This is a genomic window from Comamonas sp. HJ-2 (assembly GCF_053615495.1).
In genome coordinates this window covers 224074-278394 of the sequence record NZ_JBSIFD010000003.1, presented here as the reverse complement: position 1 = coordinate 278394, position 54321 = coordinate 224074, and the positions used below count along the sequence as shown (strand labels likewise).

General features: G+C 62.1%; 45 protein-coding genes (1 of these 45 only partly in view). 23 read left to right on the top strand and 22 right to left on the bottom strand.

The features are described 5' to 3' along the window. The 4 genes from istA to dnaA form a co-directional block, all read right to left on the bottom strand. A partial coding sequence (gene istA, locus ACWGXF_RS04705) for an IS21 family transposase (protein ID WP_452101709.1) occupies positions 1-695 on the bottom strand: 695 nt, incomplete at its 3' end. 575 nt (positions 696-1270) lie between these two features. Continuing rightward, positions 1271-3838 carry a DNA topoisomerase (ATP-hydrolyzing) subunit B gene (gene gyrB / locus ACWGXF_RS04700; protein ID WP_054073439.1) on the bottom strand — a complete coding sequence of 856 codons (2568 nt, stop codon included), beginning with the start codon at positions 3836-3838 and terminating at the stop codon, positions 1271-1273. Between the two features lie 148 nt (positions 3839-3986). Further along, on the bottom strand, positions 3987-5108 hold the full coding sequence (gene dnaN, locus ACWGXF_RS04695) for a DNA polymerase III subunit beta (protein WP_039049313.1): 1122 nt from the start codon (positions 5106-5108) through the stop codon (positions 3987-3989). A gap of 182 nt (positions 5109-5290) precedes the next feature. Further along, positions 5291-6697, bottom strand: a complete 1407-nt coding sequence (gene dnaA / locus ACWGXF_RS04690; protein WP_003064795.1) for a chromosomal replication initiator protein DnaA — start codon at positions 6695-6697, stop codon at positions 5291-5293. A 494-nt stretch (positions 6698-7191) separates the two neighbouring features. Between dnaA and rpmH the strand changes: the two genes are divergently transcribed. The 4 genes from rpmH (at position 7192) to yidC (ending at position 9953) form a co-directional block, all read left to right on the top strand. After that, entirely contained in the window at positions 7192-7326 is a 135-nt protein-coding gene (gene rpmH, locus ACWGXF_RS04685; RefSeq protein ID WP_003060014.1) for a 50S ribosomal protein L34, read from the top strand. A gap of 64 nt (positions 7327-7390) precedes the next feature. Continuing rightward, positions 7391-7948: a ribonuclease P protein component gene (locus ACWGXF_RS04680; protein ID WP_012840383.1), complete on the top strand. Its 558-nt coding sequence runs from the start codon at positions 7391-7393 to the stop codon at positions 7946-7948. After that, positions 7945-8244 carry a membrane protein insertion efficiency factor YidD gene (gene yidD / locus ACWGXF_RS04675; RefSeq protein WP_003064792.1) on the top strand — a complete coding sequence of 100 codons (300 nt, stop codon included), beginning with the start codon at positions 7945-7947 and terminating at the stop codon, positions 8242-8244. The genes ACWGXF_RS04680 and yidD overlap by 4 nt, the downstream gene beginning before the upstream one ends. Then, positions 8241-9953: a membrane protein insertase YidC gene (yidC, locus tag ACWGXF_RS04670; RefSeq protein WP_012840382.1), complete on the top strand. Its 1713-nt coding sequence runs from the start codon at positions 8241-8243 to the stop codon at positions 9951-9953. Before yidD ends, yidC begins: the two co-directional genes overlap by 4 nt. 116 nt (positions 9954-10069) lie before the next feature. Here the strand turns inward: yidC and ACWGXF_RS04665 are convergent, their stop codons facing one another. Together ACWGXF_RS04665 and mnmE are read right to left on the bottom strand one after the other, a co-directional pair. Further along, complete coding sequence (locus ACWGXF_RS04665; protein WP_034351101.1) at positions 10070-11062, bottom strand: restriction endonuclease; 993 nt, start codon at positions 11060-11062, stop codon at positions 10070-10072. A gap of 56 nt (positions 11063-11118) precedes the next feature. Next, positions 11119-12546 (bottom strand): tRNA uridine-5-carboxymethylaminomethyl(34) synthesis GTPase MnmE, encoded by a 1428-nt coding sequence (gene mnmE / locus ACWGXF_RS04660; RefSeq protein WP_256629323.1) that lies wholly within the window; start codon positions 12544-12546, stop codon positions 11119-11121. 141 nt (positions 12547-12687) lie between these two features. Between mnmE and ACWGXF_RS04655 the strand changes: the two genes are divergently transcribed. Together ACWGXF_RS04655 and ACWGXF_RS04650 are read left to right on the top strand one after the other, a co-directional pair. Beyond that, a complete protein-coding gene (locus ACWGXF_RS04655) occupies positions 12688-14202 on the top strand; it encodes a sulfatase-like hydrolase/transferase (RefSeq protein WP_237734806.1) in 1515 nt (504 codons plus the stop codon). A 240-nt stretch (positions 14203-14442) separates the two neighbouring features. Then, complete coding sequence (locus ACWGXF_RS04650; RefSeq protein WP_012840379.1) at positions 14443-16752, top strand: NADP-dependent malic enzyme; 2310 nt, start codon at positions 14443-14445, stop codon at positions 16750-16752. Between the two features lie 68 nt (positions 16753-16820). Here the strand turns inward: ACWGXF_RS04650 and ACWGXF_RS04645 are convergent, their stop codons facing one another. From ACWGXF_RS04645 to ACWGXF_RS04625, 5 genes are all read right to left on the bottom strand, one after another. Beyond that, a complete protein-coding gene (locus tag ACWGXF_RS04645; protein ID WP_256629317.1) occupies positions 16821-16970 on the bottom strand; it encodes a hypothetical protein in 150 nt (49 codons plus the stop codon). A 137-nt stretch (positions 16971-17107) separates the two neighbouring features. Next, positions 17108-17875 (bottom strand): tyrosine-protein phosphatase, encoded by a 768-nt coding sequence (locus ACWGXF_RS04640; RefSeq protein ID WP_034351093.1) that lies wholly within the window; start codon positions 17873-17875, stop codon positions 17108-17110. Between the two features lie 106 nt (positions 17876-17981). Beyond that, the gene (locus tag ACWGXF_RS04635) at positions 17982-19523 is read right to left on the bottom strand and encodes a class I adenylate-forming enzyme family protein (protein WP_256629314.1); all 1542 of its coding nucleotides are present in this window, start codon (positions 19521-19523) and stop codon (positions 17982-17984) included. Between the two features lie 14 nt (positions 19524-19537). Then, complete coding sequence (locus ACWGXF_RS04630) at positions 19538-21187, bottom strand: acyl-CoA dehydrogenase family protein (RefSeq protein WP_452101708.1); 1650 nt, start codon at positions 21185-21187, stop codon at positions 19538-19540. A gap of 103 nt (positions 21188-21290) precedes the next feature. Beyond that, a complete protein-coding gene (locus ACWGXF_RS04625; protein ID WP_452101707.1) occupies positions 21291-22535 on the bottom strand; it encodes a branched-chain amino acid ABC transporter substrate-binding protein in 1245 nt (414 codons plus the stop codon). A 168-nt stretch (positions 22536-22703) separates the two neighbouring features. Here ACWGXF_RS04625 and ACWGXF_RS04620 point away from each other — a divergent pair, with 168 nt between their 5' ends. Continuing rightward, positions 22704-23297, top strand: a complete 594-nt coding sequence (locus ACWGXF_RS04620; protein ID WP_012840373.1) for a TetR/AcrR family transcriptional regulator — start codon at positions 22704-22706, stop codon at positions 23295-23297. Positions 23298-23362: 65 nt separating this feature from the next. Here ACWGXF_RS04620 and ACWGXF_RS04615 read toward each other — a convergent pair whose 3' ends face one another. Continuing rightward, on the bottom strand, positions 23363-26287 hold the full coding sequence (locus ACWGXF_RS04615; RefSeq protein WP_012840372.1) for a DNA topoisomerase III: 2925 nt from the start codon (positions 26285-26287) through the stop codon (positions 23363-23365). 117 nt (positions 26288-26404) lie between these two features. On the opposite strand from ACWGXF_RS04615, the gene ACWGXF_RS04610 reads away from it, so the two are divergent. The 3 genes from ACWGXF_RS04610 (at position 26405) to ACWGXF_RS04600 (ending at position 28836) form a co-directional block, all read left to right on the top strand. Next, positions 26405-26911 carry an SET domain-containing protein gene (locus tag ACWGXF_RS04610; RefSeq protein ID WP_003064766.1) on the top strand — a complete coding sequence of 169 codons (507 nt, stop codon included), beginning with the start codon at positions 26405-26407 and terminating at the stop codon, positions 26909-26911. Between the two features lie 134 nt (positions 26912-27045). Continuing rightward, positions 27046-27876 carry a biotin--[acetyl-CoA-carboxylase] ligase gene (locus ACWGXF_RS04605; protein ID WP_003064764.1) on the top strand — a complete coding sequence of 277 codons (831 nt, stop codon included), beginning with the start codon at positions 27046-27048 and terminating at the stop codon, positions 27874-27876. 156 nt (positions 27877-28032) lie between these two features. Beyond that, positions 28033-28836 (top strand): hypothetical protein, encoded by an 804-nt coding sequence (locus ACWGXF_RS04600; RefSeq protein WP_012840371.1) that lies wholly within the window; start codon positions 28033-28035, stop codon positions 28834-28836. Positions 28837-28926: 90 nt separating this feature from the next. Here the strand turns inward: ACWGXF_RS04600 and ACWGXF_RS04595 are convergent, their stop codons facing one another. The 4 genes from ACWGXF_RS04595 to ACWGXF_RS04580 all read right to left on the bottom strand — a co-directional run bounded on the left by ACWGXF_RS04595 (position 28927) and on the right by ACWGXF_RS04580 (position 32957). Further along, positions 28927-29904 carry a Bug family tripartite tricarboxylate transporter substrate binding protein gene (locus ACWGXF_RS04595; protein WP_003064761.1) on the bottom strand — a complete coding sequence of 326 codons (978 nt, stop codon included), beginning with the start codon at positions 29902-29904 and terminating at the stop codon, positions 28927-28929. Between the two features lie 220 nt (positions 29905-30124). Beyond that, positions 30125-31567: a sensor histidine kinase gene (locus tag ACWGXF_RS04590; RefSeq protein WP_039050368.1), complete on the bottom strand. Its 1443-nt coding sequence runs from the start codon at positions 31565-31567 to the stop codon at positions 30125-30127. A 111-nt stretch (positions 31568-31678) separates the two neighbouring features. Then, entirely contained in the window at positions 31679-32356 is a 678-nt protein-coding gene (locus tag ACWGXF_RS04585; protein ID WP_003064757.1) for a response regulator, read from the bottom strand. Positions 32357-32465: 109 nt separating this feature from the next. Beyond that, positions 32466-32957, bottom strand: a complete 492-nt coding sequence (locus tag ACWGXF_RS04580) for a MarR family winged helix-turn-helix transcriptional regulator (protein ID WP_012840368.1) — start codon at positions 32955-32957, stop codon at positions 32466-32468. Between the two features lie 138 nt (positions 32958-33095). Here ACWGXF_RS04580 and recA point away from each other — a divergent pair, with 138 nt between their 5' ends. The 3 genes from recA (at position 33096) to ACWGXF_RS04565 (ending at position 35655) form a co-directional block, all read left to right on the top strand. Next, positions 33096-34205, top strand: coding sequence for a recombinase RecA (gene recA / locus ACWGXF_RS04575; protein ID WP_003072158.1), 1110 nt, complete (start codon positions 33096-33098; stop codon positions 34203-34205). A 185-nt stretch (positions 34206-34390) separates the two neighbouring features. Beyond that, positions 34391-34861, top strand: coding sequence for a recombination regulator RecX (gene recX / locus ACWGXF_RS04570; RefSeq protein WP_256629303.1), 471 nt, complete (start codon positions 34391-34393; stop codon positions 34859-34861). 59 nt (positions 34862-34920) lie between these two features. Next, a complete protein-coding gene (locus tag ACWGXF_RS04565; protein WP_256629301.1) occupies positions 34921-35655 on the top strand; it encodes a hypothetical protein in 735 nt (244 codons plus the stop codon). Positions 35656-35679: 24 nt separating this feature from the next. On the opposite strand, the gene yddG is transcribed toward ACWGXF_RS04565, so the two are convergent. From yddG to argC, 3 genes are all read right to left on the bottom strand, one after another. Continuing rightward, positions 35680-36594, bottom strand: coding sequence for an aromatic amino acid DMT transporter YddG (yddG, locus tag ACWGXF_RS04560; protein ID WP_256629299.1), 915 nt, complete (start codon positions 36592-36594; stop codon positions 35680-35682). Between the two features lie 280 nt (positions 36595-36874). Beyond that, a complete protein-coding gene (locus tag ACWGXF_RS04555) occupies positions 36875-38218 on the bottom strand; it encodes an MFS transporter (RefSeq protein WP_256629297.1) in 1344 nt (447 codons plus the stop codon). Positions 38219-38560: 342 nt separating this feature from the next. After that, positions 38561-39493, bottom strand: coding sequence for an N-acetyl-gamma-glutamyl-phosphate reductase (gene argC, locus ACWGXF_RS04550; protein ID WP_034351070.1), 933 nt, complete (start codon positions 39491-39493; stop codon positions 38561-38563). A 472-nt stretch (positions 39494-39965) separates the two neighbouring features. Between argC and sucC the strand changes: the two genes are divergently transcribed. The 6 genes from sucC (at position 39966) to ACWGXF_RS04520 (ending at position 44580) form a co-directional block, all read left to right on the top strand. After that, the gene (sucC, locus tag ACWGXF_RS04545) at positions 39966-41126 is read left to right on the top strand and encodes an ADP-forming succinate--CoA ligase subunit beta (RefSeq protein ID WP_003064741.1); all 1161 of its coding nucleotides are present in this window, start codon (positions 39966-39968) and stop codon (positions 41124-41126) included. 20 nt (positions 41127-41146) lie between these two features. Then, positions 41147-42046 (top strand): succinate--CoA ligase subunit alpha, encoded by a 900-nt coding sequence (gene sucD, locus ACWGXF_RS04540; RefSeq protein ID WP_452101706.1) that lies wholly within the window; start codon positions 41147-41149, stop codon positions 42044-42046. Between the two features lie 145 nt (positions 42047-42191). After that, positions 42192-42884, top strand: a complete 693-nt coding sequence (locus ACWGXF_RS04535) for a TerC family protein (protein WP_256629295.1) — start codon at positions 42192-42194, stop codon at positions 42882-42884. Between the two features lie 141 nt (positions 42885-43025). Further along, positions 43026-43463: a MerR family transcriptional regulator gene (locus ACWGXF_RS04530; protein WP_256629294.1), complete on the top strand. Its 438-nt coding sequence runs from the start codon at positions 43026-43028 to the stop codon at positions 43461-43463. Next, positions 43460-43894 carry a PaaI family thioesterase gene (locus tag ACWGXF_RS04525; protein ID WP_057094127.1) on the top strand — a complete coding sequence of 145 codons (435 nt, stop codon included), beginning with the start codon at positions 43460-43462 and terminating at the stop codon, positions 43892-43894. Before ACWGXF_RS04530 ends, ACWGXF_RS04525 begins: the two co-directional genes overlap by 4 nt. Positions 43895-44010: 116 nt before the next feature. Then, positions 44011-44580 carry a dihydrofolate reductase family protein gene (locus tag ACWGXF_RS04520; protein ID WP_003064723.1) on the top strand — a complete coding sequence of 190 codons (570 nt, stop codon included), beginning with the start codon at positions 44011-44013 and terminating at the stop codon, positions 44578-44580. Here ACWGXF_RS04520 and ACWGXF_RS04515 read toward each other — a convergent pair. Beyond that, positions 44577-45461: a DMT family transporter gene (locus ACWGXF_RS04515; RefSeq protein WP_003064721.1), complete on the bottom strand. Its 885-nt coding sequence runs from the start codon at positions 45459-45461 to the stop codon at positions 44577-44579. The two genes, ACWGXF_RS04520 and ACWGXF_RS04515, sit on opposite strands and share 4 nt — an antisense overlap. Positions 45462-45679: 218 nt before the next feature. On the opposite strand from ACWGXF_RS04515, the gene pyrF reads away from it, so the two are divergent. From pyrF to ACWGXF_RS04500, 3 genes are all read left to right on the top strand, one after another. After that, entirely contained in the window at positions 45680-46507 is an 828-nt protein-coding gene (gene pyrF, locus ACWGXF_RS04510; protein ID WP_003064718.1) for an orotidine-5'-phosphate decarboxylase, read from the top strand. Between the two features lie 19 nt (positions 46508-46526). Then, positions 46527-47435 carry a LysR family transcriptional regulator gene (locus ACWGXF_RS04505; RefSeq protein ID WP_012840359.1) on the top strand — a complete coding sequence of 303 codons (909 nt, stop codon included), beginning with the start codon at positions 46527-46529 and terminating at the stop codon, positions 47433-47435. Positions 47436-47640: 205 nt separating this feature from the next. Continuing rightward, the gene (locus tag ACWGXF_RS04500) at positions 47641-48624 is read left to right on the top strand and encodes a Bug family tripartite tricarboxylate transporter substrate binding protein (RefSeq protein WP_012840358.1); all 984 of its coding nucleotides are present in this window, start codon (positions 47641-47643) and stop codon (positions 48622-48624) included. 577 nt (positions 48625-49201) lie between these two features. Here ACWGXF_RS04500 and ACWGXF_RS04495 read toward each other — a convergent pair. Both ACWGXF_RS04495 and uvrA read right to left on the bottom strand, forming a co-directional pair. After that, positions 49202-50374: an NAD(P)/FAD-dependent oxidoreductase gene (locus tag ACWGXF_RS04495; RefSeq protein WP_256629293.1), complete on the bottom strand. Its 1173-nt coding sequence runs from the start codon at positions 50372-50374 to the stop codon at positions 49202-49204. Positions 50375-50428: 54 nt separating this feature from the next. Next, complete coding sequence (uvrA, locus tag ACWGXF_RS04490) at positions 50429-53497, bottom strand: excinuclease ABC subunit UvrA (protein ID WP_229227804.1); 3069 nt, start codon at positions 53495-53497, stop codon at positions 50429-50431. A gap of 226 nt (positions 53498-53723) precedes the next feature. On the opposite strand from uvrA, the gene ACWGXF_RS04485 reads away from it, so the two are divergent. Then, on the top strand, positions 53724-54321 hold the 5' portion of the coding sequence (locus ACWGXF_RS04485; RefSeq protein ID WP_452101712.1) for an MFS transporter. The gene runs 575 nt beyond the window's last position; 598 of the gene's 1173 nt are visible here — the first part of the coding sequence; it begins with the start codon at positions 53724-53726; the stop codon falls past the right edge of the window.

Below are 54321 nucleotides of genomic sequence, written 5' to 3'. Positions count from 1 at the left end.
GCCTCGAACAGGAAATGGCTGGCCATAGCACTGAAGCGGGCGTTGACCTCTCTGAGCTTGCCACGGCCGACACGATCGACGGCTGTGCGCATGTTGTCGTAGATCCCCCGCCTAGGGACGCCTCCAAACACCGCAAAGGCACGGTTGTGGGCATCGAACAGCATCTCATGGGTTTGCAGGGGATAAGCCCGCAGATAGAAGGCTCGGCTGTGGCTGAGCTTGAAGTGAGCCACTTGCAGCTTGGTGCGTACACCCGCAATGACAGCCCAATCCTCGCTCCAATCAAACTGGAAGGCTTCTCCAGCACCGAAGACCAGGGGCACAAAAACGCCTCGCCCTGATGTCTGCTCCGCCGCATGACACTGGGCCTTCCATACTCTGGCAAAGGCAGCGACTCGGTTGTAGGAGCCGGTGTAGCCCAACGCCTGCAAGTCCAGAAACATCTGCTTGATCGTGCGCCGCTGCTTGCGAGAGCGGTTGACTTCTGTACGCAGCCAGCCTGACAGCTTGCTGGCGAAGGGGTCGAGCTTGGTGGCAATGGTGCGCTGTGCAAGTTGAGGTTGCACAACGTCGGAGCGCAAATACTTGCGGATGGTATTGCGAGAAAGCCCAGTTCTGCGGGCGATCTCTCGGATGGACAGGTGCTCACGCAAAGCCCAGCGCCGGATGACACTCAAAGTAGCCACGTCAATCACTCCTGGTCTCCTGCTGCACAAGAAAGCAGCAGGCTAGGGTTAATGCGTGGGTCAGATTGAGATGGAAAAACCGGGGGCTAGTGGGTCACTTCTGGGTGGAAATCAACACTCGTGTGCAGCTATTGGCGGAAATCGCTGTATAGCAGACATCTGCTGACAAGGCGGGATTGGCTGCAAAGGGTCGGCAGTACCAGTTCATAAGCCGGGATAGCGGACTTCCAGCAACTTTCTTGGCTGCACTGGCGGTCACGGTCAGCTGCTTACCTGAAACCTGTCGTTGAGCAGTCGCCAGCCTTGGCGCTCGGATGACCGTTATGTAGCGACGACCGATAGATCGTGATGCCGCTATGGACAACAGCAATCGTTGCGCAGCAGTCATTTATCGCGATATGACGAGCTGCAACGATGAGGTACGCAGCACATCCCAGAATAAAGGAACAGAAAAAAGGCTACCGATTGGTAGCCTTTTTTCGTTCAAGCGATCGATAGATTAAAGCTCTTACCAAGTGAGATCCTATAAATATCTCAATAGATGCTTCTCAAAATCTCACCTTATGGGTCTCGCTACAAGGACATCAAACGTCGATATTCCCCGCCCGCAGCGCGTTGTCTTCGATGAAGTTGCGGCGCGGTTCGACCTCGTCACCCATGAGCATGGTGAAGACGCGGTCGGCTTCGATGGCGTCGCCGATCTTGACCTGCAGCAGGCTGCGGACATTGGGGTCCATGGTGGTTTCCCAGAGCTGCTCGGGGTTCATTTCACCCAGACCCTTGTAGCGCTGGCGACCCGTGGTGCGCTCGGCTTCGGAGATCAGCCAGGCCATGGCCTGACGGAAGTCGCCGACCTTTTCGGTCTTGGCCTTCTCGCCTTCGCCGCGCGTGACCTTGGCGCCTTCGCCCAGCAGGCCGACGAAGTTCTGCGCTTCGTCGGACAGGGCGGCGTAGTCATGGCTGCGCACGAACTCCTGGGTCAGGATGGAGCTCTTGATATTGCCGTGGTGATGGCGGCTGATGCGCAGGATGGGGTGCTCGCTGTTGGGGTCGATCTCGGCCGTCACATCGGCGGGCACGCCGGTGGTGGTCAGCTCGCGTAGCTTGGCTTCCAGAATCGGCGCGCACTCCTGGGCTTCTTCAATGGTGTCGAGCTTGATCTGCACGCCGTCGGCAATGGCGCGCAGGGCCTCGGCATCCATGAAGTTGGACAGGCGCTCGATGACGGTTTCGGCGGCCAGGTGCATGTTGGCCAGCTTGGCCAGCTCTTCGCCTTCGACGGTGCGCGGAGTGTCGCCGCCGGTGTTCACGCTGGCATGGTTCAGCGCGATCTTGAGCAGGTATTTGTTGAGGGCCGGGCCGTCCTTGAGGTAGAGCTCTTCCTTGCCGTTCTTGACCTTGTACAGCGGCGGCTGGGCGATGTAGATATGGCCGCGCTCGACCAGGTCGGGCATCTGGCGGTAGAAGAAGGTCAGCAGCAGAGTTCGGATGTGGGCGCCGTCCACGTCCGCGTCGGTCATGATGATGATGCGGTGGTAGCGCAGCTTGTCGGGGTTGTAGTCGTCGCTGCTGCTCTTGCCCGAGTCTTCGCTGACCTTGCCGATGCCGGTGCCCAGGGCCGTGATCAGGGTGATGATTTCCTGGCTGGACAGCAGCTTTTCGTAGCGGGCCTTTTCCACGTTCAGGATCTTGCCGCGCAGCGGCAGGATGGCCTGGAATTTACGGTCGCGACCCTGCTTGGCAGAGCCGCCGGCGGAGTCACCCTCGACGATATAGATTTCGCACAGCGCAGGATCTTTTTCCTGGCAGTCGGCCAGCTTGCCGGGCAGGCCCATGCCGTCGAGCACGCCCTTGCGGCGCGTCATTTCACGGGCCTTGCGCGCGGCTTCACGGGCGCGGGCCGCCTCGATGATCTTGCCGCACAGGATCTTGGCGTCGTTGGGGTTTTCTTCGAGGAAGTCGGTCAGGCTCTTGGCCACGATGTCTTCCACGGGCGCGCGCACTTCCGAGCTGACCAGCTTGTCCTTGGTCTGGCTGGAGAACTTGGGCTCGGGCACCTTGACGCTGAGCACGGCGCACAGGCCTTCGCGCATGTCGTCGCCGGAGACTTCGACCTTGGCCTTCTTGGCCATTTCGTTGTCGGCGATGTATTTTCCGATCACGCGGGTCATGGCCGCGCGCAGGCCGGTCAGGTGGGTGCCGCCATCACGCTGGGGAATGTTGTTGGTGAAGCACAGCACCTGCTCGGCATAGCTGTCGTTCCACTGCATGGAGACTTCGACACCGATTTCGGTGCCGGGAATGCCGCCATAGGTTTCTGCAGGGCGCGAGCCGTTGGCATGGAAGGTGGTGGGGTGCAGCACCTTCTTGGTGCCGTTGATGAACTGCACAAAGCCCTTGACGCCGCCGGCGCCCGAGAAGTCGTCTTCCTTGCCGTCGCGCTCGTCCTTCAAGCGGATGCGCACGCCGTTGTTCAGGAAGGACAGCTCGCGCAGGCGCTTGGCCAGGATTTCATAGCGGAACTCGAAGTTCTCCTTGAAGATTTCCTGGTCGGGCAGAAAGTGCACCTTGGTGCCGCGCTTGTCGCTGGCGCCGACCACGCGCATGGGCGAGACTTCGGCGCCGTCCACGACTTCGATCAGGCGGTTTTGCACAAAGCCGCGCGAGAAGTCGATCTCGTGGCGTCGGCCGTCGCGGCTGACGGTGAGCTTGAGCCAGACGGACAGCGCGTTCACGCAGGACACGCCCACGCCGTGCAGGCCGCCCGAGACCTTGTAGCTGTTCTGGTTGAACTTGCCGCCGGCGTGCAGCTCGGTCAGCGCGATTTCGGCAGCCGAGCGCTTGGGCTCGTGCTTGTCGTCCATCTTCACGCCGGTGGGAATGCCGCGGCCGTTGTCGATGACGGACAGCGAGCCGTCGGCATGGATGGTGACCAGAATGTCGTCGCAGTAGCCGGCCAGTGCTTCGTCGATGGAGTTGTCCACGACCTCGAAGACCAGGTGGTGCAGACCGGTGCCGTCCGAGGTGTCACCGATGTACATGCCTGGGCGCTTGCGCACGGCTTCCAGGCCTTCCAGGATCTGGATTGCGCCTTCGCCATAGCCGCCTGCATCTGCTGCGGTCTGGGTGTCTGGCTTGTTCTCTTCGGTCATGAAATTACCTTGCTGCTACAAGGTCAGGAGCTGTTGGCGCCTGACCTGCATAACTTTCAAATGAATACTTGCCTGAAATCATTACAGGACGAGCGGTAGCTGCTCCTGTTATTTCAGGCAATGAAATGGCTGGCTGCGTTCGGTCCACTCAGATGCGCATGGGCATCACGACGTACTTGAAGCTTTCGTTCTCGGGGATGGTGACCAGCGCCGAGCTGTTGCCGTCCTGCAGATCGATCTTGACCATGTCCTGGCTCATATTGGTGAGCACGTCGATCAGATAGGTCACGTTGAAGCCGATCTCGATGGTGTCGCCACCGTAGTCGATGTCGAGTTCGTCCATGGCCTCTTCCTGCTCGGCGTTGTTGGACGCCACGCGCAGCGTGCCAGGCTCGACCGACAGGCGCACGCCCTTGAACTTGTCGCTGGTCATGATGGCCGTGCGCTGCAGCGATGCCAGCAGCGGGGCGCGGCCCAGGGTCACGCTGTTGGTGTGGTTGCGCGGGATGACGCGGTTGTAGTCGGGGAACTTGCCCTCGACCAGCTTGGTCACGAACTCCATGCCGCCAAAGGTGAACTTGGCCTGGTTGTTGGCAAACTGCATCTCGATGACGGGCTGGTTCTCGCCGCTGGCGTCCGACAGCAGGCGCTGCAGCTCCAGCACGGTCTTGCGCGGCAGAATCACTTCCTGCTTGATGGGCACTTCCACGTCCAGCGTGGCGCTGGCCCAGGCCAGGCGGTGGCCGTCGGTGGCCACCAGGCTCAGGGTGTTGCCTTCGGCGACGAACAGAATGCCGTTGAGGTAGTAGCGGATGTCCTGCACGGCCATGGCAAAGGAGACCCGGCCCAGCAGGTCCTTGAGCACCTTCTGCGGCACGCTGAAGGCGGGGCCGAAGGCGGCCGATTCCTGCACCAGCGGGAAGTCTTCGGCGGGCAGGGTCTGCAGCGTGAAGCGGCTCTTGCCGCCTTTCAGAATCATCTTGGACTGCTGCGTCTCCAGGCTCACGGTCTGGTCGCCGGGCATGGTCTTCAGGATGTCGATCAGCTTGCGGGCACCGATGGTGGTGGTGAAGTCGCCGGCGTCGCCGCCCAGCTCGGCCGTGGTGCGGATCTGGATTTCCAGATCGCTGGTTGTCAGCTGCAGTGCATTGCCGGTCTTCTTGATCAGCACATTGGCCAGAATGGGCAGCGTGTGGCGGCGCTCGACAATGCCGGCCACCGATTGCAGGACCGCGAGAACTTTGTCTTGTGTGGCTTTCAGGACGATCATGTCAACCTCAGTGATTTAAGTGCGCATTTGTTTTGACGCGGCGGCATCCGCAGGGCAGGGCGGACGCTCCCTCATGCCGCGTGAATTCCCCATTTTGCCCTGTGTGAGTGACATTCATGGGGGAGTTTTTCAGAGCGTGGTCATGATCTCTACGTCGGCGCGAGCAGATCGTGAACACGCTCTTAACCCTTGAGTGTTTGTTCCAGCACATGCAGCTGCTGGTTCAACTCGGTGTTGGTCTGGCGCTCGCCCGCAATCTTGCGTACGGCGTGCAGCACCGTGGTGTGATCGCGGCCGCCGAACAGCTCGCCGATCTCGGGCAGGCTTTTTTGCGTCAGCTCCTTGGCCAGGTACATGGCAATCTGGCGCGGCCGGGCAATGCTGGCCGGGCGCTTCTTGCTGTACATGTCGGCCACCTTGATCTTGTAGTAGTCGGCCACCGTCTTCTGGATGTTTTCCACAGAAATCTGGCGGTTCTGAATACTGAGCAGGTCGCGCAGCGCCTCGCGGGCCAGCTGGATCGACACTTCCTTCTGGTTGAAGCGCGAATAGGCCAGGATCTTGCGCAGCGCGCCTTCGAGCTCACGCACGTTGGAGCGCACGTTCTTGGCCACGAAGAAGGCAACTTCCTCGGGCATGTCGGCGTTCTCGGCACGGGCCTTGTTGATCAGAATCGCCACGCGCATTTCCAGCTCGGGCGGCTCGATGGCCACCGTCAGGCCTGAGTCGAAGCGCGAGACCAGGCGCTCGTGAATATTGGCCAGACCCTTGGGGTAGGTGTCGGACGTCATCACGATATGGCTCTTCTTGGCCAGCAGGGCCTCGAATGCATTGAAGAATTCTTCCTGCGTACGGTCCTTGTTGGCGAAGAACTGCACATCGTCGATCAGCAGCAGGTCGAGCGAGTGGTAGCGTTCCTTGAACTCGTCGAAGGTGCGGCGCTGGTAGGCCTTGACCACATCCGAGACGAACTGCTCGGCGTGGATGTAGAGAATCTTGGCGTCGGGCTTGTCCTTGAGCAGCTGGTTACCCACAGCATGCACCAGGTGGGTCTTACCGAGACCGACACCGCCATAGATGAACAGCGGGTTGTAGAGATGACCGGGCGAGCCTGCCACATGCATGGCGGCCGAGCGCGCCATGCGGTTGGCCGTACCTTCGACCAGCGTCTCGAAGGTGAGAGCCGGGTTCAATCGGGTGCGGAAAACCGGTGCGCTGGCCTCTTCGCTGGTGACGGTAGGCACGGCGACATTGTGCGTTTGCGGTGCAGCCTGCTGAGTCGATGAAGGAGGGCGCACATAAGTACGAACAACGCTTTCCCGCTGAGCAAGTGCTAACTCAAGAGTGACGGGTTGGCCGTAGAGCGACTCCAGCATGGCCGAGATGCGGCCCGCATACTGGGCACGGATCCAGTCCAGCTTGAAGCGGTTGGCCACATAGACGGTGACCTTGGAAAAATCTTCTGCAACGAGTGCCGTCAGCGGCTTGATCCAGGTGTTGAATTGCTGCTCTGGCAGCTCCTGACCCAGTTGCTCAACGCAGACCTGCCACAGGGCCTGGCCTGCATCATTGGTTGGTTCCTCTGTCATTGTCAAAAGTCTAATTGTGGATAGGAGGAACAGTTGCGGGGTTGGTATTGTAGCTTTTGCGGAAGTTATCCACAAAATATCAGAAGGCTGTCCCCGACTCCGGTGCGTTATAGGCTGCACATCCTAATAGATTGGCCGCCTGCTGTTTGTAAAGAATCTCTGGGCCGCGCAGGTGCTTGACGGGATACCCCGTGAGTCCTTAGCAAATTCAAGGGTCATTGCATCAAAGGCCCAACGCTGTGATAATCCCCGGTTTCCCTGAATGTGTTCAGGGTGATATGAGCCGGGCGCCTTTTTTGTGCGCGCGCGCCCAGTTGCTTTAGGCGCTGTGGCGGGTGCTTTGTTCCGTTTGTTGCCTTCTGGTCCGATGACATGCACGGCATGTGAAAAAATATCGGGTTTGGCGGTGACAGTGTGCGGCGCAAAACCGGAATGGTCGGGCGCAGACATGGCGCCTTGCCGACGCAAATACTGAACCTTCTCAAGGAACCAACATGAAACGTACTTACCAACCTTCCAAGATCCGCCGCGCCCGTACCCACGGTTTCCTGGTCCGCATGAAGACCAAGGGTGGCCGTGCCGTGATCAACGCACGTCGCGCCAAGGGCCGCAAGCGTCTGGCCGTCTAAGGCCGGCGTTGGCTAGCGGTCTGCTCATTCGCTGCGCTGAAGGCCTCTGAACGGAGGCTCTCCTATGCAAAGGCTGAAAACGCGTCCGCAATTCCAGGCCACCATGTCCGCGGGCACGATTGCCCGTACCCCGCACTTCGCCCTGCATCGCATGGAGCTGGTGGCCGAGGTTCCCGACATGGTTGCCAACCCCAGGACAGGGCCCGGATCGAACGATCCGCAGGCCCTGTTTGGCATTGGTGCCGTGCGCAAGCAGGCCTGGCTGGGTGCCATGGTGCCCAAGCGCTGGGCACGCCGCTCGGTCACGCGCCACACCATCAAGCGCCAGATCTACGCGGTGTCCTCGGATTACGAGGATGCCCTGCTGTGTGCTTCCTATGTGGTGCGCCTGCGCTCGGGGTTTGACCGTAAGCAATTCGTCAGTGCAACTTCGGATCAGCTCAAGGCAGCGGTCCGCAAGGAACTGCAACAGCTTTTTGCGACCGGGGCGCGCCGCCTGACGCAGGCCCGTCAGACCGCCGAGGCGGAGGTGAATTTGAAGAAGAATTCACCTCAAGCCATTGATGGTAAAGCGCAAGAAGCTACTGATTTAATAGCAAATCAGCCGGAGAACCAGCCATGATGCAGCGACTGCTCATGGCTGTAGTGCGTGGCTACAGGCTGCTGCTCAGTCCCTGGCTGGGCTCGGCCTGTCGCTTCGAGCCGACCTGCTCGGCCTATTCCCTTCAAGCGCTGGAGCAACACGGCGCTGCGGTAGGCTCTTATCTGACGGTGCGCCGGCTGGCGCGTTGTCATCCGTGGTGTGACGGAGGGCATGATCCCGTGCCACAGCAAAAGCCCAGGCTGTTTTCCTTTCTGGACGATGCCTCGGACTCTTCCGCGACCACCCAACCTTCCTCACCTAAGAAGTCTTCATGAACGATATTCGCCGCACCATACTGTGGGTGATATTTGGCTTTTCCATGGTTTTGCTCTGGGACAAGTGGCAAATCCATAACGGCAAAAAGCCCACCTTCTTCCCATCGCCGCAGACGGTCAGCGCGCCTGCTGCGGCCGATGTCAAGCCTGCTGACGTCAGCGTGCCCCAGCCCGCAGCAGCAGCTTCTGCCGGCGATGTGCCCGGTGCCGCCAATGCCGCGGCGCAGCCCGCAGCAGCCGTGACGCCCCGTCAGGACGTGATCGTGGGCAGCGATGTGATGCGTCTGACCTTCGACAGCGAAGGTGGCACGCTGAAAGCTTCCGAGCTGCTCAAGTACTCCGACACCGTGGATGACAAAAAGCTCATGCAGGTGTTCGAGGAAAACGCCAAGCGTGTGTATCTGGGTCAGACCGGCCTGATCGGCGGCAACTTCCCCACGCACAAGACTCCCATGACCGTGATGCCCGGCGAGCGCGAGCTCAAGGACGGTCAGGACAGCGTGCAAGTGCGCTTCGAGTCGGCCGACCAGGGTGGCGTGAAGCTGGTCAAGACCTTCACGCTCAAGCGCGGCTCCTATGCCGTCGATGTGCAGCACGATGTGGTCAACACCGGCTCTGCCGCCGTGAACCCTCAGCTGTACATGCAGCTGGTGCGCGACGGCAACAAGCCCGAGCATGAGTCCACGTTCTACTCCACCTTCACTGGCCCGGCCGTCTATACCGAAGCCAAGAAGTACCACAAGGTCGAGTTCAAGGACATCGAGAACGGCAAGGCCGAAGTCGACAAGGCATCCTCCAATGGCTATGTGGCCATGGTGCAGCACTACTTCGCCAGCGCCTGGCTGCTGGCCGACGGCATCCAGCGTGACAACTTCGTGCGCAAGGTGGGTGACAACCTCTACGCCGTGGGCATGATCACGCCCGTGGGCACCGTGGAGCCCGGCCAGACCAAGACCGTGAGCTCGCGCCTGTTCTCCGGCCCTCAGGTCGAGCCCATGCTGGAAAAGCTCTCGCCCGGTCTGGAACTGGTCAAGGACTATGGCTGGCTGACGATTCTGGCCAAGCCGCTGTACTGGCTGCTGTCCGAGCTGCACAAGTTCATCGGCAACTGGGGCTGGTCCATCGTGGCCCTGGTGGTGCTGCTGAAGATTGCCTTCTACTGGCTCAACGCCAAGGCTTACTCCTCGATGGCCAAGATGAAGGCCATCAACCCCCGCATTCAGGAAATGCGTGAGCGTCTGAAGGACAAGCCCCAGCAGATGCAGCAGGAGATGATGCGCATCTACCGCGAGGAGAAGGTCAACCCCATGGGCGGCTGCCTGCCCATCGTCATTCAGATCCCTGTCTTCATGGCTCTGTACTGGGTGCTGCAGTCCAGCGTGGAAATTCGCAACGCGCCCTGGATTGGCTGGATTCATGACCTTTCGGTGCCGGATCCCTTCTTCATCCTGCCGCTGCTGATGACTCTGTCCTCGCTGCTGCAGACCGCCCTGAATCCCGCTCCTCCTGACCCCATGCAGGCCAAGATGATGTGGATCATGCCGCTGATGTTCAGCGTGATGTTCTTCTTCTTCCCCTCGGGTCTGGTGCTGTACTGGCTGACGAACAACATTCTGTCGATCGCTCAGCAGTGGATCATCAACAAGCGCATGGGCGTGCCGCCTCAGTTCAACCTGCCGAAGTTCGGCAAGGCTGCCGAAGGCAAGTAAGCACGGCGCCAGCGCCAACAAAAACGCCACCTGAAAAGGTGGCGTTTTTTTATGGGACGAATAAGGGCAGATTTCGTTGGTTGCCAACGATGTTGATGCGCCGTCTGATCAAAGATCTATGCAGGCCAATACAGTCGCTTTAGTGGAATGAGGCGCTTGGTCTCGGCATCGGTGGCATCGTAGTGCTCGATTAATGCACGGACTACATGCTCTAGTGTCCACATCGCCAATGGGATGGAGGCACGATCTGCTTCGTACAGTGCATCCTTGGTAAAGCCGCCTGTGCTTACATACAGACCCCGGTCATCCTTGTGTCGGCCACCGAGGAAGCTGCGGATATCCTGGCTACCCATCTGCTCCTTGCGGTGTTTGACCTCAACGACGATGCGAGGGTGTTCAAAGCCAAAACCATCGGGCGATGCAACAATGTCTTTGCCCCGGTCTGCTCCGTCTGGCGACACCTGTGTCTTGTAGCCCATGGCTCGCAGGATGCCTGCGACGACCTCTTGCATCTCTTTCCAGCTCAGATTGACGATGAGGTCCTTGATCTGCTCTCGCGCACGTTCCTCAATGCCACTCAGTGGGTCAATTGTTTCTTCTTCTACTTCGTATGCCTGTATTGGGGCTGGCTTGCCCTTTAGTGCGGCTTGTATTTCGTTTGCTGCGCTGGACGGGACTTCAAACAGAGTCAGGGTTGAGCCCAGGCTGTTTTTTGTACTGGCGCTAAGACTGTCGCGTGCGAGTTCTTGCATTTGCCACTGAACCTTGCGCACCAAAGACAAGCCCTGCTCGGCCGATTCTGGGCGGTGCTCGGATGGCCCCATAACTTTGCCGATCGAGTAGAGGCGGTTGGCTGGTGAGTAAGTAATGATCCAGTCGCCGTCTTGGATTTCATTGACGAAACGCCAGACCTGTGAAGCGCCCGATATCACGCTGCCTTGCTTGGACTGCGGCTCCATGGATTGAAAGAGTGCAATTAACTGCTTTCGGTCAACTCCAGGCTTGGCATGTGGCGCCAACTGACTCCAGCCGACGGCGACCACGCCTTGCTCTCGGAAAGCATCGTACAGACTGCCGCCTTCGCCTCGTACCATCCACATCCGTGCCATAAAAGTCCTTTTTGAGTGGGTGTCGGACCACTATTTCTGCTGACGGAACACCAGAGTTATTTGCCAATGCAGAAGCTGGAGAAGATCACCCCCAGCAGGTCGTCGGAGCTGAATTCGCCGGTAATAGAGTTCAGCGACAGCTGGGCCAGGCGCAGCTCCTCGGCCAGCAGGTCCAGATGGGCGGATTGAGCGGCCAGTTGCTCGTCGGCCATCTCCAGATGGGCATCCACGGCCTGCAGGGCTTCCACATGGCGGGCGCGGGCCAAGTACAGGCCTTCGGGGGCGGATTGCCAGCCCGCCACTTCCAGCAGGCGCTTGCGCAGCGCATCCAGGCCATCGCCGGTACGGGCCGACAAGGCGATCTGCTCGGTATTCAGCTGGGCGGTGTGGCGGGACTGCACGTCGGCAGCCGCCATATCGGTCTTGTTCCAGACATGGATGACCGGTACCTGCGCGGGCAGCTTGTCCTGCAGGGTGCGGGCGATATCGGCATCGGCTGCCGCATAGTCGGCCTGTTCCACGCGGGTCAGGTCGTGCAGGAAGAGCACGGCATCGGCTGCTGCAATCTCGTCCCAGGCGCGTGCAATGCCGATGCGCTCCACCTCGTCATCGCTGTCACGCAGGCCTGCGGTGTCGATCACATGCAGGGGCACGCCCTCGATCTGAATCGTCTGCTGCACCTTGTCGCGCGTGGTTCCGGCAATGGGGGTGACAATGGCCAGCTCGGCCCCCGCCAGCGCGTTGAGCAGCGAGCTTTTTCCCGCATTGGGCTGGCCGGCAATCACCACCTTGATGCCTTCGCGCAGCAGCGCGCCCTGGTGGGCGCGTGCCAGCACGGCAGTGACCTGGTGGCGCAGGCGCTCCAGCTGGCCAAAGGCATCGGCCTTCTGCAGAAAGTCGATTTCCTCCTCGGGGAAGTCCAGTGTGGCCTCCACCAGCATGCGCAGATGCACCAGGGCATCGCGCAGCACATGGATTTCCTGCGAGAAGGCGCCCGACAGCGAACGGCTGGCACTGCGTGCGGCGGCTTCGGTGCTGGCATCGATGAGGTCGGCAATCGCCTCGGCCTGGGCCAGGTCGATCTTGTCGTTGAGAAAAGCACGCTCGGTGAACTCGCCGGGCTGGGCCAGGCGCAGCCCAGTCAGCACCGGCTTGCCGTCTTCATTGGCGCTCTGTGCTGCTTCCAGACAGCGTGCCAGCAGCAGCTGCAGCACCACGGGGCCGCCATGGGCCTGCAGTTCCAGCACATCCTCGCCCGTGTAGCTGTGCGGGCCGGGAAAGTAGATGGCCAGGCCATGGTCTATGGGCGAGCCGCCCGCATCCCTGAAAGGCAGATAAGTCGCTTCGCGCGGTTTCAGCGCCTTGCCGCAAAGCGTCCGTACCAGCGCAGCAATGCCTTTGCCGGAGACCCGAACAATGCCCACGGCACCACGCCCCGGAGCGGTGGCAATGGCGGCAATCGGGTCGTTGTGGCGGGGCAGCATGGGCGGACTTTCGGTCGAGAAGAGAAGCCGCGAATCATAGCCCTGCGGGTCAAGTCCTAGAAAGTCAGTGGTGAGCGCTGCTTGGGCGGCTATTTAACAAAAGAAGTATTTCATACAATCGTCACAAATCTGTCACGAAATATGAATATATCTTCCTTTGCAATGAGACTGGGCTCTCTAATCGCCTGGATATTGCTTTTTTCACCTCCGTTTCTCATTCGCTCATATGGAAAAGAAGTGGGCTACACGCTGTTGGCCGCGCTGTTCTTCTATCCTTTGGCGCTGTCCCGAAAGTCTCTGGCGATCTGTATTCCACTTCTGATTTTTATCGGCGCTGCGAATATTTTTCATGCCCAGTTTTTGGGAAACATGATCGATGAGTTTTCCCTTGCCACGGTGCTGCGCACCGAAGCTCATGAGGCTGCCGAGTTCCTGAACTCCATCAATCGCCAGATGATTCTTGTCGTGCTGTGCTGGCTGGTAGCAAGTTTCGGCTGTGGCTACTTTCTCTTTAAAAACTGCAAGGCTGGAGCAGCTCCATTTCAGAAATGGGAGAAAAGAATACTGCTGGGCATAGGATTGCTCTGGACCAGTTTTTTTGCCTTTGGCATGACTCAGCAGTTCACCGTCAATGACTATGTGCATAAACTGCGTCATATCTACCCCATGCATATGGCCAAGGCTGCAGTGCGTTATGGCGATCTGGAAAAAGAGGTTTTCTATCAGCCGACATTGCCTGCCAGGCCAAGTGCATCTCAGGCGAACACCTTGGTGGTGATTATTGGTGAGAGTGCCAGCAGCCATCGCTGGTCACTATTGGGCTATCAGGAAGACGATACCAATCAGTCACTGAGGCAGGTTTCCGGTTTGCGGACCTACAAGGTCATGGCTCATGGCTTCAACACGGCAAAGGCACTGCCCTATATTTTGACGGGGCAGTCTGCTTTCGACAGCCAGAAAAATGCCTCGCCTTCGTTCCTGGATTTGGCTCGGCATGCTGGCTACAAGACCTTTGTCTTTTCCAACTCCAGATTCAATGACAAGAGCGAGGATATGTACTCGCAGATATTGCGTCGCTCTGCGGATGTCTATGCCAAGGTGGGCAATGGGGCACATGACGAAGTGATGACGACTTGGCTGGAGAAGTCGCTGGCGGATGACGCGTCACATAAGCTAGTGGTTCTTCATACCTATGGCAGTCATCCCGATATCTCCCAGCGCTACCCTCGTTCCCGCTATGAGGGCGCAGATTCATACGATAACTCGATTCGCTATACCTCGGACCTGCTGGCCGACTGGATTCGCATGCTGGATGAAGCGTCTGACGCGCCCAGCGCGCTGCTTTACGTGTCTGATCATGGCCTTGGAGTTCCTCCTTGTGTGGACAGCCCTCGCCAGGGCAATGATCAGTCAGTGCTGGAGGTGCCACTGGCATATTGGACGAACGAGGCAATGAGGGGTCTGCAAGGGAGTGAAGAGGTGGCGATCTCTGAAAGTCCTATGGCACACAGCACGACTCTGGCGCCCGAGATATTGATTGCAGCTCAGGGATACGACGTCAGCACGGCGATGCCGCATTTGCAGGACAGCCGGAAGCTGCATTTCGATGGCGTGCCTTATGCCGAGCTCTATCGCGACGATGCCTGCACGCCCTGAGGTGCAAAATCTCCATGTGTTATGCATTTTTCGCATAATGTTATGATTTTGTTTGCATTGTTATTGAACAGTCATGGCTGTTTGACCTTAAACGCCGAGCTGCACCCCCTCTTTTTTTGATAGCACTCGGCCTACAATCCAAAATCCGATTTCATCGTCCGCAGGAGCGCAGGGGCCGGGCTGTGTGCCCATAGAGAGTCCTTACTGCGGATGACTTACTTTGCGAGCTGGAGACCGCTGATGTCCGACACCAAGCCCATTACCTCGATTGATAAACGTGCGTTGCTGCGTCAGGCGGCACTGGAGTATCACGAGTTCCCCAAGCCCGGCAAGGTGGCCATCACGGCAACCAAGCCCATGGCCAATCAGCATGATCTGGCCCTGGCCTACTCACCCGGCGTGGCTGCGCCCTGCGAGGAAATCGTCAAGGACCCCGCTGCGGCCTTCAAATACACCAGCCGCGGCAACCTGGTGGGCGTGATCTCCAACGGCACGGCAGTGCTGGGCCTGGGCGACATCGGTGCGCTGGCCTCCAAGCCCGTGATGGAGGGCAAGGGCGTACTGTTCAAGAAGTTCGCCGGCGTCGATGTGTTCGATATCGAGATCGACGAGAAGGATCCGCAAAAGCTGGTCGACGTGATTGCTGCGCTGGAGCCCACCTTCGGCGCCATCAACCTTGAAGACATCAAGGCGCCCGAGTGCTTTTTCGTGGAGCGCGAGCTGCGCAAGCGCATGAACATTCCCGTCTTCCACGACGACCAGCACGGCACGGCCATCACCGTGGCAGCGGCCATGGTCAACGCGCTCAAGGTCGCGGGCAAGAAGATCGAAGAGGTCAAGCTGGTGGCTTCGGGCGCCGGCGCCGCGGCTCTGGCCTGCCTGAACCTGCTGCTGGAAGTGGGTCTGAAGCGCGAGAACGTGTTCGTGACCGACATTGCCGGCGTGGTCTATGAGGGCCGTACCGAGCTGATGGATCCGGACAAGGCGCTGTTTGCCCAGAAGACCGAGCTGCGCACGCTGGGTGAGGTGATCGAGGGCGCCGACGCCTTCCTGGGCCTGTCCGCCGGCAACGTGCTCAAGCAGGACATGGTCAAGAAGATGGCGGCCAGGCCCATCATCTTCGCGCTGGCCAACCCCAACCCGGAAATCATTCCTGAAGATGTGAAGGCGGTGCGCGACGACGCCATCATCGCCACGGGCCGCACGGACTACCCCAACCAGGTCAACAACGTCCTGTGCTTCCCCTACATCTTCCGTGGCGCGCTGGACTGCGGTGCGACCACCATCACCACCTCGATGGAGATCGCCTGCGTGCATGCGATTGCCGCGCTGGCCCAGGCCGAGCAGTCCGAAGAAGTGGCAGCCGCCTATGTGGGCGAGGTGCTGAGCTTCGGCCCCGAGTACCTGATTCCCAAGCCCTTCGATCCGCGCCTGATGCTGATCGTGGCGCCCGCCGTGGCCCAGGCTGCGGCCGAAGCCGGTGTGGCCAAGCGCCCCATCCAGGACATGGATGCCTATCGCGAGCATCTGAAGACCTTTGTCTACGCCTCCGGCACCATGATGAAGCCCATCGTGCACGCCGCCAAGAAGGCCACCAAGAAGCGCGTGGCCTATGCTGAGGGCGAGGAAGAGCGCATCCTGCGCGCTGCCCAGATCGTGGTGGACGAACGCATTGCCCGCCCGACACTGATCGGCCGCCCCGCCATCATTGCCCAGCGCATCGAGAAGTTCGGCCTGCGCATGAAGGAAGGCGCCGACTACGACGTGGTCAACGTCGAGCATGACGAGCGCTACCGCGACTTCTGGCAGAGCTATCACCGCATGACGGAGCGCAAGGGCATCACCGCGCCCATCGCCAAGATCGAAATGCGCCGCCGCCTGACGCTGATCGGCTCCATGCTGCTGCACAAGGGCGAGGTCGACGGCCTGATCTGCGGCACCTGGAACAACACCAATGTGCACCTGAACTATATCGATCAGGTCATCGGCAAGCGCAGCGGCGTGGCCACCTATGCCTGCATGAACGGCCTGCTGCTGCCCGAGCGCCAGGTGTTCCTGGTGGACACCCACGTCAACTACGACCCCACGGCCGAGCAACTGGCCGAGATCACCATCATGGCCGCCGAGGAAATGATGCGCTTCGGCATCAAGCCCAAGGCTGCGCTGCTGAGCCACTCCAACTTCGGCTCCAGCAACCAGCCCAGCGCCGTCAAGATGCGTCAGACCCTGGAGCTGCTGCGCGAGCAGGCGCCCTGGCTGGAAGTGGATGGCGAAATGCACGGCGATGTGGCCCTGGACGGCAAGGCCCGCGCCAAGCTCATGCCCAACAGCACGCTGCTGGGTGATGCCAACCTGCTGGTGTCGCCCAACATCGACGCCGCCAACATCAGCTACAACCTGCTCAAGCAGGCTGCCGGCGGCGGCATTGCCGTGGGCCCGGTGCTGCTGGGTGCGGCCAAGCCCGTGCATGTGCTGACTCCCAGCACCACGGTACGCCGTATCGTGAACATGACGGCGCTGACCGTGGCCGACGCCAACGTCAGCCGTTAATTACGCGGTAAAAACAAAAGCCCGCCGTGCATGGAGCACGGCGGGCTTTTTTGTGCCTGCGGCGGGGCTTACCAGGTGCGGCTGACGCCTGTGTCCACCGTGCCAAAGATTTCCACGCTGCCGGCTCCGCTGGAGCTGGAGGAGGCCGGCATGGTGCCGGAGCAGGCCGTCAGCGTCAGCGTGGCGGCTGCTGCGGCCAGGGTGAGCCATTTGCGCATCTGCATTTCCTTGTCCGCATCCATTGCGGCTTATGGCTCATGGTAGCGGGCCGAAGATACCCTGCCGTAACAGCTTGTTATGCCTGAAATTGGTATGAAACCAATTCAGGACAAGCATTGGCAGCTATCAAATTTGATCAGGTCTCCAGATACAGCTCGGCCAGCCGCTCGCGTGCAGCACCGTCTATACCCAGAACCTGGGTCAGATAGCGGTCCACGCTGCCATGCTGGGCGCGCACCACATCGACCGAGGCCATCAGGTAGGACGGCTGCACGCGCCACAGCGCGTCCAGAGCCTCTTCGGACAGCTGGCCGTACATCTGGGCGGGGCGTCTGAAGTATTGATTGGTCAGCAGATAGTCTTCCATTATCTGCTCCTCGTCCACACCCAGCGCCGTCAGCAGCAGGGCAGCGGCCCAGCCCGTGCGGTCCTTGCCGGCCGTGCAGTGAAAGACCAGCGGCGCATCGCTGAGCTGCAGCAGCGCGAGGAACTGTGCAAAGCGATTGCCGTACACGTTCACAAAGCTGCGGTAGGTGTCATGCATCAGCTCCTCGGTATCGCGGCTGCTGAGGTTGCGGCCCTGCTCCATCATGGACTGGGCGCGCTGCACTACCGTGGGCTCGACGACCAGGGCATGGCGTTCGATCCTGGGCCAGTCATAGGAGAGATGCGCGCTTTCGCCTTCTCCGCGAAAGTCCGCGCTGCGGTGGATGCCCAGCTTTTGCAGCTGTTCCAGATCCTGCTGCGTCAGATGCGCCAGATGGGCGGAGCGGTACAGCTTGCCCCATTGCAGGCGGCGGCCGTCCAGGCCCCGATATCCGCCCAGATCACGGAAATTGGAGGCTCCCGAGAGGGAGACTTGGCGCGCTGGGCGCTCCGTCAGCAGGTCGTGGTTCAGTTGCATATCACTGCTTATAGCGGATTGCAAAGACCCGTCCATGTCATCCGTGTTACCCAGCTGCGGCGCATGCATCGTCGGCCCCGACGAAAAGCGCCGCCTGCCTTTGACCTCAGTGGCTGGTCGTGCTGCCGCGCAGCATGTGCTTGAGCAGCTTGCCGGTCGCGGTGCGTGGCAGTGCGTCACGGACTTCAAAGATGCGCGGAATCTTGTAGCGAGCCAGCCTGCTCTCCATGAACTGGCGCAGATCCTCATGGTCCGGCGTCTTGCCGGGCTTGAGGGTCAGCACTGCCACCACGGTCTCGCCCCATTCGGGATGAGGGCGGCCGATGACGGCCACGTCCTGCACATCGGGGTGGGTGCAGAGCACGTCTTCCACTTCCTTGGAGTAGACGTTCTCGCCGCCGGTGATGATCATGTCCTTGAGTCTGTCCACGATGTAGAGATAGCCGTCCTCGTCCACGCGCGCCAGGTCGCCGCTGCGATACCAGCCCTGGTCGTCCAGCACGGCTGCCGTGGCCTCGCGGTTGTCCAGATAGCCTTGCATCATGGCCGCAGAGCGCAGGCAGATCTCGCCCACTTCGCCGGGGCTGCACAGGCTGCCGTCCTGACGGCGCACTTCCAGTTCAACGCCGGGTATGGCGCAGCGACCTATGGAGCCTGCCTTGGCCACGGCTTCTTCGGGGTAGAGCACGGTGCCCAGAGGGCCCGATTCGGTCATGCCATAGACCTGCATGAAGCGGTCGCTGCGATAGACCTGAGCCAGCTTGCGTGCCATGTCTGCGCCCAGAGGGCCACCGCCGTAGGCCCACAATCGCATGGCGCTGAAGTCGTAGCTGGCCACATCGGGCACCACGGCCAGCGGAGCCAGAAAGGCAATCGGTGCGCCAAAGGTGAAGCTGATGCGTTCCTGCGCCAGCGTCTCCAGAAACTCCCTGGGCGCATATTCGCGCATCAGCACGGCGGTGCCGCCCATGAGCAAGGTGCCCAGGAACCAGTTGTTCAGTGGAGACGAGTGCCAGATGGGCATGGCGATCAGCGTGCGCTCCGTGGGCGACAGCGAGGTGGCCGCCGCTGCACACAGGGCGGCATGGAAGACATTGGCATGGCTGTGCAGGCAGCCCTTGGGCTGGCCCGTGGTGCCGGAGGTGTAGAGAATCTCGGCCAGAGCGTGTGGCGCAGGTCGGCCATGTTCGTCGCCGCAGGGCGCAGCCTGCGCCAGCAGCTCATCGAAGCAGTCCAGGCCTTCGGTGGCAGAAGCTGTGCTCAGCCACTGCATGTCGGCCAGTGGCTGTGGTTCGGCCTGGATGGCGGTGATCAGCGAAGCGCGCGCACCATCCACCAGACATAGGCGGGCACCCGAGTGGCGCAGTATGTAGCTGACTTCCGGGGCCTGCAGCTTGTGGTTGATGGGCACGACGACCGCGCCCAGCCGCCAGGCGCCAAGCAGCGCAAACACAAAGCCCGGGGTGTTGAAGCACAGCAGGCCTAGCTTGTCGCCCTGGCGCACGCCTTGCTCATAAAGCACGGTGGCGGCTTGGCGGCCGGCCTGCGCCAGCGCGGCATAGCTCCAGTCCTGGCCGTCGGCGCGCAGTGCCAGTTTTTCGGGGCGCGTGCGTGCCTGCTGGTCGAGCAGGGAAATGAAATTCATCATTGCTGGCGTCCTCCTCAGCCTGTCCAGGCATTGCGCAGCAGAGCGGCTGGGTCGCTGCTGCCGCAGGCAACACCTGCCACCGGGCCCCAGTCCGGGTCGAAGCGGCTGCCGATGAAGGCCGAGGCACTGTCGCTACCCGCATGCTGCAGCATCAGCGTGGCTTGCACCGTGGTGGCCAGGCGCTGGGTGAAGCGGCGAGCTTCGCGCTCCAGCTCCTGCGGGGGCAGGGTGACGGCCTCGCGCAGCTTGTCCACCTGCGCACGCAGCACGGCTTCCTCCGAACCGACTTCACGCAGATGGTCCAGCAGCAGATGGGCGTCGTCCGGGTTGCGGGCAATGGCGCGCAGCACATCCAGGCACATGACGTTGCCCGACCCCTCCCAGATGGAGTTGACGGGTGCTTCGCGGAACAAGCGCCCCATGGGGCCGGTCTCCACATAGCCGTTGCCGCCGAAGACTTCCATGGCTTCGCCTGTGTAGCCCACGGCACGCTTGCAGTTCCAGAACTTGGCGGCAGGCGTGACGATGCGGCGCCAGGCCTGATCCAGGGCGTCTTCGGAGCCAAAGCGTGCAGCCAGATCCATGGCCAGCCAGGTGGCGGCTTCGGATTCCAATGCCATATCGGCCAGCAGGCCGGTCATCACCGGCTGCTCTACAAGGGGCAGGCCGAAGGCATGGCGGTTGTGCGTGTAGTGCAGGGCCTGGACCAGGGCCTGGCGCATGAAGCCTGCACTGGACAGCGCACAGTCCAGGCGGGTGTAGGTGGCCATTTCGATGATGGTGGAAATGCCCCGGCCTTCCTGGCCTATGAGAACGCCCCAGGCGTTGCCGAACTCCACTTCGCTGCTGCTGTTGGAGCGGTTGCCCACCTTGTCCTTGAGGCGCTGGATATGAATGGCGTTCTTGCTGCCGTCGGGCCGCCAGCGTGGCACGAAAAAGCAGGTGGGGCCGCGCTCCTCGGTCTTGGCCAGCACCAGATGCCCGTCGCACATGGGGGCCGAGAAGAACCACTTGTGGCCGGTGATCAGGTATTCCTCGCCCCAGGGGCCGCTGCTGCCCGATGGGTTCAGGGCCACGGCACGTGTGGTGTTGCTGCGCACATCGCTGCCGCCCTGGCGCTCCGTCATGCCCATGCCCACGGTGATGGAACGCTTGCCCTCGGCGGGGATGTCGCGCGCGTCGTAGTCAGTGGATTCCAGCAGCGGCCCCAGCACCGCATTGAGTTGCGGGTTGATGCGCACCAGCGGAATGCTGGCCTTGGTCATGGTCGTCGGGCAGGTCGAGCCGGACTCGATCTGGCTGTGCATGAATAGCGATGCGCCATAGGCGGCCCAGGCCGTTGGCCGCTTGTCGGTGAAGGGCAGGTTGGAGATGCCGTTGCGCCGTGCAATCGTCATCATCTGGTGCCATGCGGGGTGAAAGCGCACCTGGTCGATACGGTCGCCCGAGGGAGAATGCGTGTGCAGTTCGGGCTCGAAGTGATTGGCTTCTTCTGCGGCGCGCAGCGTGGCTTCGGCGCCGTATTCCGCGCCCTGGCGTTGCAGCTCCGGGTCGCGCCACTGTGCGCCGCCGCGTGTCACGGCACGCTGCAGCACCGGGTCGCTGGTGTAGACGTTGTAGTCCTTGAGCTCCGGAGCCTGGTTATGGGGATGGATGCCAGTCATGATGTCTCTTCCTTGCTATGTGGCCCTGCCCGCAGCAGGGCGCAGGGCTTTGTGATTTCTATGTCATGCGCAACTGGCGGTCAGGGGCCGCCAGGGTGCGGGTTCAGGATGGCCGCTTCATCTTGCAGCTGGTGTCCAGGCTGGCCGCCTGTGCGGAAACCGTGCTCACGGGCTTCCATCCCAGGCCCGTTCCTTCCTGGTCATGCACCACGGCCTTGCCGTCCACTTTTTCCCAGCTCAGCACATGGATGGGTTGCTGGGCCTGGTGGTCGCTCTTGCGCATTTCCACGGGGCCGTTGATGCCCTCGAAGCGCATGCCCGACATCCTGGCCGCGACGGCGGCAGGTTCCACGGACTTGGCCTCGCGAATGGCCTGGGCCAGCATCAGCATGGCGTTGTGGCCCAGGCCGTTGATGAAGTCCTCGTTGAACTGGCGCTTGAAGCCCGGCAGCAGCGGGTTGCTTGCCAGTGGCTCAGAGTTGGGGCTGAAGGCCGAGATCAGCTTGACCCTGCCTTGCCCTGCTGCCCCCATGGCGCTGGGCACGCCGAAGTTGTTGCCGTTGAGGGTATAGAAGTCCGTGCTCAAGCCAGCTTCGCGTGCGGCCCGCACGATCAGCGCCAGATCGGCACCGAAGTCCGCAGTGATGACGGCATCGGCCTCGGATTGCTTGATCTTGGCGATATAGGGGGAGTAATCCTTGACCTGGCCCAGCGGGTGGAAGTCATCGCCCACGATTTTCAGGTCGGGGCGCTTGGCCGCCAGCATGCTGCGTGTGGCGCGCGAGACTTCCTGGCCATAGGCATAGTTGGGGTTGAGCAGAAAGACCTGCTTCACCTGCTTTTGCCCGGCCAGATAGGAGGTCAGCGCGGCCACCTTCATGTCCGAATTCGCATCGGTGCGGAAGTGCCAGTAGCTGCACCTGGCATTGGTCATCTGCGGTGCCTGGGCCGCATAGTTCAGGTAGATGATTTCCTTGCCGGGGTTGCGGCTGTTGTGCTTTTCGATGGCTTCCTGCAGTGCCAGGCCCACGGCCGAGGAGCTGGCACCCTGCACCACATAGCGGATGTTCTGTCCGATGATGGAGTTGAGCTGGCTCAGCGCCTCCTGTGCGGAGAGTCGGTTGTCGAAGGGCACGACCTCGAACTTCACGGCACCGGCCCAGCTTTGCTCGTTGGCAAGCTTGGCGCTGTACTGGAAGCTCTTGAGTATGTTCAGGCCCAGCCCCGCCATGGGGCCGCTCATGGCATCCAGCGAGGCAATCTTCACCACCGTGGCCGGCTGCGCATGAACGAGTGATGCGCAGGCCAGAGCCACTGCCGCCAGGGGAGTGGAAATACGAGGGTGCATGCTTGTCTCCGTCCTCTCATAGGAATTTTTTATTCGCCAGGCCGCAATGCACAATGGCATCGAGGTACCTGTCAAAAATTCTAGGAAACCGTGCAAAAAAGGTGTTCGGATTTGGCCAGCATGAAACCACGCACTCCTTCGACCGCGACAGCAGGGCGTCGCCGCCCTTTGCAGTCCCGCGCGCGGCAGACGTTTCAGGCCCTGCAGGACGCCTTTGTTCGGCTTTTGCTTGAGCGCAGTTACGCGGAAATCACCGTGCGCGAGATCGTCCTGGTGGCGGGCACCGGGCTGGGCAGCTTCTACGAGTACTTCTCGGGCAAGGAAGATCTGGCCAAGGTCTGCCTGCATCTGCGCTCCAAGTCGCTGCTGCTGGGCATTCGCGGCGTGACCGGCAGTCATTCGGGCCAGCCGCTGATGCAGATTGCCGAGGCGGTGATCGAGTCACAGCTGCAGGCGCACCGCGAGCGGGCAGATGAATGGGGTGCCCACTATCTGCTGGAGCGCCACTACTCCACTTCCGAGGCCTACCGTAAGATGTTCGAACGCTTTGTGGATGCCTGGGCCGCAGCCATAGAGCAGGCCGTCGATCTGCCCCCGGACTACCCGGTGCGCGATGCTGCGCGGGTGAGCCAGTGCATTCTGTACGGCCTGTTCAATCACAGCTATCTGGCCGCCGATGCACCGCCGGATCTGGACTTGCTGCGCCAGCGCGCCAACACGGCCATATCTGGTTATCTGAACGCCCTGCGCTGCGCTGCCTGAAATGAAAAAGACCGCCAGCGGCAAGCCGCGGCGGTCCTCGTTGGTCATTGCGGCAGGGCTGGCGATCAGCTCACATGCTTGCCCACAATGCCGGCCAGCTCGAACATGCTGATCTGCTCCTTGCCGAACACCGGCTTGAGCTTGGCGTCGGCGTTGATGGCGCGCTTGTCCTTGGCGTCCTGCAGGCCGTTGGCCTTGATGTAGTCCCAGAGCTTTTTGATCACGTCGGGGCGCGAGGTGGGTTCGCTGCCGATCACGGCGGCCAGGTCGGCGCTGGGCTTGAGCGTGGCGCTCACGGTGCGGGGCTTCTTCACCGCAGCGGTCTTGGTCGCTGTCTTGGCGGCGGTCTTCTTGGCTGCCGTGCCTGTCTTCTTGGCGGCAGCCGTCGTGGTTTTGGCCGCCGCTGCGCCGGCAGTCTTGCGTGCCGGGTACTTGCCTTCGCGCTGCTCGAACTCGAAGTTCACCTTGCCCGCAGCACCATCCCAGACCAGGAAGGCCTTGAAGTTGCGGCGCGTGCGGTTGGAGACGAACTTCTCCAGCAGATCGGTCTTGCCGGTCTGCAGCAGCTTGCTCATCTGCTCCCGTTCGATGGGCTGCTGCAGAATGATCTGACCGCTCTTGAAGTCGCAGCTGGGCGTGGTCTGGGCCAGCGTGGGCACGGCCTTGGAGCAGACATAGTTGGCGCCATGCTCGAAGACGGGCGAGCCGCACTTGGGACAGGGGCCCAGGCTTTGCTGGTGGGCAAAGTCCACGATCTCGCCCGTGTCCTCGGAGTCCTTGTCGTCGCCGAAGTCGAATTCCAGCTTGAAGTTGCTGTTTTCCTCGTCACGCACGATGGCGACCTCGGCCACGAACGGCCAGCCGGCCTTGGAGCGGAAGCCTTCCAGCGGGCCGATGCGGCGTTCGCGCAGCAGCTGCTCGGCCTCGGCTGTCTCGAAGGTGCGGCCGGCCGGCGACTTGGTGAACGAGAAGCCGCAGCCTTCGCTGGCGCCATTGGCGCCCGTGCAGGCGTAGCGGCGGTAGTTTTCCTTGACCACGCCGCCGCAGTTGGGGCAGGGCGTGGAGAGCGTCGCGTAATCACCGGGAATGGTGTCGCGGTCGTATTCCTTGGCCTTCTTGACCAGCTTCTCGGTCATGGCCTGGATCTGCTGCATGAAGGCTTCGCGCGAGAGCTGGCCTTTTTCCATCTGCGACAGCTTGAATTCCCATTCGCCGGTCAGGTCGGCGCGGCACAGCTCCTCGACTTCCAGGCCGCGCAGCAGCGTCATCAGCTGGAAGGCCTTGGCCGTGGGGATCAGCTCGCGGCCTTCGCGCAGCATGTACTTTTCCGTCAGCAGGCCTTCGATGATGGCCGCGCGCGTGGCTGGCGTGCCCAGGCCTTTTTCCTGCATGGCTTCACGCAGCTCGTCGTCGTCGATCTGCTTGCCGGCGCTTTCCATGGCGCCCAGCAGCGTGGCTTCGGAGTAGCGTGCCGGCGGCTTGGTCTTGAGGCCCTTGACATCGGCGTGGTGGGTGCGCGGCTGCTCGCCGGGCTGCACGGCCACCAGGGGCTGGCCCTTGTCGCCTTCCTTGGCGTCCTCCACCTCGTTGGCGGCTTCCTTGCCGTAGATGGCCAGCCAGCCCGGCTTGACCAGCACCTTGCCCTCGGTCTTGAAGCTGTGCTGCTCCACCTTGCTGATGCGTGTGGTGACCTGGTATTCGGCGCTGGGGAAGAACACGGCCATGAAGCGGCGCACGACCAGGTCGTACAGCTTCTGTTCGGCTTCCGACAGGCCCGAAGGGGCCTGCGTGGTCGGGATGATGGCAAAGTGATCCGACACCTTGCTGTTGTCGAAGACGCGCTTGGTGGGGCGGATGTAGTTGTCGTTGATGGCCTGCTGGGCAAAGGGCGCCAGATGGCGCATGCCGCTGGTGGCCAGCATGTCGAAGGTCTGGCGTGCCACGGGCAGATAGTCCTCGGGCAGGGCGCGCGAGTCGGTACGTGGGTAGGTCAGGGCCTTGTGGCGCTCGTACAGGCTTTGCGCCAGCGCCAGCGTGGTCTTGGCCGAGAAGCCGAACTTGCCGTTGGCCTCGCGCTGCAGGCTGGTCAGGTCGAACAGCAGGGGCGAAGCCTGGGTGGTGGGCTTGCTTTCCTCGGTCACCTGGGCCGGCTTGCCCTGCACGGCGGCGGCAATCGCTTCGGCATCGGCCTTGTTCCACAGGCGGTCGGCCTTGGCCTCGGCATCGTCCGATTTCTTCCACTGCGGGTTGAACCACTTGCCCAGGTACTGGCCGGCCTGGGCGTCGAAAGTGCCGTGCACTTCCCAGTAGTCGCGGCTGACGAATTTGCGGATCTTTTCCTCGCGCTCCACCACCAGGGACAGGGTGGGTGTCTGCACGCGGCCCACGGTGGTCAGGAAGAAGCCGCCGTCGCGCGAGTTGAAGGCCGTCATGGCGCGCGTGCCGTTGATGCCCACCAGCCAGTCGGCTTCGGAGCGGCTGCGCGCGGCGCTGGCCAGGCCCTGCATCTGGGCATCGCTGCGCAGATTGTTGAAGCCGTCGCGAATCGCCTGCGGCGTCATGGACTGCAGCCACAGGCGCTTGACGGGTTTGCCCAGGCCGCCCTTGGCGCCGCCCGCGTATTGCTCGATCAGGCGGAAGATCAGCTCACCCTCGCGGCCCGCGTCACAGGCGTTGATGAGTTCGGTCACATCCTTGCGCTTGGCCTGCTTGACCACGGCGTTCAGACGGGTCTTGGTCTTGTCCACGGGCTTGAGGTCGAAGCGCGGGGGGATGACCGGCAGATTGGCAAAACTCCATTTGCCGCGCTTGACATCGAATTCTTCGGGCGCCTGAATCTCCACCAGGTGGCCGACCGCACTGGTCACCACATAGCTGTCGGATTCGAAATAGTCATCGTGTTTTTCGAACTTGCCTGCCACCGGGGTCAGCGCACGGACGATGTCCTGTGCGACAGAAGGCTTCTCTGCAATCACCAGGGTTTTAGTCATTGTGTGTTCTCGTCGTCATTAACCACCTGAACCCGAATCGAAACTCAGGCTCATACAATTCGCTTCTCACGCGCGCGCATGCGCACATGTGTGCATATTCAAAGTATCAGAGAAAACATGCCCCGCACATCACTGGCCTCTTCAACGGGCCGACGCATCCAGACCCGGCGCTCCGGCGTTCATGGCAAAGGCGTTTTCGCCGCGCAGGATATTGCGGAAGGCGAAACCATTATTGAGTACGTGGGTGAAGTGATTGACTGGCAGGAGGCGCAGGACCGTCATCCGCATGATCCCAGCCAGCCCAATCACACTTTTTACTTTCAGGTCGACGATGAGCGGGTGATAGATGCCACGCACAAGGGCAATTCCTCGCGCTGGATCAACCACAGCTGCGCGCCCAACTGCTACACCGACGAGATCGACGGTCGCGTCTATATCGTGGCGCTGCGCAATATTGCAGCGGGCGAAGAACTGAACTACGACTATGGCCTGATGGTGGAGGAGCGCTATACGGCCAAGCTCAAGGCTGAATATGCCTGCTACTGCGGCGCTGCGAACTGCCGCGGCACCATGCTGGCGCCGAAAAGGGGCTGGAAGCCGCCGATGCCTGCAAGCATCCCCTGAGGCGCTGCACGCCTTCCCCTTCTCTCTACGCACTTTGCGCTATGGGAAGGGGACGACGCCCTCGCTGCGGGGCTGCCCTTGCTTGGCGTCTCTGACTTGCGTTGCGCCAGTTTTTAGATTTGGATAGATAAAAAATGACTCAGCCGATTCACTGGAATGCCGAAGCCTTGTGGGAAGCCATAGCACCGCAGTTGCCGGGCTTTACGGTCGAAGTGCTGCCGACCATCGACTCCTCAAATACCGAACTCATGCGCCGCGCGCGCGACGGGCTGACGGATCCGGTGCTGTTGATTGCCGAGCAGCAAACCCAGGGCCGAGGCCGCCTGGGCCGCAACTGGGTCAGCGGCGTCGGTGATTCGCTGATGTTCTCGCTGGGCCTGCCGCTGGCACCGCGCGACTGGTCGGGGCTGTCATTGGCGGTGGGCGTGAGCGTGGCCGAGAGCCTGCAGCCCCAGCTTCCCGCAGCGGGGGCCGCGCCCAAGATCGGCATCAAATGGCCCAACGATCTGTGGCTGGAGGGCGACCGCAAGCTGGCCGGCATTCTGATCGAGACCGCCAGCTTTGTCGGCGGCCAACAGCACGATATGACGGCACCGCGCTATGTGGTGATCGGTATCGGCATCAATGTGCGTCCCCGTCCCGGTGACGGCATGCGCACGGCCCCGGCCTGCCTGCAGGAGCTTGATGCCGCACTGGATGCGCCCACGGCCCTGGCCTGCATATTGCCCAATCTGGTGGCCGAGGTGCAGAGCTTTGCCCGGCATGGCTTTGCCCCGCTGATGCAGCGCTTTGCCCAGCGCGATCTGCTGGCCGGACGCGAGGTGAATCTGAGCGACGGCACTAGCGGCATGGCCCAGGGTGTGGCTGCCGATGGCGGCTTTCTGGTGCGTACAGCGACCGGGCTGCAAGCCGTGACCAGTTCTGAAATCAGCGTGCGTCCGGCTGGCAGCCCGCTGCAGGCTTGAAATGAAGCACCTCCTGAGGCGCTTTGCGCCTTCCTCCTCTCTCTACGCGCTGCGCGCCAGGGGAGAAGGACGCAGCCCTCGCTGCGGGGCCGCCCAGGCCCTTGCTCGGCTGCCCGCGAGCGGCTGCAGCCCATGGATAACTGATGTGAGAAACCTATGCTGAGAATCGTTTTCCTGCTCTTGCTGCTGGGCAACGCGGGTTACTACATGTGGAGCCACGGCTATCTGGCCGGCATGGGGCTGGCGCCGGAGTTGCAGTCCGAGCCGCAGCGCCTTCAGGAGCAGATCAGGCCGGATGCCCTGGTGCTGCAGCAGCCCGAAGCGGCGCAAGCTCCGGCTGTTGAACCGGCAAAGACTATGGAGCCCGAAGCGCCTGCGGTGGACGACAGCGCGCCGCCCGCAGCTCCCGAAAGCAAGTCGGATGGCAAGCCCGAAGCTGCAACCGTCGCAGCCAGGGAAACCAAGGACGCCAAGGACACAAAGGATGCCAAGACCGCCATTAAGGAGCCCGAGACCTGCTATCAGGCCAACGGTATCGAAGAGGCGCAGGCCGACAGCATTCGCCGTGCGCTGGCGGGCAAGTCCAAGAGCGATTGGGAGCTGGTGGCCAGCCATCAGGGCGGGCGCTGGATGGTCTATATGGGCAAGTTCCCGGACGCCGAATTCATGGACCGCAAGCGCGGCGAGTTGCGCCTGATGAATATCGACTTCGACCGCGCCGGCGGCAGCTTCGAGCCCGGTCTGTCGCTGGGGCGTTTTTCGACGGAAGAAGCCGCCCAGCGCCAGCTGGCCACTTTCGCGCGCCAGGGCGTGCGCACCGCGCGCGTGGTGCAGGAGCGCCCCGATGTGACGACCTATGCGCTGCGTCTGCCCAAGGCCACGCCGACCTTGCGCAACGAAGTGGCGGCGCTGGCCGGCAAGAATCTGGTGCCCAAGGCCTTGCAGGCCTGTACCAAGTAATTTTCGTAGCTGCTATCGCAAGAAAGGCCTGCATTTGCAGGCCTTTTGCATTGGAAAACAAGTTGCGACAAGCGCAACCAGCTCCTGTTTTTAGTCCAGATGAATATTGGCGACAGCGGCCAGCTTCTTCATCTTGGCCACTTCGCTGGCGATCTGCTTGGTGAAGTCGGCGCTCGATGTGCCCGAGGGGTACAGGCCTTGAGCAGCCATGCGCTGCTTGACGGCGGGGTCCTTGAGTGCGGCAATGATGGCTTTTTGCACACGTTCCACTTGTGCGGCGGGCGTGTTCTTGGGGGCCACCAGGCCGAACCAGGAAGGCTCGTTCAGGTCGGGGTGACCGGCCTGCGCATAGGTCTGCACATCGGGCAGCACGTCCAGACGTTCATGCCAGGACACGGCCAGGGCGCGCACCTTGCCCGACTTGATATGGGGCAGGGACGAGTTCACCTGATCGAAGTACACGGGAACCTGGTTGCCCAGCACGTCGTTGATGGCAGGAGCCGAGCCACGGTAGGGGATGTGGTGCATTTCGGTGCCCGTGCTCTTGAGGAACTGGGCGCCCCACATATGGCCGATGGTGCCGTTGCCGGGGGTGGCATAGGACACCTTGCCGGGGTTGGCCTTGAGGTAGGCCACAAACTCGGCAAAAGTCTTCACGGGAATCAGCTTGGGGTTGATCACCAGCACGCCGGGGGCCTTGACGATCTCGGTCACGCCCACGAAGTCGTTGATCGCGTCGTAAGGCAGCTTCTTGAACACGGCGGGGTTCACACCATGGGTGGACAGGGTGGCAATACCGAAAGTCACGCCATCGGTGGCGCGAGCCACTTCTGCCATGCCGATGGAGCCGCCGGCGCCGGCCTTGTTTTCAATCACCACGGCCTGGCCGCCCAGCAGCTTGATCAGCACGTCCTGCATATTGCGGGGCACCATGTCGGTGGGGCCGCCAGCGGGGAAGGGCACGACGATGCGCAGAGGACGCGATGTGTCCTGCGCCATGCTCATGCCGGAGAAAGAAGAAGCGGCTGCGGCAGCAGCGGCGGTGTAGATGAATTGACGTCGTTGCATCAAAAAGCTCCCAGGATCCAGTGATTCCAAATTGCTGTCTTGCAGAGCGCAAATAGCGACTCTTCAGACAACCCATGATCGAATTGATTCTAGGGTAAGCGAGAACTTGCCAAATACGCAGTTTCCGATATTCGCATCGGGGCAAGCGGGCGCAAAGCCAAGCCTGGCGCGGCTTCTCAGCCTTGGGAGGCACCGAATTGGTGCATTTCTAGGTTGTGCTTCACTGCTGTCCGGGCATGGCCTTGAAGCGCACGGTAAACAGCGCCCCCGGCGGGGTATGAGCGGGCCTGGCATCCTGCAGCAGCACTTGCGCGCCGTGCTGGCGGGCGATTTCCATGACGATGGGCAGGCCCAGACCGGAGCCGTCGGCTTCGGAGCCCAGCGCCCGGTAAAAAGGCTGGAAGATCAGTTCGCGCTCGCCCAGCGGCACGCCGGGGCCTGAATCCTCGACTTGCAGCAGCAGAATCTGGCCGAAATGATCGGCCTGCACGCGCACGGTGACCACGCCTGGCTGTTCGCTGGTCGATGGCGTGTAGTTGATGGCGTTGTCCACCAGATTGCGCACCAGCTCGGCCAGCAGCGTGGCATTGCCGTTGAGCCAGACACCGGGCGTGCTGGCGCTGGCACCCTCGTAGCCCAGGTCTATGTGCTTGTCCATGGCGCGCGGCAGGCAGTCCTGCACCACGTCGGTGACGATGCGCACGAGGTTGCAGCCCTGCATGGCGGGCACGGCGCTCTCGGCGCGCGCCAGTGCCAGCAGCTGGTTGACGGTATGGGTGGCACGCATGCTTGAGCGGCCGATCTGCGCCAGCGAGCGTTTCAGATCTTCGGTATTCGTGCCCTCGCGCTGGGCCAGGTCGGCCTGCATGCGCAGGCCCGCCAGCGGGGTCTTGAGCTGGTGGGCGGCGTCGGCCAGAAAGCGCTTTTGCGTGGCGATGGAGTCATGCAGGCGCTGCAGCAGATCGTTGACCGAATCGACCAGCGGCACCACCTCCAGCGGCACATCCTTGTGATTGATGGGCGAGAGATCCTCGGGCTTGCGCGCGCGGATGCGCTCCTCCAGCCGGTGCAGCGGCTTGATGCCGCGTGCCAGCGCCAGCCAGACCAGCAGGGCGGCCAGCGGCAGGATGACGAACTGCGGCAGCATCACGCCCTTGATGATTTCCGTGGCCAGCACGCTGCGCTTTTCGCGTGTTTCCGCGACCTGCACGAGGGCGTTGGGCTCGCCGGGCAGCGGCATGCGCACCCAGATATAGGCCACGCGCAGGTCAATGCCCTTGTATTCCTCATCGCGCAGCAGCACCGAGCCGGTGGGCGTGTCCTCGTCGACGGAGGGCGGGCGCGGCAGGTCGCGCTCGCCGGCCAGATATTCGCCCCTGGTGCCGCTGACCTGGAAGAACACCGTGTCCGATTCATCGGCGCGCAGGATCTCGCTGGCCGACTGAGGCAGATTGAACTGCACCTTGCCGCGCTGCACGATGACCAGCTGAGCCAGGGCCTGGGCGTTGTACTCCAGCGCGCGATCGAAGGGCTTGTTGGCCAGGCCCTGGGCCACCAGCCAGGTCAGCGCCAGGCTCACGGGCCAGAGCAGCAGCAGCGGCGTGAGCATCCAGTCGAGGATCTCGCCGAAGAGGGATCGCTGCTCACGCTGAAAAATTTTCATGCTTGTAAAACTGGCGTATTCCAACTCAGGGATGGCCAGCAAGGGCCGCCCCGCAGCAAAGGCCATCGTCCCCCTCGGGGGGAAGCGGCGGGGCCGCCTAGGCGCAGCCGCTCAGGGGGGGGCTATCTTTTCCAGGCAGTAACCGAGGCCGCGCACGGTGGCGATGCGGATCGGGCCTTTCTCGATTTTCTTGCGCAGGCGGTGGATATAGACCTCGATGGCATTGTTGCTCACCTCCTCGCCCCATTCGCACAGGCGCTCCACCAGCTGGTCCTTGCTGACCAGGCGGCCTGCGCGCTGCAGCAGCACCTCCAGCAGGCCCAGCTCGCGCGCCGACAGCTCCACCATCTTGCCGTCTATGGTGGCGACCCGGCCGGTCTGGTCATAGACCAGCGGGCCATGCTTGATGGTGGAGCTGGCGCCGCCCATGCCGCGACGCGTGAGGGCGCGCACGCGTGCTTCCAGCTCGGACAGCGCAAACGGCTTGGCCATGTAGTCGTCGGCACCATAGTCCAGGCCCTGTACGCGCTCTTCGATCGAATCGGCGGCCGTGAGAATCAGCACCGGCAGCGCATCGCCACGCCCGCGCAGGCGCTTGAGCACTTCCAGGCCGTGCACCTTTGGCAGGCCCAGATCGAGAATCAGCAAATCGAATTCGCTGCTGGTCAGCAAGGCGGTATCGGCCTCGCTGCCATTGGCCACATGGCTGACGACGGCGCCCGAGCTGCGCAGCGTGCGCAGCAGGCCATCCGCCAGCACCTGGTCGTCTTCGGCAATCAGTATGCGCATGTGTGTCTCCTGCTTGTTATGTGTGCCTGTTTGCACTTTTGCTGCCATTGTAGGGATGGCTCATGGCCGTTCGGGGCAATTCTCGACAGTCGCTTACAGGCGTCGAATCTCAGTAGCCTTCGGCATAGGCTTCCAGGCCCAGCGCGACCACGGTGGCCACATCCGCGCCCACGGCTTCGCGAAATTCGGCTTCGGCCTGGCTTACGGCGTCGTGAAAAGCCTGCAGCCAGGCCAGACCCGCATCGGTGAAGCGCACGCGCCTGGCGCGCGCATCATGCGGATCGGCCTCGCGCGTGACCAGGCCCCAGGCTTCGCACTGCGCCACCAGATCGGCCATGGCCTGCTTGGTCATGCCGGCCTTGTCGGCCAGATCGGTGAGCCGGTCGCCTGCCAGCGACAGATGGCGCGTGATGTGGATATGGGCTGCCCCCACCTTGTCGCGCGCCGCCAGATTGGATAGCGCCAGCGGCACCTCCACTGCACGCGCCATGAGCTGTAGCACGCGCGCATCGAAGCGGCGCATGGCATGGCCCAGCAAACGGCCCAGATGGGTCTGGCGCCAGGCATCGGCGGGCGGGGTGACGGGGGCGATTTCTGACATGGATGAATAGTAAGGCAAACTGACTAAATATTTAAATAAATCTGCAGTATCTGCATCTAAACTACTGTTCAAGCATCCAGCCTGAATGCAAAAACAGGACTGGCCACAGACAGTCATTCACCTACTTCGGAGCCTGATATGAACGCCATCGCCAAGACCAACGACGCCAACAGCGAAAAAGCCAAAGCCCTGGCTGCAGCCCTGGCCCAGATCGAAAAGCAGTTCGGCAAGGGCACCATCATGAAGCTCGGTGAAGGTGAGGCCATCGAAGACATTCAGGTCGTTTCCACCGGCTCCCTGGGTCTGGACATCGCGCTGGGCGTAGGTGGTCTGCCCCGTGGCCGCGTGATCGAAATCTACGGTCCCGAATCCTCGGGCAAGACCACGCTGACGCTGCAGGTCATTGCCGAGATGCAAAAGCAGGGCGGCACCTGCGCCTTTATCGACGCCGAACATGCGCTGGACACCAGCTATGCCCAGAAGCTGGGCGTGAACCTCAGCGACGTGCTGATCAGCCAGCCCGACACCGGTGAGCAGGCTCTGGAAATCTGCGACAGTCTGGTGCGTTCGGGTGCCGTGGACCTGATCGTCATCGACTCGGTGGCCGCATTGACGCCCAAGGCCGAAATCGAAGGCGAGATGGGCGATGCCCTGCCCGGCCTGCAGGCCCGTCTGATGAGCCAGGCCCTGCGCAAGCTGACGGCCACCATCAAGAAGACCAACTGCATGGTCATCTTCATCAACCAGATCCGCATGAAGATCGGCGTGATGTTCGGCTCGCCCGAGACCACCACCGGCGGCAATGCGCTGAAGTTCTATGCCTCCGTGCGTCTGGATATCCGCCGCACCGGCACCATCAAGAAGGGCGACGAGGCCATCGGCAACGAAACCAAGGTCAAGGTCGTGAAGAACAAGGTCTCGCCCCCCTTCAAGACGGCAGAGTTCGACATCCTGTTTGGCGAAGGCATCAGCCGCGAAGGCGAGATTCTGGACATGGGCGTGAACGCCAAGATTCTGGAAAAGAGCGGTGCCTGGTATGCCTACAACGGCGAAAAAATCGGCCAGGGCCGCGACAACTCGCGTGAATTCCTGCGCGAGAACCCCGCGCTGGCCATTGAGATCGAAAACAAGGTTCGCGAGAGCCTGGGCATCAAGCTGCTGCCCGTGGACGGTGCTGCGGCTGCCGAGGCCAAGCCTGCCAAGGGCGGCAAGGGCAAGGTGGACAAGGACGGCGTGATTGAAGGTTGATTCAGTCACCCTGAGGCGCCATGCGCCTTTCGCGAAAGGGGACTACAGCCTCGCTGCGGGTGCGGCCCCTGCTTGATGTCCCTGGCTTGGTGAGCGCCAGTGTTTGAGTGCGGGCCTCATGGCTCAAAAGGTTTGCCATCTTTGCGCAGGTTCGTCCTGCGCCTTTTTGTTTCTGGAGATGCGTCGTGAGCTTTGCCAAACTTTCACTCAAGGGCCGCGCCCTCAAGCTGCTGGCGCAGCGCGAGCATTCGCGGCTGGAGCTGCAGCGCAAGCTGGCGCCGTATGTGGAAGAGGGCGATGACCTGCAGGCCATTCTTGATGAGCTGGAAAAGCGCGGCTTCATCAGTGTGCAGCGGGTGGTGGATTCCGTCATTCACAGCAAGTCCAGCCGCTTTGGCACGGCACGGCTGGTGCAGGAGTTGCGCAGCAAAGGGCTGGACGATGAAGTGGTGCGCAACGCGAGCGAGCAACTGCGCGATACCGAGCTGGAACGCGCCCGCGAGCTGTGGCGCAAGCGCTTTGGTACGCCGCCTGCCGATATCAAGGAAAAGGCTAAACAGCTGCGCTTCATGGCGTCGCGGGGCTTTTCGGCAGACGTGGCTTCACGCGTGTTGCGCGATGCCCCATACTGCGCAGCACCCGACAGCGAAGACTGAGCTGCAGCCAGCTCCCTCCTGCTGGACGAGGAACCGCTTCTTACACCGGAGGGACCCACGTGCTGACTGCTTCGCAACCCCCTGACGCCCCATCCGCCTTGCGCGTGGGCCTGAGTGCCGGAAAATCGCTGCTGGGCGGCCTGATGCTGGGTGCCTTGCTGGCCCTGGTGCTGGGCTGCGGCGCGGCCGTGTTCTATTTTTCGCGCCTGATGGCCGATCCCGGCCAGGGCATTCATGCCTCGGCCCATACCGGCATCTATGGCGCCGTGATCAGCCTGCTGATATCGCCGCCGCTGCTGGTGGCCGTGGTGCTGATCTTCATCATTCCCGCCTACCTCATGGTCGGTCTGCAGCTGGGCCGCGCCCGGGCGGCAGGCAAGCTGGTGGCGCGCTACGGCCAGGGCCTGGCCGAGCGCCTGGCGGCTATGCTGGCACAGCGCATCGAGGCCCTGCCCAGCGCTCACCAGGCCATGCACAAGGCGGCCGACCTGCTCACCGTGGGCGCGGCGATGGAGCATCTGCAGCCCTGGGTGGGCAACGGGCGTGCCGTGCAGTTCGTGGTGCGCAGCGTGCTCAATCGCCTGCCGCTGTCCGATCTGCTTGAGGAATGGGGACGCACGCGTGCCCAGTGGGGCAGCGAAGGCGGCAAGGACGATCCGGCGCTGCGCGCCTTTCTGGGCGCCCGCATCGAGGAGATGCTGCAGGGCCTGACCGAGCCGCCCTGGACGCTGTTGTGGATTTTGCTGGCCGGACATGCCGTCGTGCTCGGCCTGGGCATCTGGCTGACTGCCTGAGCGCCCGGCCGACCTGGCGCCGGCTCAATGTCGGTGGCTGCGCGTCGCCCACCAGCAGACCAGCGAACCCAGCGTGACCAGTGCCACGCCCTGCCAGAAGCTCCAGCCCGGCAGCACTTGCAGCAGTGCGCTGGCCATCAGCGCCGAGAGCACGGGTGTGAAATAGGACGCCGCGGCCAGCAGGGCCAGCTTGCCATGCTGGATGCCGTGCTCCCAGCAGCTATAGCCCAGTGCCGTGAGCGCCCCGACCAGCAAGACCTGGCCGGCGGTGAGCCAGGTCCAGAGCATGGGTTGTGACTCGCCCAGCATCAGCCACTTGAGCCACAGCGCGATGGCAGTCCAGGTCACGAACAGACCCACGGCGTTGAAGCCTGAGCCATAGCGGCGCGCCAGCAGCGAGTAGGCCGGCCAGAGCAGGGCGGCTGCAAAACCCATGCCATAGGCCAGCGGGTTGCCCAGCACATGGCTCCACATGACCGGCAGGCTGAAGCTGTCGCCGCCTAGCACGCGCGCCAGACCCCACAGGCAGATCAGCACGCCTGGCCAAAGCCACCAGCGAGCCGCCTGCTGGCCGCACAGCACGGCCAGCACGATGGTGAGGCTGGGCCAGAGATAGTTGATGAGCCCGATTTCCATGGCCTGGCTGCGGTCGTGGGCCAGGCCCACGGCCACGGACAGGCAGATCTCATAGACCACAAACAGCAGGCCGCAGCCCCAGAGGTAGGCAGGGTGCATGCTGCGCCAGCGTGCCAGCTCGCGCCAGCCTTTGCGCCCGCGTGCTGCGGCAATACAGATGGCGGCCATGGTGTAGAGGCAGGCCGCGCCGCCGACGGCGCCCAGCGGCTCGGCCACGGCGCGCATCAGACCCACGGTGCAGCTCCAGCAGAGTACGGCGATCAGGCCGATGGCCGTGGCCTTTTGCGCGGCGGCTGCGTTCATGCGCAGCCGTTCCTGCTCCTGAAGCAGGAGCTGTTAACGCTAGTCCTATCTGAGAAATTCACAATAACTGCCATGTAAACCTTGTAGATGCTGCGCAGGCTGCTGCGAAATTGATGAATGCAGATATGAAAAAAGCCGCAGACCTGCGGCTTTGGAGGGTAAGGGCGAGGGCAGCGCTATGCGCGGCCCGGCACTCTGCCGTTGACGGTCATGCCGTGCATATTGTCATCGCTGTCGTGGAACTGCTTGCGCATATTGCATCTGGCCTGCGGCCTATGGGTCATGGATGCTGTTTGGCGACCCCGGCGCTGTCGCGCTTCACGAACAGCAGCACCAGAATGGCGGCACAGAACTCCACGGCAGCGATGATGAGCAGGCCTGGCGCATACGAGCCGCTGCTGGACTTGAGCAGACCCAGCAACTGCGGCGAGAAGTAGCCGGCCAGATTGGCTGCAGAGTTGATGACCGCCAGGCCCACGACCAGGGCAGTGGCCGAGAGGAAGCGGTTGGGAATCTGCCAGTACACGGGGATGGAGCCCATGGTGCCCAGCGATGACAGAGCCAGAGACGCGACGACGCCGGTCACATTGCCCTGCTGCAGGAACAAGGCCGTCAGCACCAGCCCGACAGCGCCCATGGCAGCGGCAATCGCCGTGTGCCAGCGCACTTCCTTTTTGCGATCGGACAGCCAGCCGTTGCCCACCATGCCTATCCAGCCACAGGCGTAGATCAGGGACATGACCCAGCCCAAGGTCTTGAGGTCGGTGATGCCCACGGATTTGACGATGCTGGGTCCATAGAACACCAGCGTGGAGTTGCCGGCCACGATGCAGAAGAAGATCAGGATCAGCATCAGCACGCGAGGGTTGCGCATGGAGGCCCAGAAGCTGTGCTCGCGTTGGCCCAACGAGGCTTCCTCGGCCTTGAGCTCTTCGGCTACATGCTGTTTTTCACGGGCGCTGAGCCAGGGAGCCTTGGCCGGTGTGTCGCTGAGCAGAAAGTAGGCAGCAATGCCCGCGAGAACGGACGGAATGCCTTCGATGATGAACAGCCATTGCCAGCCCGCATGATTGGCCACGCCGTGGAAGGTTTCCATCAGATAGGCGGCAATCGGGCTGCCCAGCATCAGCGACAGGGCCGACGCCGAGACAAAGAACGCCAGGGCCTTGCCGCGGCGGTGCGCCGGCAACCAGTAGGTCAGATAGAGAATCACGCCGGGCTGCAGGCCGGCTTCGAAAGCACCCATCAAGAAGCGCAGCACATAGAACTGCAAAGGCGTCTGCACCCAGGCCATGAGGATGCCGGTCACGCCCCAGCCTATGGTGATGCGCATGATGGTCTTCTTGGCCCCGAACTTGTGCAACAGCAGATTGCTGGGGACTTCAAAGAAGAAATAGCCGATGAAGAAGATGCCGGCCCCTGCGCCATAGACGGCGTCGGACCATTGCAGGTCGCTCATCATGGTCAGCTTGGCAAAGCCGACGTTGACACGGTCTACCCAGGCCAGAAACCAGATCAGGGTGAGAAACGGAATCAGCCGCCAGATGATGCGGCCAAAGGTGATGTCGCGCTCCTGCAGGGTGCTGACATCGCTGCGCGCAGCAGAGACGGGAATGGAAGACATGGTTTCCTCGCTTTCGTACAACAGTGGGACTGAGAACGGCTACGAGAGCAGGGGTAGCAGCTCCGCGCATCCACTGCTGCCTGCGCGGATGCCGCCGCGCCGGGGTCAGGCGCGGCCGGCATCACAAGGCCGGGAAAGGCTCTGGCAGGTACAGCTCAGATGGGGCGACTATAGAAGTGGCTTGCGCAAAGCACAGCCGGTGCTTTTCCGTCTGGACAAAATAAGAAATTTAAATTTCAAAACAATGAGAATATGAAAAATTAATTTCTTCTACGATTTTTGTGAGGACATGGAAAGCAAAAAACGGCCACCAGGGCCGTTTTTTCGGGAGCAGGGCAGGGCTTACAGACCCAGCATGATCTGCAGGTTCTGCACGGCAGCGCCGCTGGCACCCTTGCCCAGATTGTCCAGGCGGGCAATCAGCACGGCCTGGCGGTATTGCTCGTTGGCAAATACGCGCAACTCCAGCTTGTTGGTATTGGCCAGAGTGTCGGCGGCCAGCTTGTTGTCATCAGTCGGCGGCAACACGCTGACCCAGTTGGCAGGCGTATTGGTCCTGGCGTAGTGGCTGGCCAGTGCGTCGTGCAGGTCGGCGGCCTTGGGTGCGCCGGGCAGCAGATCCAGGTGCAGCGGCAGCTGCACCAGCATGCCCTGGGCAAAGTTGCTCACGGCGGGGATGAACACGGGGCGGCGGGTCATGCCGGTGTAGTGCAGGATTTCGGGAATGTGCTTGTGCGACAGGCCCAGCGCGTAGGCCTCGTAAGGGGCGGCATCGCCGCCTTCATAGGCTTCGATCATGGTGCGGCCGCCGCCGGTGTAGCCGGACACGGAGGGCAGGCTCACAGGGTAGTCGGCGGGAATCAGGCCGGCAGCCACCAGCGGTGCCAGCAGGGCGATGGCGCCCGTGGCGTAGCAGCCGGGATTGGAGACGCGGGTGGCGCTCTTCACGGCGTCGAGCTGGCCGGCGCGCAGTTCGGGGAAGCCGTAGACCCAGCCTGCGGCCGTGCGGTGGGCGGTGGAGGCGTCGATGATCTTGATGGCGCGGCCTGTCTCTGCGGTGATGGAGTCCACCATGGCTGCGGTTTCACGGGCGGCATCGTCATGCAGGCAGAGGATGACCAGATCCACACCGGCAATCAGAGCGCGCTTGGCGGCCGGGTCCTTGCGCAGTGCGGGGTCGATGCTGACCAGTTCCACACCTGCAAAATCGACCAGACGATCACGGATCTGCAGACCCGTGGTTCCTGCTTCTCCGTCAATAAAGACTTTTGCCATTGCATTTTCTCCTGCACCGGCGCGCGCATTTCTTGGTTTATATGCCGCTGCCTGCGGCACCATTGCCGCTTTCCGAGCGGTGATTGTCCTTGAATCTCGTCAGGGATGTGCACTGCCTGTCTTTGAGCCAAGTCTCGCGCGAATGGCCCAGTAGACGCTGCAGCTATTCGCAGTTGTCAGCACATTGCCAGCCGCTGCCCCAATGTCCTTGACTCGTATATAAGACATAAGAAAGTTGCGGGAAGAAAAGATATCGTGTAGGAATAATTTCCCTAAAGAATTCAAGGCATTGCAGCTGTTTCCGGAACACGACAAAGTTGCGCGAAATTGTGGATTTTGCGCATGTTCAGGTGTCGTTTTGCGCGGTGCAGCATGGTACATTCCTGCTCGCCATGTCATATGAACCCGATGGCCAGGCTCCCCCGAGTCGGTGGCAAGCGGGTATTTCCCCTCAGTTCAGAGAGACAAAGTCATGAAGATTCATGAATACCAAGGCAAGGAAATCTTGCGCCAATTTGGTGTGCCCGTTCCCCGTGGCATTCCTGCGTTTACCGTGCAAGAGGCTGTTGAAGCAGCCCAGAAGCTGGGTGGACCCGTGTGGGTGGTGAAGGCCCAGATCCACGCTGGTGGCCGCGGCAAGGGCGGCGGCGTGAAGGTTGCCAAGTCCATCGAGGACGTGCAAAAACTGTCCGAGCAGATTCTGGGCATGCAGCTGGTGACTCACCAGACCGGCCCCGAAGGTCAGAAGGTTCGCCGCCTGTACATCGAAGACGGCGCCGACATCAAGAACGAGCTGTATGTGTCGCTGGTGACCGACCGCGCCACACAGAAGGTTGCCCTGATCGCTTCCAGCGAAGGCGGCATGGACATCGAGGAAGTGGCTCACTCCACTCCCGAAAAGATCATCACCGAGATGATCGACCCCCTGACCGGCATCACCGAAGCGCAATCGCGCAAGGTGGCAGCTGCCATCGGTCTGGAAGGCAAGTCCGTGGATCAGGCCGTGGATCTGTTCGCCAAGATCTACAAGTGCTACATGGACACCGACGCGTCGCTGGTGGAAATCAACCCCCTGAACTGCGACTCCAAGGGCGACCTGATGGCCCTGGACGCCAAGTTCAACTTTGATCCCAACGCTCTGTTCCGTCACCCCGAAATCGTGGCTTTCCGCGATCTGGACGAAGAAGACGCTGCCGAAATCGAAGCATCCAAGTTCGATCTGGCCTACATCTCCCTGGACGGCAACATCGGCTGTCTGGTGAACGGCGCCGGTCTGGCCATGGCCACCATGGACACCATCAAGCTGTTCGGCGGCGAACCAGCCAACTTCCTGGACGTGGGCGGCGGCGCTACGGCCGAGAAGGTGACCGAAGCCTTCAAGATCATGCTCAAGAACCCCGAAGTCAAGGGCATTCTGGTCAATATCTTCGGCGGCATCATGAAGTGCGACACCATCGCCACCGGCGTGGTCACTGCTTGCAAGGCCGTGAACCTGTCCGTGCCTCTGGTCGTGCGCATGAAGGGCACCAACGAAGAACTGGGCAAGCAAATCCTCAAGGATTCCGGCCTGCCCATCATCGCTGCCGACACCATGGCTGAAGCAGCGACCAAGATCGTTGCTGCCGTTAAGTAATACGCCCCGGAGATAGAAACATGTCGATCTTTATCAACAAAGACACCAAGGTCATCACCCAGGGCATTACTGGCAAGACCGGCCAGTTCCACACTGAAAAGTGCCAGGAATACGCGAACGGCAAGAACTGCTTCGTGGCAGGCGTGAACCCCAAGAAGGCTGGCGAAAAGATTTTCGACATCCCAATCTTTGGTTCCGTCAAGGACGCTGCCAAGGAAACCGGCGCTACCGTGTCCGTGATCTACGTGCCTCCCGCAGGTGCTGCTGCTGCCATCTGGGAAGCTGTTGAGGCCGACCTGGACCTGGCCATCTGCATCACCGAAGGCATCCCCGTGCGCGACATGCTGGAAGTGCGCAACAAGATGAAGGCCAAGGAAGCTGCCGGCGGCAAGAAGACTCTGCTGCTGGGCCCCAACTGCCCCGGTCTGATCACGCCTGACGAAATCAAGATCGGCATCATGCCCGGTCACATCCACAAGAAGGGCCGCGTGGGCGTGGTGTCCCGTTCCGGCACGCTGACTTACGAAGCCGTGGCTCAGCTGACCGAACTGGGCATTGGCCAGTCCTCCGCCGTCGGTATCGGTGGCGACCCCATCAACGGTCTGAAGCACATCGACGTGATGCGCGCTTTCAACGACGATCCCGACACCGATGCCGTGATCATGATCGGTGAAATCGGCGGTCCCGACGAAGCCGAAGCTGCCCAGTGGTGCAAGGCCAACATGAAGAAGCCTATCGTGGGCTTCATCGCCGGCGTGACTGCGCCTCCCGGCAAGCGCATGGGCCACGCAGGTGCCCTGATCTCCGGCGGTGCCGACACGGCTGAAGCCAAGCTGGCCATCATGGAAGAGTGCGGCTTCACCATCACCCGCAACCCTTCCGAAATGGGTCGCCTGCTGCAAGGCCTGCTGAAGAAGTAAGCCCGTGCAAAAGTTCGTGATACAGCGTTGAATTTACGCAGTATTACGAACTGGCAAGATGGGCTTAGCGCCCTACACTGCCTCCACTCTTAAAAGAAAGCGCCGCGCAATGCGGCGCTTTCATATTCAAAACAGTGGAGTCAACATGGAAATGCTCAATAGCGCCGATTTCTGGATCGGCCTGGTGAAGATCATCTGGATCAACATCATTCTCTCCGGCGACAACGCCGTGGTCATCGCACTGGCCGCGCGCTCTCTTCCCCCTGAACAGCAAAAGAAGGCCATCATGTTCGGCTCCGGCGCCGCCGTGGTGCTGCGTATCGTGCTGACCGTGGTGGCTGCCAAGCTGCTGGAACTCTCCTTCCTGCAGGTTGTGGGCGGTTGCCTGCTGCTGTGGATCGGCTATCAGCTGCTGACCGGCGACGAAGACGGCGAGGGCGAATCCAAGGGCCATGGCTCCATGATGACCGCCATCCGCACCATCCTGATTGCCGACCTGGTGATGAGCCTGGACAACGTGATTGCCGTGGCCGCGACCGCCCAGGGCAATATGGTGCTGCTGATCCTGGGCCTTGCCATTTCCATTCCCCTGGTGATTTTCGGCTCCACGCTGATGATCAAGCTCATGGAACGCTTCCCCGTCATCGTCACGCTGGGCGCGGCGCTGATCGGCTGGGTGGGCGGCGAGACCATCGTCAACGACAATCTGCTGCATGGCTACACCATGGCTCACCCCTGGCTGCACTATGTCGCTGCTGCAGCGGGTGCCGTGCTGGTGGTCGGACTGGGCAAGTTCATGCAGGCACGCTCTGCAAAGAAGGAAGTCGCTGCGGCCTGATCGCCCCGGAAGTCTCTCCCCAAAAAACGCACTGTGGATTCACAGTGCGTTTTTTTATGGCCGCAGTGCGGATGACAAACTGTGTGAACATCTGGCGGACACCAACCTTCGTGTAACCCCAGGCTTGTTAGCCTTGTCGCCATGCAGATATCGGAACTTGCCAGCCTGTCGGGTGTGTCCGTACACGCCATTCGCCACTATGAGAGTCTGGGCCTGATTGCCGCCAGTCGGCGTCCTTCCGGCTATCGCGAGTTCGATGACAGCGTGATCCGCGAGCTGCGATTCATCGCCATGTCGCGGCAATGTGGCTTCTCTCTTGCGCAGATTGCCGAGGTATTGCCGGCCTACCGCTGCAAGTCCCTGACGGCCAGCCAGATCGTCTGCAGGCTTGAGGAGCGCATTGCCGAGATCGATGCCGAAATCGCCAAGCGCAACGCTCTGCGTCAGCACCTGGTTTCCCATGTGGAATGGTTTCGTCTGCGCGAGCAGCGGCCAGCCTCGAAACCGGGATTTCCTCGCGTCTCTGCGCGAGGCGGCAATGATGCCGGTTCATCCGGCAGGAGGGGGAGCAAGTCATGACACCGCAGAACGAACACTTTGCCCGAGACATCAGGGCGCTGGTGCTGTCCATGCCAGTGGCGCAGATGCTGCAACTGCGCTTTGAGCGCATAGAGCCCGGCGAGGTCGATCTCTGCCTGCCCTATCAGGACAGTCTGAGTTTCAGGCCCGGCCAGTTGCAGGCAACGCCGGTCTTTGCCATCGCAGACTTTGCTGCCGTATCGGCGGCAGGGACGCTGCTGCCACCGGGCTGGATCAATGCCACCGTGGACTGCAGCATCAAATACCTGGCGGCGGCCAATGGCACGAGCCTGCTGGCCCGTGGCCGCGTCATCCAGGCCAGCAAGCTGCTGACAGTGGCCCGGGCGGATGTGTTTTCCTGCCGCGAAGGCCAGGAGCTGCTGTGCGCCACCATGCTGGCCACGGCGCGGAATCTGGCGCCTGCGCAGTAGGAGGCCTTTTGGGGTGCTGTAGCGCCTGAACGCTGGATGCTATCGAGGTTGATTTTTCTCGATAGCGGGCCTGTAACCGGCCGGGTCAGCGCCTTCAAGGCAAACTACAGCCCATCATGAAGACCCAGTACTACACCGCTTCCAGCCTGGACGGCTTTCTTGCCACCGAAGACGACTCTCTGGACTGGCTGTTTCCGTTGGGCAGCCTGACGCAGTCCAGCTATCCGGGCTTTATTGCCCAGGTCGGTGCGCTGGCCATGGGCTCGTCCACCTATGAGTGGATGGTCCGCAACGCCGATGCGGTGAAGAAGGAGAGCGGCGCGGCCTGGCCTTATGCACAGCCTGCCTGGGTTTTCTCCAGCCGTCAGCTGCCGTTGATAGAGGGAGCCGATGTACGCTTTGTCAGCGGCGATGTGCGGCCCGTGCTGGCAAGCATGAGGGCTGCAGCCGGCGACAAGAACATCTGGATCGTGGGTGGCGGAGATCTGGCGGGACAGTTCCATGACGCGGGCCTGCTCGATGAAGTCATCGTGCAGATTGGCTCGGCCACTCTGGGCCGTGGCAAGCCTTTGTTGCCGCGCCGCTTGCTGAGTCCCGTGCTGCAGCTGCAGTCCGTGCAGCAGATGGGCCCGGGAATGGCCGAGCTGCGCTACACCGTGTGCAAGACGCAGCCGCCCGCGAATTAACGGCTGCTTCTGGCAGGCCAGAGCACCGAAGCAATCGCCACCACCATCAGGCAGACAGCAGTCCAGTCCTGCCAGTGCAAGACCTCGCCCAGCCACCAGGCGCCCACGAACACGCCCAGCACCGGAATCATCATCACGCTCAGCGTGGAGGCCACGGGCGGCAGGCTGCGGGCCAGATAGAACCACACGGCCTGGGCGAAGCCCAGCACCAGCACACCATTGAAAGCGATGGCAGCCAGAGCGCTCTGGTCGGGCATATGCCATTGCTGGCGCTCGAAAACAAAGGCCAGCACGGTCAGCACCACGGTGGTGATGGCCACCATCCACAGCGACAGCGTCATCAGCGGCACCGGTGCCTCGGTGCGGCGCAGCAGCTGCGTGCCCCAGGCCCAGCCGGCGGCGGCGATCAGCATCAGCATCACGCCCAGGGGCTTGCTGCCCAGAGCGCCAACTTCATGCCACAGCAGCAGCAGCACGCCGGCAAAGGCCGCTCCCACGCCGGCCCAGGCGCGGGCGCCCAGCCGGTCCTTGAAGAACAGGCTGCCGAACACGGCCGAGAAGATGGGCATGGTGTAACCCAGAATCGCCGCGCGCCCGCTGGACAGCGTGGGGATGGCAATGATGATCAGGCAGTGCCAGAGCACCATATTGAACAGCGTGAGCTTGGCCAGCTGGCCCCAGTAGCTGCGCGGTATGGTCAGCGGCAAGCGCTGGCTGGTCACAAACAGGGCCAGAATCGGCAGGCCTATCCACATGCTGACCATGCGAAAACTCAGAGGCGGGAAATGCTGTACGCCGAGCTTCATTACCGGCCAGTTCAGGCCCCAGACGATGGTGAGCAGGACGAGAAGAATGAGCTGTTTGGGCGTGAACGAAGGCATGGGTGTGGATTATCTCCCCCCGGGATGACTTTCTCCCCCTGTGGCGCTTCGCGCCTTCCCCCTCTCTCTACGCGCTGCGCGCTATGGGAGGGGGACGACAGCCTCGCTGCGGGGCGGCCCTTGCTCGCTGTCTCTCCACTGGTGTGTGCCAAGTTTGACGTCTTGCTGCAAAACCTGTGGCAAGGCTTGGAAGGGGTGAACAATTAAAATCCCCCTTTATGACTTTTATCGACATGCTGCGCGACGCGTCCACGCGCAATGACTCCATGCTGTGCGTGGGTCTGGACCCCGAACCCAGCCGCTTTCCCGGTGCCATGAAGGGCGATGCGTCCAAGATCTACGACTTCTGTGCAGCCATCGTCGATGCCACCCATGATCTGGTCAACAGCTTCAAGCCCCAGATCGCCTACTTTGCCGCCCACCGTGCCGAAGACCAGCTCGAAAAGCTGATGGAGCACATGCGCCGAGTGGCACCCCATGTGCCCGTGATTCTGGATGCCAAGCGCGGCGATATCGGCTCCACCGCCGAGCAATACGCCAAGGAAGCCTTCGAGCGCTATGGCGCCGATGCCGTGACGCTCTCTCCCTTCATGGGTTTCGACTCCATCACGCCCTATCTCAAGTACGAGGGCAAGGGGGCTTTTTTGCTGTGCCGCACCTCCAACCCCGGCGGTGACGATCTGCAGGCCCAGGTCCTGGCCGATGTGCCTGGCAACCCCCATATGTTCGAGCATGTGGCCAAGCTGGCCCAGGGCCCCTGGAACACCAACGGCCAGCTGGGCCTGGTGGTGGGTGCAACCCGTCCCAACGAGATTGAGCGCGTGCGTGCCGTGGCTCCCACCTTGCCGCTGCTGATTCCCGGCGTGGGTGCACAGGGAGGCGATGCCGTGGCGACCGTCAAGGCGGCCCGCATTGGCGGTGGACCCATCATCATCAACTCCTCGCGCGCCATTCTGTACGCAGGGCAGGGCGACGACTTTGCCAAGGCTGCACGCGAAGCCGCCATCGCCACGCGCGCCACGCTGCAGGCTGCAGCCCAGAGCTGAGCCAGGGTAGGCTCTGGCCATGCAAAGCAAATGGCTGGAAGACTTCCTGCTTTTGGCTCAGGAGCGCAGCTTCACCCGTGCGGCAGAGCTGCGCCATGTCACCCATCCCGCCTTCGGCCGGCGCATTCGTGCGCTGGAGGCATGGGCTGGAACCCCGCTGATCGAAGCGGGCGGCGGGCCGGTTCGCCTCACCCCGGCCGGTGAAGCCTTTCGCGACACCGCCGAGCAGATGGTGCGCACACTGGCCCAGTCGCATGACGAGCTGCAGGCCGTGGCCGGTCGGCAGGCCCATGTGATCACGCTGGCCACGGGGCGTACCCTGGCGCGCACCATCGTGGCCGACTGGCTGGCGCGCTACGGTAGCGTGCTGCAGACGGCGGAGATGCGCATCGTTACCCGCACACTCGACGAAACCGTGCACATGCTGCAGCGCGGCGAGGTCAGCTTTGCCCTGCTCTATCACCATGCGGCCATTGCCGTGCGACTGGATGGCCGTCAGTTCAGCTATCTGACGGTGATGAGCGACAAGCTGGTGCCCGTGGCGCGGGCCGATGCCGAAGGCAAGCCCTTGTTTGCACTGGCGCAGGCCCTGCTGCCCGGTGCCAGCCCCGTGCCCTATCTGGCTTTTTCGCACAGCATGGCGCTGGGGCGGCTGGCCGAAGATCATCTGGCCAGCCATCCGCTGTGGCCGCGTCTGCGCCGCTGCATCGAATGCGATTCGGCGGATGCCAATTACGAGTACGTGCTAAAGGGTCTGGGCGTGGCCTGGATGCCCTGGTCCATGGTGCAGCGCGACTGCCAGGACGGCCGTCTGGCGCTGGCCGGGGACGGCAGCCTGGACGTGCATTTCGATGTGCGGCTTTATCGGCCCAAACGCCGCCTGAGCACCGCTGCGGAGCAGTTCTGGACCGATATCACTGGCCAGTAAATGAGTGGTCACTCCTTTTTTGCCTGCGGCCAGACTTGAGGCTGGAAAAACAACAGCGGGTATCGGGCTCTTTGCGGCATTGCTCCCCCTCTATTTGCTCAAAAACGCGTTGATGTGCTGAAATGGCACGGAAATGTGCCAGATCGGCACTAAAAGGTTTTCTCCGTATTCGGACAATTACCTCATACAGATTCGGAATAGTTTCATGCAGAACACAAACATCCTCCGCCGTACCGCCATCGCTGCGGGCCTGCTGCTGGGCGCTGCCGTGGCAGTGCCTGCCATCGCCGCCGACAACTATCCCAGCAAGGCCATCACCATGGTCGTGGGCTACCCGGCCGGTGGCAGCACCGACCTGGTGGGTCGTCTGGTGGCCGACGGCCTGGCCAAGCACCTGGGCCAGCCCGTGGTGGTGGAAAACCTGGGCGGTGCCGGTGGCGCCATCGGTGCGCAGAAGGTGGCCAAGGCCCCTGCCGACGGTTACACCATCATGGTGGGCGCCAACAATGAGCTGGCCATCGCCAGGCTCATCAACAAGGCCGTGAAGTACAACATTGGCGACTTCACTCCCATCGGTCTGGTGGGTTCCCAGCCCATGGTGCTGGTCGCATCGCACAAGGCCGGCGTGAAGAACGCGGCCGAGTTCGTGAGCCTGGTGTCCAAGAACCCCGACAAGTTCAGCTACGGCAGCTCCGGCGTGGGCACGGCGCTGCACCTGGCCGGCGAGCTGGTCAAGGAGCAGGGCAAGCTGCAGATGACCCATGTGCCCTACAAGGGCGTGGCGCCTCTGACCACCGACCTGGTGGGCAACAACATCGAGTTCGGCGTGTTCGTGCTGTCCTCGGGCCTGCCCCATATCAAGGCCGGCAAGGTCGTGGCCCTGGGTACGACCGAAGCCAAGCGCTCGGCCATCACTCCCGATATTCCTGCCCTGTCCGAGCTGCCCCAGTTCAAGAACGTGGACATCAACAGCTGGTTTGCGCTGATGGCTCCCAAGGGCCTGCCCGCTCCCATCGCCGCCAAGCTGAAGAAGGCGCTGGAAGAAACCATGGCTTCGCCCGAGTTCCGCAAGAAGATGGAAGAGACCGGCAATGTGGTGGCTGATCCCAAGGTGGATGCCGGCAAGTACATCAACACCGAGATTGCCAAGTACTCGAAGATTGTTCAGTTCGCCAAGATCGAGAACTGATCTTGCGTTGACTGGCGGCGGCCTGAGGTCGCCTAGGTTTGAAAACGGCTTGTGCCTCTGGGGCGCAGGCCGTTTTTGTTTTTCTGCTGGTTGCAGGACAGAGGGCGGGTCTCGGCCCGCCTTGCCGACTCACTTTCTTGCTGGTGCAAGAAAGTAAGCAAAGAACACCGCTCCTGTTACCCACGCCCCCTTCGCTACGCTACGGGGTAACCTGCGCCGTCAACCTCTTGTGGCTGTTCGGCAAAACTCACTTCGAGCTTCGCTCTGCGCTCAAACACGTTGCCGTAAAAGTGATGACGATGCAGTTGCACTCTACGGTGCAACTGCCCGCCACAAGAGGCAGCCGTCGCAGGCGTGGGCAAAAGGGGCAATACCGAATGCGGGATAGCTTCTTTATGCTTTGAATAGCTGCTTCCGTAATCTGGATAAGCGCAGGGGCGCAGACACTCGGGTTGTGCTCTTTGCCTACTTTCTGATGGCCGAAAGTAGGTCGCGCGCCGGGGTGAAATCCCTGTCTCTGCCCTGAGATCAAGAAAAAATCAGGCTGCAACCCACATTCAGAAAGAGCGATACGCTATCAATTTTGATCAGTCCGTTGGCACCGCGCAGGTGACACCGCCCCCACATTCACCTTCTGCGCGGCGAGCGCCGCATCCAGCGTCTCCCCGAGCAGCAGATTGCGCGCCAGCAGGCTGTAGCCGGCGGCGCTCTGGATGCCATAGCCACCCTGGGCGGCAACCCAGAAAAAGCCCGGCACGGGCGTGGGCGAGGCATCCCAGCCTATCACCAGCTCGCCATCGGCGACAAAGCTGCGCAGGCCGGCCCAGGTATGCGAGGGGCGGCGGATTTGCAGCGTGGTGGCTTCCTCTATGTGATAGATGCCGGTCGCAATGTCCAGCTCTTCGGGCACCACATCGTGCGGTGCCACGGGGTCTGCATTGGCGGGTGAGCCCAGCAACTGGCCGGCGTCGGGCTTGATGTACCAGTTTTCATCGGCGCTGATGATGGCGGGCCAGTGCGTGGCATCCATGCCTTCGGGGGCCGGGAAGGTGAAGGCGCTGCGGCGCTTGGGCGTGATGCCGATGGGAGCCGCACCCACCATGGCGGCCACGACATCCACCCAGGCCCCGGCGGCGTTGACGATGACCTTGGCACGAAGGCTGCGGCCCTGGGGCAGGGCAATGTGCCAGAAGTCGTTGACGCGGGTGATGGCCTGGACCTCGGCGTTGCACCACAGATCGCCGCCGCGCTGGCGCAGGCCGCGGATATAGCCCTGGTGCAGGCCGTGCACATCGATGTCGCGTGCGCCGGTGTCCAGAAAGCCGTCCACCAAGACCTCGGTGTCGAGCACGGGAACCAGGGCCTTGAGTTGCTCGGCGCTCAGGCGCCGGGCCTCGGGGGAGTGGATGGTGGCTTCGGCGTAGGCGGCGTCGACCAGATCCTTTTGCTCGGCCGTGCCCACATAGAGCACGCCGCGCGGCGTGAGGATGGGAGCTTCGGCAAAACCGGCCGGTGGCGCATCGTAGAAGGCGCGGCTGGCGCGGGTCAGGGCCTGCACCTGGGCGGGCCCGTAATGCTCTTCAAACAGCGCGGCGGAGCGGCCGGTGGTGTGATAGCCGGGCTGGGATTCACGCTCCAGCACCAGCACGGAAGGCGGAGTATCGCCACCCGACTGCGCCAACTGCCAGGCGGCAGATGCACCGGCCATGCCCGCGCCCACGATGACGAAATCCCAGATATCTTTCTGCATTGCTTCTCTCCTCGGTGTCGCCGGCCATGGTCCTGCATGGCCGGCTGTGCTTGGTCAATCCTGGCTTGTGGCCGACTTGGCTCTGGATTTGGCGGGAGCCTTGTCCAGATAGGGCTTGAGGTAGCGGCCCGTCACGCTGGCCGGGTTGGCCGCGACTTCCTCTGGCGTGCCCTGAGCCACGACCTGGCCGCCGCCCGAGCCACCCTCGGGGCCCATGTCGATCAGCCAGTCTGCGGTCTTGATGACGTCGAGGTTGTGCTCGATCACGACAATGGTGTTGCCCGCATCGCGCAGCTGGTGCAGCACTTTCAGAAGCAGGGCGATGTCGGCAAAGTGCAGCCCCGTGGTGGGCTCGTCGAGGATGTAGAGCGTGCGGCCGGTGTCGCGCTTGGACAGCTCCTGTGCGAGCTTGACGCGCTGGGCCTCGCCACCCGACAGCGTGGTCGCGCTCTGGCCCAGGCGGATATAGGACAGGCCCACGTCCAGCAGGGTCTGCAGCTTGCGCGCAATGCTGGGCACATCCTTGAAGAAGGCATGAGCGTCTTCGACCGTCATCTCCAGAATCTGCGAGATGTTCCGGCCCTTCCACTGCACTTCCAGCGTCTCGCGGTTGTAGCGCTGGCCGTGGCAGAGGTCGCAGGGCACGTAGACATCGGGTAGAAAATGCATCTCCACCTTGACCACGCCGTCGCCCTGGCAGGCTTCGCAGCGGCCGCCCGAGACATTGAACGAGAAGCGCCCGGGGCCGTAGCCGCGTTCCTTGGCGGTATTGGTTTCGGCCATCAGCTCGCGGATGGGCGTGAACAGGCCGGTATAGGTGGCCGGGTTGCTGCGCGGCGTGCGGCCGATGGGCGACTGGTCGACGTTGATGACCTTGTCGAAATAGTCGATGCCCGCGATATCGTCATGCGCAGCCGGCTCGGTGCCTGCACGGTGTACCTGGCGTGCCACTTCGGCATACAGCGTGTCGTTGACCAGGGTGGATTTGCCCGAGCCCGAGACGCCGGTCACGCAGGTGAACAGACCGACGGGGAAGTCCACTGTCACGTTCCTGAGGTTGTTGCCGCGCGCGCCTTGCACGGTCAGCGCCTGAAGGTCGGTCCGCGCCTTGCTCGCAGATTCCCGCTTTTTGGCGGCCGTGACCGGAAAGCGCGATGTGCTTTGGCTGGTTTCGGCTTCACTTTCCTTGCGCAGCACGGGCAGCCAGGCGGTGCGCTGCCTGGGCACGGGAATGCTTTGCACGCCGCTCAGATAGCGGCCCGTGGGCGAATCGGGGCTGGCCTTGATGTCTTCATAGCTGCCCTGGGCCATGATGCGACCGCCATGCACGCCGGCGCCCGGGCCCATGTCGATGATCTGGTCGGCTGCGCGCATCATGTCTTCGTCATGCTCGACCACAATCACGCTGTTGCCGATATCGCGCAGGTGCTCCAGCGTGGCAATCAGCTTGTCGTTGTCGCGCTGGTGCAGGCCGATGGAGGGCTCGTCCAGCACATACATCACGCCCGTCAGGCCCGAGCCGATCTGAGACGCCAGGCGGATGCGCTGGGCCTCGCCGCCCGAGAGCGTGTCGGCGCTGCGGTCCAGGCTCAGGTAGGACAGGCCCACATCGTTGAGGAAGAGCAGGCGCGAGGCGATCTCGCGCACGATCTTGTCGGCAATCTCGGCCTTGGCACCAGCCATGCTCAGCTGCTTGAACCAGCCCAGCGCATCGGCCAGCGTGGCATGGCTGACCTCATAGATGGAGCGGGCCTGCTCGCCATCGCCCACGCGCACAAAGCGCGCTTCGCGGCGCAGGCGCGTGCCTTCACACTCGGGGCATTTGCGAATGCTGCGCAGCTTGGCCAGATCGTCGCGCACGACCTGGGATTCGGTCTCGCGAAAGCGGCGCTGAATATTGGGGATGATGCCTTCGAACGGGTGCGACTTGATAAAGGCCTCGCCCTTGCGTTCGCCGCTCTCGAAAACATAGTTGAACTCCATGGATTCGTCGCCCGAGCCAAAGAGAATCACGTCGCGCACCTTCTCGGGCAGCTCCTCGAACGCCGTCTCGGTGCTCACGCCATAGTGCTTGGCCACGCTCTCCAGCATGGAGAAGTAGTAATTGTTGCGCTTGTCCCAGCCCTTGATGGCACCGCTGGCCAGACTCAGCGACGGGAAGGGCACGACGCGGTCGGGGTCGAAGGCTTCGCTGTTGCCCAGGCCGTCGCAGGCCTGGCAGGCTCCCATGGGGGAGTTGAAGGAAAACAGGCGCGGCTCCAGCTCGGGCAGGGAATAGTCGCAGAGGGGGCAGGCGAACTTGGCGCTGAACAGATGCTCCTTGCCGCCGTCCATCTCCAGCGCGATGACGCGGCCGCCGGCATCGGCACCGCCGGCACGCAAGGCCGCCTCAAAGCTCTCGGCCAGGCGCTGCTTGATGTCTTCGCGCACCTTGACGCGGTCTATCACCACATCGATGTTGTGGCGCTCGTTCTTCTCCAGCTTGGGCAGGGACTGGGCATCGTAGATCTGCCCGTCGACACGAAAGCGCACATAGCCCTGGGCCTGGAGCTGCACGAAAAGCTCGGCGAACTCGCCCTTTTTCTCGCGCGCCAGGGGGCCGAGGATCATCAGCTTGGTGTCCTCGGGAAGCTGCAGCACGCTGTCCACCATCTGGCTGATGGTCTGGGCTTGCAGCGGTAGATTGTGGTCGGGGCAGAACGGTGTGCCGGCGCGGGCGTAGAGCAGGCGCAGATAGTCGTTGATCTCGGTCACCGTGCCCACGGTGGAGCGCGGGTTGTGGCTGGTGGCCTTCTGCTCGATGGAAATGGCGGGCGACAGGCCCTCGATCAGATCGACATCGGGTTTGTCCAGGCGGCCCAGAAACTGGCGTGCATAGGCCGAGAGACTCTCCACGTAACGGCGCTGGCCTTCGGCGTACAAGGTATCGAAGGCCAGGCTGGACTTGCCCGAGCCCGACAGGCCGGTGATCACAACCAGCTGGTTGCGAGGGATGTCCAGGTCGATGTTCTTGAGGTTGTGCGTGCGTGCGCCGCGAATGGCGATACGTGTCTGCGCCAGAGAACGGCCCAGATAGAGGCTGTCATCATGGACTTCAGAGGGCGAATCAGGCTTCAGGGACACGGGCGCTCCAGACGGGGAAAACTCTCCATGATAGTCAGACGGGCTTGCGCGTGACTAGATGATTCAGGTTCACGGACAATCTACGGTTTTATTTCCTCTCTTTTGCCCGGCAGTGGTTTAGTTAACCTGGGCATAAGACTTTGACTCTTGGCAAAATCTGAGCGTGAAAAAAATCAATACCTCCCCCAGCGCGGGCACGCAGGGCACGGACAAATCCTCTTCCACCATGACCACCCAGGAACGCCGCTCCAGCGGCGCCCTGGCGCTGATCTTTGCGCTGCGCATGCTGGGCCTGTTCCTGGTGCTGCCCGTCTTCATGCTGGAGGCACGCAAATACCCTGGCGGTGACGACCCGGCCATGATCGGCCTGGCCATGGGTCTGTATGGTCTGACCCAGGCCCTGTTCCAGTTGCCCATCGGTCTGGCCTCCGACCGTATCGGCCGGAAGCCGGTCATCGTCGCCGGCCTGCTGGTGTTTGCGGCAGGCAGCCTGATTGCGGCCATGGCCGACTCGCTGACCGGTCTGATGGCAGGGCGTGCCATTCAGGGCGCAGGCGCCGTGTCTGCCGCCGTCACGGCCCTGCTGGCCGATCTGACGCGCGATGGCGTGCGTACCAAGGCCATGGCCCTGGTGGGCGGCAGCATCGGCCTGATGTTTGCACTGGCGCTGGTGCTGGCGCCGCTGCTCAATGCTTGGATAGGCCTGTCCGGCATCTTCGGCCTGACCTGTGCGCTGGCGCTGGCCGGCATTGCCGTGGTGCTGTGGGTGGTACCGCCAGAGCCCAGGCAGCATGCCGATGCGCCCAAGGGCCGGTTCAGCGAGC

Coding starts and splice junctions, on each gene's coding strand:
- ACWGXF_RS04590 (WP_039050368.1), bottom strand. CDS start 31,567: ATGAAAATTTTTCAGCGTGAGCAGCGATCCCTCTTCGGCGAGATCCTC.
- rpmH (WP_003060014.1), top strand. CDS start 7,192: ATGAAACGTACTTACCAACCTTCCAAGATCCGCCGCGCCCGTACCCAC.
- recA (WP_003072158.1), top strand. CDS start 33,096: ATGAACGCCATCGCCAAGACCAACGACGCCAACAGCGAAAAAGCCAAA.
- yidC (WP_012840382.1), top strand. CDS start 8,241: ATGAACGATATTCGCCGCACCATACTGTGGGTGATATTTGGCTTTTCC.
- ACWGXF_RS04645 (WP_256629317.1), bottom strand. CDS start 16,970: ATGCGCAAATGGCTCACCCTGGCCGCAGCAGCCGCCACGCTGACGCTG.
- ACWGXF_RS04585 (WP_003064757.1), bottom strand. CDS start 32,356: ATGCGCATACTGATTGCCGAAGACGACCAGGTGCTGGCGGATGGCCTG.
- ACWGXF_RS04515 (WP_003064721.1), bottom strand. CDS start 45,461: ATGCCTTCGTTCACGCCCAAACAGCTCATTCTTCTCGTCCTGCTCACC.
- ACWGXF_RS04535 (WP_256629295.1), top strand. CDS start 42,192: ATGGAAATGCTCAATAGCGCCGATTTCTGGATCGGCCTGGTGAAGATC.
- ACWGXF_RS04495 (WP_256629293.1), bottom strand. CDS start 50,374: ATGCAGAAAGATATCTGGGATTTCGTCATCGTGGGCGCGGGCATGGCC.
- yddG (WP_256629299.1), bottom strand. CDS start 36,594: ATGAACGCAGCCGCCGCGCAAAAGGCCACGGCCATCGGCCTGATCGCC.
- mnmE (WP_256629323.1), bottom strand. CDS start 12,546: ATGCTGCCCCGCCACAACGACCCGATTGCCGCCATTGCCACCGCTCCG.
- sucC (WP_003064741.1), top strand. CDS start 39,966: ATGAAGATTCATGAATACCAAGGCAAGGAAATCTTGCGCCAATTTGGT.
- ACWGXF_RS04610 (WP_003064766.1), top strand. CDS start 26,405: ATGCCCCGCACATCACTGGCCTCTTCAACGGGCCGACGCATCCAGACC.
- ACWGXF_RS04595 (WP_003064761.1), bottom strand. CDS start 29,904: ATGCAACGACGTCAATTCATCTACACCGCCGCTGCTGCCGCAGCCGCT.
- argC (WP_034351070.1), bottom strand. CDS start 39,493: ATGGCAAAAGTCTTTATTGACGGAGAAGCAGGAACCACGGGTCTGCAG.
- ACWGXF_RS04615 (WP_012840372.1), bottom strand. CDS start 26,287: ATGACTAAAACCCTGGTGATTGCAGAGAAGCCTTCTGTCGCACAGGAC.
- ACWGXF_RS04650 (WP_012840379.1), top strand. CDS start 14,443: ATGTCCGACACCAAGCCCATTACCTCGATTGATAAACGTGCGTTGCTG.
- dnaA (WP_003064795.1), bottom strand. CDS start 6,697: ATGACAGAGGAACCAACCAATGATGCAGGCCAGGCCCTGTGGCAGGTC.
- ACWGXF_RS04600 (WP_012840371.1), top strand. CDS start 28,033: ATGCTGAGAATCGTTTTCCTGCTCTTGCTGCTGGGCAACGCGGGTTAC.
- ACWGXF_RS04680 (WP_012840383.1), top strand. CDS start 7,391: ATGCAAAGGCTGAAAACGCGTCCGCAATTCCAGGCCACCATGTCCGCG.
- ACWGXF_RS04520 (WP_003064723.1), top strand. CDS start 44,011: ATGAAGACCCAGTACTACACCGCTTCCAGCCTGGACGGCTTTCTTGCC.
- ACWGXF_RS04640 (WP_034351093.1), bottom strand. CDS start 17,875: ATGCAACTGAACCACGACCTGCTGACGGAGCGCCCAGCGCGCCAAGTC.
- ACWGXF_RS04605 (WP_003064764.1), top strand. CDS start 27,046: ATGACTCAGCCGATTCACTGGAATGCCGAAGCCTTGTGGGAAGCCATA.
- dnaN (WP_039049313.1), bottom strand. CDS start 5,108: ATGATCGTCCTGAAAGCCACACAAGACAAAGTTCTCGCGGTCCTGCAA.
- sucD (WP_452101706.1), top strand. CDS start 41,147: ATGTCGATCTTTATCAACAAAGACACCAAGGTCATCACCCAGGGCATT.
- ACWGXF_RS04630 (WP_452101708.1), bottom strand. CDS start 21,187: ATGACTGGCATCCATCCCCATAACCAGGCTCCGGAGCTCAAGGACTAC.
- ACWGXF_RS04505 (WP_012840359.1), top strand. CDS start 46,527: ATGCAAAGCAAATGGCTGGAAGACTTCCTGCTTTTGGCTCAGGAGCGC.
- ACWGXF_RS04555 (WP_256629297.1), bottom strand. CDS start 38,218: ATGTCTTCCATTCCCGTCTCTGCTGCGCGCAGCGATGTCAGCACCCTG.
- yidD (WP_003064792.1), top strand. CDS start 7,945: ATGATGCAGCGACTGCTCATGGCTGTAGTGCGTGGCTACAGGCTGCTG.
- ACWGXF_RS04625 (WP_452101707.1), bottom strand. CDS start 22,535: ATGCACCCTCGTATTTCCACTCCCCTGGCGGCAGTGGCTCTGGCCTGC.
- gyrB (WP_054073439.1), bottom strand. CDS start 3,838: ATGACCGAAGAGAACAAGCCAGACACCCAGACCGCAGCAGATGCAGGC.
- ACWGXF_RS04580 (WP_012840368.1), bottom strand. CDS start 32,957: ATGTCAGAAATCGCCCCCGTCACCCCGCCCGCCGATGCCTGGCGCCAG.
- ACWGXF_RS04525 (WP_057094127.1), top strand. CDS start 43,460: ATGACACCGCAGAACGAACACTTTGCCCGAGACATCAGGGCGCTGGTG.
- ACWGXF_RS04665 (WP_034351101.1), bottom strand. CDS start 11,062: ATGGCACGGATGTGGATGGTACGAGGCGAAGGCGGCAGTCTGTACGAT.
- ACWGXF_RS04530 (WP_256629294.1), top strand. CDS start 43,026: ATGCAGATATCGGAACTTGCCAGCCTGTCGGGTGTGTCCGTACACGCC.
- pyrF (WP_003064718.1), top strand. CDS start 45,680: ATGACTTTTATCGACATGCTGCGCGACGCGTCCACGCGCAATGACTCC.
- ACWGXF_RS04500 (WP_012840358.1), top strand. CDS start 47,641: ATGCAGAACACAAACATCCTCCGCCGTACCGCCATCGCTGCGGGCCTG.
- ACWGXF_RS04655 (WP_237734806.1), top strand. CDS start 12,688: ATGAATATATCTTCCTTTGCAATGAGACTGGGCTCTCTAATCGCCTGG.
- ACWGXF_RS04635 (WP_256629314.1), bottom strand. CDS start 19,523: ATGATGAATTTCATTTCCCTGCTCGACCAGCAGGCACGCACGCGCCCC.